At 69.3% G+C, this 55,216-nt stretch carries 59 protein-coding genes (2 of these 59 cut by a window edge); 25 read left to right on the top strand and 34 right to left on the bottom strand.

The window, feature by feature from the left end:
* On the top strand, positions 1-1,403 hold the 3' portion of the coding sequence (locus G361_RS0127535) for an MFS transporter (protein WP_019930351.1). It extends 346 nt beyond the left edge of the window; 1,403 of the gene's 1,749 nt are visible here — the last part of the coding sequence; its start codon lies off the left edge, out of view; it ends in the stop codon at positions 1,401-1,403.
* Between the two features lie 24 nt (positions 1,404-1,427).
* Here G361_RS0127535 and G361_RS0127530 read toward each other — a convergent pair whose 3' ends face one another.
* Both G361_RS0127530 and G361_RS0127525 read right to left on the bottom strand, forming a co-directional pair.
* Positions 1,428-1,976, bottom strand: a complete 549-nt coding sequence (locus G361_RS0127530) for a hypothetical protein (RefSeq protein WP_019930350.1) — start codon at positions 1,974-1,976, stop codon at positions 1,428-1,430.
* Between the two features lie 122 nt (positions 1,977-2,098).
* On the bottom strand, positions 2,099-2,755 hold the full coding sequence (locus G361_RS0127525; protein ID WP_231387109.1) for a TetR/AcrR family transcriptional regulator: 657 nt from the start codon (positions 2,753-2,755) through the stop codon (positions 2,099-2,101).
* Positions 2,756-2,773: 18 nt separating this feature from the next.
* Between G361_RS0127525 and G361_RS0127520 the strand changes: the two genes are divergently transcribed.
* Positions 2,774-3,463, top strand: coding sequence for a class I SAM-dependent methyltransferase (locus G361_RS0127520; protein ID WP_019930348.1), 690 nt, complete (start codon positions 2,774-2,776; stop codon positions 3,461-3,463).
* Here the strand turns inward: G361_RS0127520 and G361_RS0127515 are convergent.
* From G361_RS0127515 to G361_RS0127475, 9 genes are all read right to left on the bottom strand, one after another.
* Positions 3,460-4,440: an EamA family transporter gene (locus G361_RS0127515; protein WP_019930347.1), complete on the bottom strand. Its 981-nt coding sequence runs from the start codon at positions 4,438-4,440 to the stop codon at positions 3,460-3,462. The two genes, G361_RS0127520 and G361_RS0127515, sit on opposite strands and share 4 nt — an antisense overlap.
* Before the next feature lie 157 nt (positions 4,441-4,597).
* Positions 4,598-5,173: a hypothetical protein gene (locus G361_RS0127510; protein WP_019930346.1), complete on the bottom strand. Its 576-nt coding sequence runs from the start codon at positions 5,171-5,173 to the stop codon at positions 4,598-4,600.
* Positions 5,170-5,658 carry a F0F1 ATP synthase subunit B gene (locus G361_RS0127505; protein ID WP_231387108.1) on the bottom strand — a complete coding sequence of 163 codons (489 nt, stop codon included), beginning with the start codon at positions 5,656-5,658 and terminating at the stop codon, positions 5,170-5,172. Before G361_RS0127505 ends, G361_RS0127510 begins: the two co-directional genes overlap by 4 nt.
* A 26-nt stretch (positions 5,659-5,684) precedes the next feature.
* Positions 5,685-5,942, bottom strand: a complete 258-nt coding sequence (locus tag G361_RS0127500) for a F0F1 ATP synthase subunit C (RefSeq protein WP_019930344.1) — start codon at positions 5,940-5,942, stop codon at positions 5,685-5,687.
* A 75-nt stretch (positions 5,943-6,017) separates the two neighbouring features.
* Positions 6,018-6,797 (bottom strand): F0F1 ATP synthase subunit A, encoded by a 780-nt coding sequence (gene atpB / locus G361_RS0127495; RefSeq protein WP_019930343.1) that lies wholly within the window; start codon positions 6,795-6,797, stop codon positions 6,018-6,020.
* On the bottom strand, positions 6,794-7,183 hold the full coding sequence (locus G361_RS0127490; protein WP_155981798.1) for a hypothetical protein: 390 nt from the start codon (positions 7,181-7,183) through the stop codon (positions 6,794-6,796). Before G361_RS0127490 ends, atpB begins: the two co-directional genes overlap by 4 nt.
* A gap of 397 nt (positions 7,184-7,580) precedes the next feature.
* Positions 7,581-8,633 (bottom strand): methyltransferase, encoded by a 1,053-nt coding sequence (locus G361_RS0127485; protein WP_019930341.1) that lies wholly within the window; start codon positions 8,631-8,633, stop codon positions 7,581-7,583.
* The gene (locus G361_RS0127480; protein ID WP_019930340.1) at positions 8,634-9,233 is read right to left on the bottom strand and encodes an HdeD family acid-resistance protein; all 600 of its coding nucleotides are present in this window, start codon (positions 9,231-9,233) and stop codon (positions 8,634-8,636) included.
* 98 nt (positions 9,234-9,331) lie between these two features.
* Complete coding sequence (locus tag G361_RS0127475) at positions 9,332-10,381, bottom strand: AraC family transcriptional regulator (RefSeq protein ID WP_019930339.1); 1,050 nt, start codon at positions 10,379-10,381, stop codon at positions 9,332-9,334.
* A 277-nt stretch (positions 10,382-10,658) separates the two neighbouring features.
* Here G361_RS0127475 and G361_RS45090 point away from each other — a divergent pair, with 277 nt between their 5' ends.
* Both G361_RS45090 and G361_RS0127465 read left to right on the top strand, forming a co-directional pair.
* On the top strand, positions 10,659-11,948 hold the full coding sequence (locus G361_RS45090) for an aldehyde dehydrogenase family protein (protein WP_019930338.1): 1,290 nt from the start codon (positions 10,659-10,661) through the stop codon (positions 11,946-11,948).
* Positions 11,949-12,013: 65 nt separating this feature from the next.
* Positions 12,014-12,334, top strand: a complete 321-nt coding sequence (locus G361_RS0127465; RefSeq protein ID WP_019930337.1) for a hypothetical protein — start codon at positions 12,014-12,016, stop codon at positions 12,332-12,334.
* A 73-nt stretch (positions 12,335-12,407) separates the two neighbouring features.
* On the opposite strand, the gene G361_RS0127460 is transcribed toward G361_RS0127465, so the two are convergent.
* Together G361_RS0127460 and G361_RS0127455 are read right to left on the bottom strand one after the other, a co-directional pair.
* Positions 12,408-12,821, bottom strand: a complete 414-nt coding sequence (locus G361_RS0127460; protein WP_019930336.1) for a nuclear transport factor 2 family protein — start codon at positions 12,819-12,821, stop codon at positions 12,408-12,410.
* 30 nt (positions 12,822-12,851) lie between these two features.
* Entirely contained in the window at positions 12,852-13,775 is a 924-nt protein-coding gene (locus tag G361_RS0127455) for a zinc-binding dehydrogenase (protein ID WP_019930335.1), read from the bottom strand.
* Positions 13,776-14,057: 282 nt separating this feature from the next.
* On the opposite strand from G361_RS0127455, the gene G361_RS0127450 reads away from it, so the two are divergent.
* From G361_RS0127450 to G361_RS0127440, 3 genes are all read left to right on the top strand, one after another.
* The gene (locus G361_RS0127450; RefSeq protein ID WP_019930334.1) at positions 14,058-14,921 is read left to right on the top strand and encodes an LLM class F420-dependent oxidoreductase; all 864 of its coding nucleotides are present in this window, start codon (positions 14,058-14,060) and stop codon (positions 14,919-14,921) included.
* Between the two features lie 284 nt (positions 14,922-15,205).
* Positions 15,206-16,408 (top strand): cytochrome P450, encoded by a 1,203-nt coding sequence (locus tag G361_RS0127445; protein WP_019930333.1) that lies wholly within the window; start codon positions 15,206-15,208, stop codon positions 16,406-16,408.
* Positions 16,409-16,537: 129 nt separating this feature from the next.
* Positions 16,538-17,599 carry an NAD(P)-dependent oxidoreductase gene (locus G361_RS0127440; protein ID WP_019930332.1) on the top strand — a complete coding sequence of 354 codons (1,062 nt, stop codon included), beginning with the start codon at positions 16,538-16,540 and terminating at the stop codon, positions 17,597-17,599.
* Between the two features lie 34 nt (positions 17,600-17,633).
* On the opposite strand, the gene G361_RS0127435 is transcribed toward G361_RS0127440, so the two are convergent.
* Genes G361_RS0127435 through G361_RS0127425 form a run of 3 tightly spaced genes read right to left on the bottom strand, consistent with a single transcriptional unit; the run spans position 17,634 to position 20,765 of the window.
* A complete protein-coding gene (locus G361_RS0127435; RefSeq protein ID WP_019930331.1) occupies positions 17,634-18,713 on the bottom strand; it encodes a cell wall metabolism sensor histidine kinase WalK in 1,080 nt (359 codons plus the stop codon).
* The gene (locus G361_RS0127430) at positions 18,703-19,398 is read right to left on the bottom strand and encodes a response regulator transcription factor (protein WP_036495897.1); all 696 of its coding nucleotides are present in this window, start codon (positions 19,396-19,398) and stop codon (positions 18,703-18,705) included. Before G361_RS0127430 ends, G361_RS0127435 begins: the two co-directional genes overlap by 11 nt.
* Before the next feature lie 5 nt (positions 19,399-19,403).
* Positions 19,404-20,765 carry a hypothetical protein gene (locus G361_RS0127425; RefSeq protein WP_036495896.1) on the bottom strand — a complete coding sequence of 454 codons (1,362 nt, stop codon included), beginning with the start codon at positions 20,763-20,765 and terminating at the stop codon, positions 19,404-19,406.
* A gap of 206 nt (positions 20,766-20,971) precedes the next feature.
* Between G361_RS0127425 and G361_RS0127420 the strand changes: the two genes are divergently transcribed.
* Both G361_RS0127420 and G361_RS0127415 read left to right on the top strand, forming a co-directional pair.
* Positions 20,972-21,637, top strand: a complete 666-nt coding sequence (locus G361_RS0127420) for a glycosyltransferase family 2 protein (protein WP_019930328.1) — start codon at positions 20,972-20,974, stop codon at positions 21,635-21,637.
* The gene (locus G361_RS0127415) at positions 21,634-22,317 is read left to right on the top strand and encodes a DUF2064 domain-containing protein (protein ID WP_019930327.1); all 684 of its coding nucleotides are present in this window, start codon (positions 21,634-21,636) and stop codon (positions 22,315-22,317) included. The genes G361_RS0127420 and G361_RS0127415 overlap by 4 nt, the downstream gene beginning before the upstream one ends.
* 10 nt (positions 22,318-22,327) lie before the next feature.
* Here G361_RS0127415 and G361_RS0127410 read toward each other — a convergent pair whose 3' ends face one another.
* The 6 genes from G361_RS0127410 to G361_RS0127385 form a co-directional block, all read right to left on the bottom strand.
* Positions 22,328-23,497, bottom strand: coding sequence for a serine hydrolase domain-containing protein (locus G361_RS0127410; RefSeq protein ID WP_019930326.1), 1,170 nt, complete (start codon positions 23,495-23,497; stop codon positions 22,328-22,330).
* 64 nt (positions 23,498-23,561) lie between these two features.
* Complete coding sequence (locus tag G361_RS0127405; RefSeq protein ID WP_019930325.1) at positions 23,562-23,981, bottom strand: PaaI family thioesterase; 420 nt, start codon at positions 23,979-23,981, stop codon at positions 23,562-23,564.
* 103 nt (positions 23,982-24,084) lie between these two features.
* On the bottom strand, positions 24,085-24,306 hold the full coding sequence (locus tag G361_RS0127400; RefSeq protein ID WP_019930324.1) for a DUF397 domain-containing protein: 222 nt from the start codon (positions 24,304-24,306) through the stop codon (positions 24,085-24,087).
* Between the two features lie 513 nt (positions 24,307-24,819).
* On the bottom strand, positions 24,820-25,914 hold the full coding sequence (galK, locus tag G361_RS0127395) for a galactokinase (protein WP_196814648.1): 1,095 nt from the start codon (positions 25,912-25,914) through the stop codon (positions 24,820-24,822).
* A gap of 71 nt (positions 25,915-25,985) precedes the next feature.
* Positions 25,986-27,056, bottom strand: a complete 1,071-nt coding sequence (gene galT / locus G361_RS0127390) for a galactose-1-phosphate uridylyltransferase (RefSeq protein ID WP_026343580.1) — start codon at positions 27,054-27,056, stop codon at positions 25,986-25,988.
* A gap of 116 nt (positions 27,057-27,172) precedes the next feature.
* Positions 27,173-27,577, bottom strand: a complete 405-nt coding sequence (locus G361_RS0127385) for a hypothetical protein (protein WP_019930321.1) — start codon at positions 27,575-27,577, stop codon at positions 27,173-27,175.
* 228 nt (positions 27,578-27,805) lie between these two features.
* On the opposite strand from G361_RS0127385, the gene G361_RS0127380 reads away from it, so the two are divergent.
* The 5 genes from G361_RS0127380 to G361_RS0127355 all read left to right on the top strand — a co-directional run bounded on the left by G361_RS0127380 (position 27,806) and on the right by G361_RS0127355 (position 34,132).
* Positions 27,806-28,384 (top strand): sigma-70 family RNA polymerase sigma factor, encoded by a 579-nt coding sequence (locus G361_RS0127380; protein ID WP_231387107.1) that lies wholly within the window; start codon positions 27,806-27,808, stop codon positions 28,382-28,384.
* A gap of 80 nt (positions 28,385-28,464) precedes the next feature.
* On the top strand, positions 28,465-28,938 hold the full coding sequence (locus G361_RS0127375; RefSeq protein WP_019930319.1) for a ubiquinol-cytochrome c reductase iron-sulfur subunit: 474 nt from the start codon (positions 28,465-28,467) through the stop codon (positions 28,936-28,938).
* Between the two features lie 141 nt (positions 28,939-29,079).
* Complete coding sequence (locus G361_RS51910) at positions 29,080-31,332, top strand: N-acetylmuramoyl-L-alanine amidase (protein ID WP_019930318.1); 2,253 nt, start codon at positions 29,080-29,082, stop codon at positions 31,330-31,332.
* 104 nt (positions 31,333-31,436) lie between these two features.
* Complete coding sequence (locus G361_RS0127360) at positions 31,437-32,519, top strand: GTP-binding protein (protein ID WP_036495889.1); 1,083 nt, start codon at positions 31,437-31,439, stop codon at positions 32,517-32,519.
* A 107-nt stretch (positions 32,520-32,626) separates the two neighbouring features.
* A complete protein-coding gene (locus G361_RS0127355; protein WP_019930316.1) occupies positions 32,627-34,132 on the top strand; it encodes a PucR family transcriptional regulator in 1,506 nt (501 codons plus the stop codon).
* Here G361_RS0127355 and pucL read toward each other — a convergent pair.
* Positions 34,114-35,034, bottom strand: coding sequence for a factor-independent urate hydroxylase (pucL, locus tag G361_RS0127350; protein WP_026343579.1), 921 nt, complete (start codon positions 35,032-35,034; stop codon positions 34,114-34,116). The two genes, G361_RS0127355 and pucL, sit on opposite strands and share 19 nt — an antisense overlap.
* A gap of 128 nt (positions 35,035-35,162) precedes the next feature.
* On the opposite strand from pucL, the gene G361_RS0127345 reads away from it, so the two are divergent.
* Positions 35,163-36,200 (top strand): isopenicillin N synthase family oxygenase, encoded by a 1,038-nt coding sequence (locus G361_RS0127345; protein WP_019930314.1) that lies wholly within the window; start codon positions 35,163-35,165, stop codon positions 36,198-36,200.
* Positions 36,201-36,352: 152 nt separating this feature from the next.
* Here G361_RS0127345 and G361_RS0127340 read toward each other — a convergent pair whose 3' ends face one another.
* From G361_RS0127340 to G361_RS0127320, 5 genes are all read right to left on the bottom strand, one after another.
* A complete protein-coding gene (locus G361_RS0127340; protein WP_019930313.1) occupies positions 36,353-37,201 on the bottom strand; it encodes a phytanoyl-CoA dioxygenase family protein in 849 nt (282 codons plus the stop codon).
* A 102-nt stretch (positions 37,202-37,303) separates the two neighbouring features.
* The gene (locus G361_RS0127335; protein WP_019930312.1) at positions 37,304-38,215 is read right to left on the bottom strand and encodes an LLM class F420-dependent oxidoreductase; all 912 of its coding nucleotides are present in this window, start codon (positions 38,213-38,215) and stop codon (positions 37,304-37,306) included.
* A gap of 107 nt (positions 38,216-38,322) precedes the next feature.
* On the bottom strand, positions 38,323-38,694 hold the full coding sequence (locus G361_RS0127330) for a DUF742 domain-containing protein (protein ID WP_019930311.1): 372 nt from the start codon (positions 38,692-38,694) through the stop codon (positions 38,323-38,325).
* Positions 38,691-39,116, bottom strand: a complete 426-nt coding sequence (locus G361_RS0127325; RefSeq protein WP_019930310.1) for a roadblock/LC7 domain-containing protein — start codon at positions 39,114-39,116, stop codon at positions 38,691-38,693. The genes G361_RS0127330 and G361_RS0127325 overlap by 4 nt, the downstream gene beginning before the upstream one ends.
* The gene (locus tag G361_RS0127320) at positions 39,094-41,406 is read right to left on the bottom strand and encodes a sensor histidine kinase (RefSeq protein ID WP_036495554.1); all 2,313 of its coding nucleotides are present in this window, start codon (positions 41,404-41,406) and stop codon (positions 39,094-39,096) included. The genes G361_RS0127325 and G361_RS0127320 overlap by 23 nt, the downstream gene beginning before the upstream one ends.
* Positions 41,407-41,568: 162 nt before the next feature.
* Between G361_RS0127320 and G361_RS0127315 the strand changes: the two genes are divergently transcribed.
* On the top strand, positions 41,569-42,000 hold the full coding sequence (locus G361_RS0127315; RefSeq protein ID WP_019930309.1) for a MarR family transcriptional regulator: 432 nt from the start codon (positions 41,569-41,571) through the stop codon (positions 41,998-42,000).
* On the opposite strand, the gene G361_RS48605 is transcribed toward G361_RS0127315, so the two are convergent.
* Positions 41,994-42,428: a Clp protease N-terminal domain-containing protein gene (locus G361_RS48605; RefSeq protein WP_196814647.1), complete on the bottom strand. Its 435-nt coding sequence runs from the start codon at positions 42,426-42,428 to the stop codon at positions 41,994-41,996. The two genes, G361_RS0127315 and G361_RS48605, sit on opposite strands and share 7 nt — an antisense overlap.
* Positions 42,429-42,573: 145 nt before the next feature.
* Here G361_RS48605 and G361_RS0127305 point away from each other — a divergent pair, with 145 nt between their 5' ends.
* Positions 42,574-44,112: an arylsulfatase gene (locus G361_RS0127305; protein WP_019930307.1), complete on the top strand. Its 1,539-nt coding sequence runs from the start codon at positions 42,574-42,576 to the stop codon at positions 44,110-44,112.
* A 5-nt stretch (positions 44,113-44,117) separates the two neighbouring features.
* On the opposite strand, the gene G361_RS0127300 is transcribed toward G361_RS0127305, so the two are convergent.
* The 3 genes from G361_RS0127300 to glp are packed head-to-tail and all read right to left on the bottom strand — an operon-like array spanning position 44,118 to position 46,964.
* Positions 44,118-44,555, bottom strand: a complete 438-nt coding sequence (locus G361_RS0127300) for a molybdenum cofactor biosynthesis protein MoaE (RefSeq protein WP_019930306.1) — start codon at positions 44,553-44,555, stop codon at positions 44,118-44,120.
* On the bottom strand, positions 44,548-45,762 hold the full coding sequence (moaCB, locus tag G361_RS48600; protein WP_019930305.1) for a bifunctional molybdenum cofactor biosynthesis protein MoaC/MoaB: 1,215 nt from the start codon (positions 45,760-45,762) through the stop codon (positions 44,548-44,550). Before moaCB ends, G361_RS0127300 begins: the two co-directional genes overlap by 8 nt.
* Entirely contained in the window at positions 45,759-46,964 is a 1,206-nt protein-coding gene (glp, locus tag G361_RS0127290) for a gephyrin-like molybdotransferase Glp (RefSeq protein ID WP_019930304.1), read from the bottom strand. The genes moaCB and glp overlap by 4 nt, the downstream gene beginning before the upstream one ends.
* A gap of 283 nt (positions 46,965-47,247) precedes the next feature.
* Between glp and moaA the strand changes: the two genes are divergently transcribed.
* Together moaA and G361_RS0127275 are read left to right on the top strand one after the other, a co-directional pair.
* The gene (gene moaA / locus G361_RS0127280) at positions 47,248-48,306 is read left to right on the top strand and encodes a GTP 3',8-cyclase MoaA (protein ID WP_019930302.1); all 1,059 of its coding nucleotides are present in this window, start codon (positions 47,248-47,250) and stop codon (positions 48,304-48,306) included.
* The gene (locus tag G361_RS0127275) at positions 48,299-48,541 is read left to right on the top strand and encodes a MoaD/ThiS family protein (protein ID WP_019930301.1); all 243 of its coding nucleotides are present in this window, start codon (positions 48,299-48,301) and stop codon (positions 48,539-48,541) included. The genes moaA and G361_RS0127275 overlap by 8 nt, the downstream gene beginning before the upstream one ends.
* Positions 48,542-48,586: 45 nt before the next feature.
* On the opposite strand, the gene G361_RS0127270 is transcribed toward G361_RS0127275, so the two are convergent.
* The gene (locus G361_RS0127270) at positions 48,587-49,288 is read right to left on the bottom strand and encodes a TetR family transcriptional regulator (RefSeq protein ID WP_019930300.1); all 702 of its coding nucleotides are present in this window, start codon (positions 49,286-49,288) and stop codon (positions 48,587-48,589) included.
* A gap of 91 nt (positions 49,289-49,379) precedes the next feature.
* Here G361_RS0127270 and G361_RS0127265 point away from each other — a divergent pair, with 91 nt between their 5' ends.
* The 4 genes from G361_RS0127265 (at position 49,380) to nrdE (ending at position 53,384) form a co-directional block, all read left to right on the top strand.
* Positions 49,380-49,943, top strand: coding sequence for an NAD(P)H-dependent oxidoreductase (locus G361_RS0127265; protein ID WP_019930299.1), 564 nt, complete (start codon positions 49,380-49,382; stop codon positions 49,941-49,943).
* A gap of 534 nt (positions 49,944-50,477) precedes the next feature.
* The gene (locus G361_RS0127260) at positions 50,478-50,711 is read left to right on the top strand and encodes a redoxin NrdH (protein ID WP_026343576.1); all 234 of its coding nucleotides are present in this window, start codon (positions 50,478-50,480) and stop codon (positions 50,709-50,711) included.
* Positions 50,712-50,760: 49 nt separating this feature from the next.
* On the top strand, positions 50,761-51,243 hold the full coding sequence (gene nrdI, locus G361_RS0127255) for a class Ib ribonucleoside-diphosphate reductase assembly flavoprotein NrdI (RefSeq protein WP_019930298.1): 483 nt from the start codon (positions 50,761-50,763) through the stop codon (positions 51,241-51,243).
* A 59-nt stretch (positions 51,244-51,302) separates the two neighbouring features.
* Entirely contained in the window at positions 51,303-53,384 is a 2,082-nt protein-coding gene (gene nrdE / locus G361_RS0127250) for a class 1b ribonucleoside-diphosphate reductase subunit alpha (protein ID WP_019930297.1), read from the top strand.
* 58 nt (positions 53,385-53,442) lie between these two features.
* On the opposite strand, the gene G361_RS0127245 is transcribed toward nrdE, so the two are convergent.
* Positions 53,443-53,865, bottom strand: coding sequence for an RDD family protein (locus tag G361_RS0127245; protein WP_019930296.1), 423 nt, complete (start codon positions 53,863-53,865; stop codon positions 53,443-53,445).
* A gap of 168 nt (positions 53,866-54,033) precedes the next feature.
* Between G361_RS0127245 and G361_RS0127240 the strand changes: the two genes are divergently transcribed.
* Positions 54,034-54,537 (top strand): hypothetical protein, encoded by a 504-nt coding sequence (locus G361_RS0127240; protein WP_036495552.1) that lies wholly within the window; start codon positions 54,034-54,036, stop codon positions 54,535-54,537.
* Positions 54,538-54,738: 201 nt separating this feature from the next.
* Positions 54,739-55,216, top strand: partial view of a class 1b ribonucleoside-diphosphate reductase subunit beta gene (gene nrdF, locus G361_RS0127235; RefSeq protein WP_019930294.1) — the 5' portion only. Its footprint extends 485 nt past the window's final position; 478 of the gene's 963 nt are visible here — the first part of the coding sequence; its start codon is at positions 54,739-54,741; its stop codon lies off the right edge, out of view.

The raw sequence follows: 55,216 nt of genomic DNA, 5'->3' as shown, positions 1-55,216 counted from the left end.
TCACGGCGGCCATCGTGCTGTTCGGCCTGCCCAACGCGCACAGCATCGGTCTGTACTACGTGCTGTTCGCGCTGCTGAGCATCGTCGAGGGCATCATGCTCGTCGCCACGCCGGCGCTGATCCGGGACTTCTCACCCCAGCTGGGGCGCGCCTCGGCGATGAGTTTCTGGACCATGGGACCGGTGCTCGGCAGCCTGGTGGTCACCGAGGTCTCCAGCCACACGCTGGATTCGCACCCGCAGTGGCGATTCCAGTTCTACGTGTGCGGCATCGTCGGACTGGTGGTCGCGGTGATCGCGTTCTTCGGGCTGCGCGAGCTGTCGCCGCGGCTGCGCGATCAGCTGATGGTCAGCCTGCGCGACCGGGAACTGATCGAGGCGCGCGCGAAGGGCCTGAATGTCGAAGAGGCGCTCCAGAATCAGTGGCGCAAGCTGCTGAAACTGGACATCCTCGGTCCGGCCTTCGGCATCAGCATGTTCCTGTTCTTCTACTACATCGCCGTCGGATTCTTCGTCATCTACTTCGTGACCGTGTTCGGTTACTCCGAGGCACGGGCCAACGCGCTGGCCAACTGGTACTGGGTGGCGGACGCGATCACGCTGCTGGTCGCGGGCGTGCTGTCGGACCGGGTCCGGGTGCGCAAGCCGTTCATGATCATCGGCGTGGTGATCAACCTGGTCGCCACCGGGATCTTCGCGGCGCTGGCCACCTATCCGGGCACCTCGTATTACCAGTTCGCCCTGGTCATGTCGATCAGCGCGATCGGCCTGGGCCTGGCGTACTGCGCCTGGATGGCGGCCTTCACCGAGACCGTCGAGAAGCACAACCCCGCCGCCACGGCCACCGGCCTGGCGATCTGGGGCTGGATCGTGCGGATCGTGGTGACGGTGTCGCTGTTCGTGTTCACCTTCGTGCTGACGGCGGCCTCCACCCTGGTCGACCAGGGTCCACGGGTCTCGGCGATCGTCGAGGAGTACCCGCAGCAGGTGGCGACCATCTCGGCGGTGTCGCCGCAGACGCTGGCGGCGCTGAAGGCGAATCCGGCTGATCCCGCGGCCGGCGCCGCGGCGGTCCAGCAGCTGGTCAAGGCCGGTGTCGCCACCGACCCGAACGGCGCGATCGCCCGCTTGCGACAGCTGAGCACGAATCCGGTGCCGCCGGCCGACCTGGCATATCTGGCCGAGCACAGCGGTGCCGTCAAGCAGGCTCAACACGACAATCCGCGCCAATGGCAGCTGTGGTGGTGGGTCTGCTTCGCGGCGCAACTGCTGTTCATCCCGTTCATCTTCGTGATGTCCGGCCGCTGGAGCCCGAGCCGGGCCCGCGAGGACGCCGAACGGCACGAGGCGCTGGTGCAGCAGAGTCTGTCGGAACTGCACGGCGAGGCGGAGCCGGCGAAGTAGGCCGGATGTTCGAGGTGCCCCGGCTCAGCCCGTCCGCAGGGCGCGTCCGAAGGACACGTCGCGGAATCCCTGCAGCATCAGCCAGATGCTGAGCGGGACCGCCGGCGGCACCTCGACGGCCTCGGGCCGGTACACCAGCGCCAGCCCCGCGGCCAGGGCGAGCCCCGCCGAGGCTACGGCGACCACGAAACCGTCACCGGTGCTGGGGTACGTGGTCGCCACGGTCGCCGTCAGCCGGGTCAGCCCGACCACGACCAGCACCGCGCCGGCCAGCAGCGCCAGCGGATCGGCGGTGAGATCCGGCCACAACGCGATCACCGCGGCTCCCGTGACCAGCTCCAGCCCGACCCCGAAACCCCCTGCGCGACAACCGAATATCTCCAGCGCCCCGGCGGCGAGCAGTCCGGACGCGACGGCCGCCGCCGAGGGACCGGCCGGATCACCGCCGCGGGACAGCAGCGCCACCCCGATCGTGGTGACGATCGTGCCGAGTCCCATGAACACCGCCCACCAGACCCGGCCGCCCACCTTCGGCGGACCGCCCGGTTCGATCACCCGGTGAACCACAGTCATCTCCTCCCGGATCCGACGCGTCGCAGCAGGTAAACAGCGATTCGACGTGCACGATAACGCAGCGGACCGGTCGGAGGGCGAAGGCGCGGACCCGTGTCCGATGGGTTGCGCGCGGCGGCCGGTCAGCTGTCGGCCGGACTGTCTCGCAGGCCGGACAGGCCGGTGGTGGTCAGGCGGTGGAAGCGGCGGTAGGCCTCGTCGGCGCTCAGGGTGCGGCCGGGGGCGGCGACCTCGCCGAGCAGGCCGAACAGGGCCCAGGACAGGTAGGTGACGGTGTCGGCGAATTCGTCGTCGGGCAGGAGCAGGTGGTTCTTCAGGCGGTCGGTGAGGATGTCGGCGGCCATTCGGCGGGTGGCTCGTAGTACCGGGGCGCCGGCTTTCGGGCCGAGCAGGGCGCTGTAGACGTCCTTGTTCGCGGCGGCCAGTTCGAACATCGTCCGGAGCGGGGCCAGCGGACAGGTGTCGGCGGGGTGGGTGGCGGCGGTGGATTCGATTGCGCTGCGGAGGTATTCGGTGGAGCTGGTGAGCAGGAGGTCGTCCTTGTCGCGGTAGTGCGCGTAGAAGGTCGAGCGGCCCACGTCGGCGCGGTCGAGGACGTCCTGCACGGTGATGCGGCGGTAGTCGCGGGTGAGCATCAGTTCGATCAGGGCACGGTGCAGGGCCTCGCGGGTGCGGCGGACCCGGCGGTCCTCGGTGCGGGGTGGTTCCGGGACGGATTTCGGTGACCTGTTCGGAACGGGACGGATCCGCTCGCTTCGGTTCTGGTCCTGGTGGCGCACACTTCCGATGATGAACATATGTCCCGAAATGAACAACCCTCCCGTTTCCTCAGTGCCGACACACAAGTCGGTCTGCTCATCACCACACCGCGGCGCTACAACACCTTCAACAGGCTGTTCTTCGTCGGTGGGGTGAATGCGCTCGTGACCACGCTCGCCGACGCGAGTGGCGCCGGGCCCGGCGATCACGTACTCGATATCGCCTGTGGGCCGGGCAAACTCGCTCGTGCGATGGCCGGCCGGGTCGGTCCGGCCGGTACGGTGGTCGGCGTCGACGCGGCGCGCGAAATGGTCGACCACGCGACCTCGCATTCGCGGTCGCTGCCGAACTGCCGGTTCGAATACGGTGCCGCTCAGGAACTTTCGTTTCCGGATGGCGCCTTCGATCTCGTGACGTCCACCTTCGCCATGCATCACATTCCCGCCGGACAACGGGTTCCGGCGCTGACCGGCATGTACCGGGTGCTGCGGCCCGGCGGCCGGTTGCTGCTGGCCGATATGAATCCGGGTAATGGGTTGCGCGGCGCGTTGATCCGGGGGATGGCCCGGTTCTCCGCGCACCGCTCCGGCGACGACCACCACGACCGGACCGATTCGCTCGATATCCGTCGCTACCGAGATACGCTGCGCGACATCGGATTCGGTGACTTCGAATATCGCGCGGTCCGATACGACGTCGGCATTCTCACCGCGGTCCGGGCCGGTTAGCCGGGTGCGGGGTCGCCACGACCGTCCGCGGCCGGTCCGGAATCGGCCGCGGGCTCGCCGCGGCGGACGGCGACGATGCCGACGAGAATCAGTGCGCCGCCGAGTAATTGGAGGGGGTGGACGGCCTGGCCGAGGAGGGCCCAGGCGAGCAGGGGGGCGGCGGCTACCTCGCAGAGGCCGGTGAAGGAGGCCAGGCGGGCGCCGAGCAGGCGGGTGGCGGCGATGCCGGAGACGTAGGCGAGGGCGGTGGTGACGGTGCCGAGCACGACGATCACGGCCCAGGCGGGGGAGGCGAAGCCGCGGAATCGGATCGGATCGTTCGAGTAGTGCAGTGCGAGTAGGCCGGTGGCGCCGGCGATCGACAGGACCACTACGCCGACGACGAGTCCGCCGGCGGCCAGTACGGTCCCGGGCAGTTCGCCGTCGCTGTGCGACGACAGGATGTAGTAGGCGGCTGATCCGAGCATGGCGGTCAGTGCCCAGGCGACTCCCGGCCAGGCGACGGGCTCGCCGCTGCCGCCGCCGACCACCAGGGCCAGTCCGCCGATCCCGAGCACCGTTCCGGCGACGGTCGCGCGGGTGGGGCGGTGGTGATGTCGTAGCCACAGCCAGCCCACCACGGCGATCGGTGCGGCGAAGACGATCAGGAGTGCCACGCCGACGGGGAGGCGGGCCACCGCCTCGAAGAAGGCGAGCTGGGTGCCCGCGACGGCGACCAGGCCGTAGGCGCCGATCAGGGAGAGGTTGCGGCGCAGTGGGTTCCGGTTGCCGCGGAGCCGGACGGCGGCGATCGGGAGCAGGACCACGGCGGCCACCGCCACTCGGGCCGTCACCGCGCTGCCGGCGCTCCAGCCGGCGTCGGTCAGTCCGCGCGCCAGTACGCCGGACAGCCCGAAGGCCGCCGCGGAGACCAGGGCGGACAGCAGCCCGGAGCGCATCCGCCGCCGGGCGATGTCGTCGCCGATCACCTTCGTCATGTCGGGTGACGTTAGGCGCCGGTGTGGGTCCGACGCGACCCGATTTCCGGCTCGGCCGGTATGTATCCGGTCCGATGGGGGCCGGCGCGGAAAGCACCGCGCCCCGGCACTGCGTACAGTACCGGGGCGCGGGTGGTCGGGAACCGTTGTGGCCGAGTCAGTTCCAGCGGGACAGGGCCCAGCGGCGGACGGCAGGGGCGGCGTTGGCGAGGGTCTCGAGGTCGTCGAGGAACTTCTCGATGCTCTCGTTGACGGCCTCGGGGCTCGCGACCTGCTCCTGGACCTTCTCCTCGGTGCAGGCCAGCATGGCGGCGGCCAGGTCGGCCTCGAGGTCGCGCATGAGCTGGCGGCGCAGGACGGTGATCTGGTCGCGGCCCTGTTTGCGGACGCGCTCGACCTCCGTCTGGGCGGCTTCGCGCATCTGCTCGATGATCAGGGCGGCGTCCTCCCGGGCGTCCTCGCGCAGGCGCTCGAGTTCGGCCTGCGCTTCGGCGAGCGCGCTGTCGTAGGCCGCCTTGGCCTGCTCCAGGCGCGTCGCCGCCTGCTCGCTCTCCTCCAGCTGTCTGCGCACCGTCTCCTGGCTCTTGGCCATCATCTTCTGCAACGGCGGAACCAGGAATTTCCAGAACAGCAGGATGATCACCAGGAATGCGAACAGCTGACTGCCGAAGACCATCCACTGAATGGTGATGTGATATCCATCCTCGGCGAGTACGCCGGGAGTGAAGGTCATGACGAAGCCCGTCCTGTCTGGTGTCCGGCGCCGGTGCCTGCGTGTCGATCGCCGCCGACCACGCGGTCGGCCAGGGTTTGGGCGAGCGGCTCCACGGCCTCGCGCAGCTCCGCGGACACCTGATCGGCCTGGGCGCGCAATTGCGCCGCGGATTCGGCCACGATCTCGTCGGCTTGCTGCTGCGCTTCGTTGCGCAATTCTTCGAGAATGGCCCGGCCTTCGGCGCGGGCCTGGTTACGGATGTCGGCCGCTTCGGCGCGAGCCTTCGTCAGGGCCGTCTGGTAACGCTCGTCGGCCTCGGCGAATACATCCTTGGCCTCCTTGGTGTTCGCCGCGGTTGCGGCGACCCGTTCCTCGCGGTCCGCCAATACCTTGCGGATCGGCGGCACCACGATGAACCAGATGACTCCGAGCACGATCAGGAAGATGATCAGCTCGGCGAAGAAGGTGCCGTTGGGGATGAGGAAGTTCCCCTCGGCGGCCACATCTGTGCGGGGCGACATGGCGGTACTTACTTACCGGGAGTGGCGAATACGAACAAAGCCATGAAGGCGAGGTTGATGAAGTACGCCGCTTCCACCAGACCGACGGTCAGGAAGAAGTTGCCGCGTAGCTTGCCCTCGGCCTCCGGCTGCCGGGTGACGCCGTTGATCAGCGCAGCGCCGGCGAGTCCGTCACCGATACCGGCGCCGATGGCGCCGCCCGCCATGATCAGGCCACCACCGATGAGTGCACCCTGGATGATGGTCGCCGTAGTTGCGTCTGCCATTGTTTCAATTCCTGTTCTCGAACGCAGTTGCTCCGACCGGCTCGCCGGTCATCGGTTTTACCGCCGGCTTGCCGGTCAGTGGTTTTCGTGCTCCAGCGCCATGGACTGGCTGAAGTAGAGGACGGTCAGCAGGGAGAAGATGAAGGCCTGGATGAAGCCGACGAACATGTCGAACAACTTCCAGACCGCATTGGGTCCCCAGCTGATCCAGAACGGAAACAGCGTGATCACCGAGATCATGACGCCACCGGCGAACATGTTTCCGAACAATCGCAGCGACAGCGACAGCGGCTTGGCGATCTCCTCGATGACGTTGATGAACACCATCGGGCCCCAGCCGGTGTGGCCCTTCAGCAGCAGCTTGAAATGGGTGATCGGCCCGCGCCGCGCAATACCGGCGCCCTGGTAGAAGAGGAAGACGAACAGCGCCAGCGCGTACACGAAGTTCACATCGGAGGCCGGCGGTGCGATGAATTCCCCGGAGCCGTACTGCATGGGCAGTACCGACAACCAGTTCGACAGCAGGATGAAGGTGAACAGCGTGACCGCCAGCGGCAGCGCATAGGGCGCCACTCGCAGCCCGATCGCACTCTCCACCTGATCGCGCATCTGCACGGTGACGGTTTCGAAGAACAATTGCACGCCGTTGGGCACACCGGAGGTGACCTTCGCGCGCAGGAACAATGCCAGCGCGATCACGATCGCGGCGGCGACGGCGGTCGACACGATGGTGTCGAGATTGAACTCCAGTCCCAGGAAATGCGCGGTCGCATGTTCGCCGACATGAATCTTCGTATCGGCGAGGACGGCGACCGATCCGGTCGTCCGGGCCAGGGGAACAGCGAGGATCGTCATGACAGTTCGCGTAGCGCTTTCAGCTCGGGCACGACGGTCTGGAGGACCATGATCACCTGGAAGACGGCCACACCGAAGAAGATTCCGATGCCGTTGGGCCGTGCCAGGATTCCGACCACGATGGCGAGGGCGGTGAGGCCGAGCAGACGGAATGCCGTCGTGGCCAGCAGCGCCTGCTTACTGGGTGTTTCCGAACGCGTGATCCGGGTTACCGTGCGATAGGTGAGAGTGGCATTGAGCCAGCCCAACCCGAGTCCGACACAGAGGAATACACCGAGCAGCAATCGGTGCAGCGGACCTGTGGCAACCAGTGCCAGAACGCCGAAGGCGACCGCTATATAGGCCGCGCGGCGCAATCGGATCCGGTCCAGGTTCACTTGGGACACCGCCTCGCCGTAGACCCCACCTCGTAGTGGGGGTCGTGATTGATGGTTAGCATACACATCGCAAGGTCATTGTGTAGCAATGTTTTTGATCTTTGTTTGGGTGATCTTGAATTTACCTTCCGGACTACCTGTTCGGCGTCTCCAGCGATCGGCTGGCTACCATTACTGCGGAACGGCACCCCGAAATCCCCTCTCGCCCGGCCACTTCGGCCGACGCATCCGAGGCTATCGAACGCGCGAAATGCCCGGTATCCGGGCCCGGTTCCGAGCGAACTCGTGGCGAATATCGGACATCATAGGTCCGGCGGACGGTGTGACGGTCCGAGCGGGACGTGCGCGCTATTGCGGGCACCATCCGATCACCAAGGAATTGCAAATGTTTTATAAAAACAACAGCTTATCGAGAGGATTCCATTTGCCGGGCCGCGGCGCGACCGGCGTCGTGCGCCGCTCGGCTGCGCGTGAGTTTGGTGCCGCACACCATGGATTCGGTACCGGTCAGCCGCTGGGTGTAGACCGCGCCGAAGCCGGCCTCGGTCATCCAGTTCCGGCATTCCGTCGGGGTGTGCTCGCATCCGGCCGGCGTCTCGATCAGCATGGTGAGGCTGCTCAGCAGCGCATGGGTGTTCGTGCGGCGGCCGTCGTCGACGAGCGTGCCGTACACGATCACCGAACCGCCCTCCGGCAGCGCCTCGTACGCCTTCCGCAGCAGCATCCGCCTGGTGTCGAGGTCCCAGCCGTGCAGGATGTGGCCGAAGACGAGTACGTCGGCGGCGGGCAGGGGATCGTCGAGGAAGTCACCGGGCACGAAGACGGTCCGGTGCGCGAGCCGGGCCAGATGTTCGGCGAAGATCGGCTCCACGATCGGCAGATCGAATCCGATGCCGCGCAGCCGCTGATGCTCGTTCAGCACGATGCGCAGGAATTCGCCCTGCGCCGTGCCGATATCGGCCACGCTGTCGCGTTCCTCCCAGGGGAAGCCGGTCGCCAGCGCGGCGGCGCTGGGCCGCGACAGCCCGGTCATCGCCTGCAGGAAGCCGCGCAGGGTGCGGCTGTCGCGGTAGAGGGTCTCGAAGAAATCACCGCCGGCCCGGATCTCGTTCTGCGGACGGCCGGTCCGCAGCGCCTCGGTGAGATGACCCCAGTGCCCGTAGCTGCGGGTGGCGGTCATCTCCAGATAGCCGCCGATGTAGTCCTCGGACTTGCGGTTGAGGTATCGGCCGGTCTCGGTGGTGTTGCTGTAGATACCGCCGTTGCGGTGCAGCATGCCCAGCGCGACCAGCGAGTCCAGGAAGTCGCGGGCCCCGCGCGGGTGTACGCCGATCCAGTCGCGCAGCGCGTCCAGCGGTAGCGGGCCGTCCGAGAGCGCGGTGAACACATCGAGTTCGACGGCGCTGAGCAGGGTGCGGGAACCCTGATAGGCCATCCCGACCTGCAGGATCCGCTCCATCTACAACCGGCCGGCCACGGCCTTGGCGCCGTTGCGGACCTGGAAGGCGTAGACGATCTCCATGATGCCCATGAAGATCAGCCACCAGCCCGCCACCAGGGTGAGCGTCGTGATCGCGTGGATCGGCCAGATCACCAGGGCGATGCCGCCGATGAGGAGCATGGCGCCGTAGAAGATGGCCCAGCCCCGGCCGGGCAGGCCGCGCGGCGCCTCGATACTGCCCGCCGCCACCGTGATGCCGCGGAACAGCCAGCTGATGCCGACCCACAGCGCCAGCAGCACGATGGAGTTGCCGATCTCGCGGAAGCTGAAGAACGCCAGGATGAAGGACAGAATGCCGCTGACCAGCGACAACACCCGCCATCCGGCGCTGACGTGCGGCCCGAACGCGGCGACCAGCTGCATCACCCCGGAGACCAGCAGATAGATACCGAACAGAATGCCGGCGACCACCAGGGTCGGACCCGGCCAGACCAGGGCCATGACGCCGAGGATCACCGCCAGGACGCCGATGATGAGCAGCGACTCCCAGGCGCTGCGGGCCAACGAGTGCAACGGACCCTCGTACATCGTGTTGGCTGCATGATTGCTGGTTGTCATATGGGCAGAGTAATTCGAGATTATTACGTAGCGGATGGTTAGCCAGTATCAATTCAGTCAATCTCGGGCCGGTCACGTGCGGGAGCCGGTCGCTGCCGCTACACCCGGGTGGACATCCGGCCGCGGTGGTGGCGCGCGAAATGCCCGGGGGACTGGCCCTTCCACGCCCGGAACGCCGCGGTGAAGGCCGAGGTGCTGGAGTAGCCGAGCCGGCCCGCCACATGTTCCACGGTGAGCCCGGCGGTGAGCAGTTCCTCGGCGAGCATTCCGATTGTCTCGCTGGACAATTCGCGGTAGGTGGTGCCCTCGTCGGCGAGCCGGCGGCGCAGCGTGCGCACCGACAGATCGAGATCGGCGGCGATATGGGCCTGATCGGCGATGCCGCCGCGGCGGATGAGCAGTTCGCGCACCCGGCTGCTGATGCCGTCGCGGTTGCGCCGCCGCTGGATCAGATCCACGCACTGCTGCTCGTAGAACCGGGCGGTCGCGATGTTCCCGCTCGGCAGCGGCAGGTCCAGGGTGGCCCGCTTACCGATCAACACCGTTCGGCGAGCGTCGAATTCGATCGTCTCGACGCCGAGCAGGGTGGCGAACATCTCGTAGATCGGATGCGCGGCGACGGTCACGTGCACCGCCAGCATCGGCAGCCGCATCTGCATGATGTCCTGCTGGATCGTCGAGATCGCGGCGACATCGCGCTCGAGGGCGAAGCGGCGCAGTTCCGGTGGCAGCACGCTGTCGTCGCGGACCACCCGGAACAGATCCCCCTGCTCCTCCAGCCGGTGCGGCGCGAAGGTGAACCACATATCGCCGTAGCGCAGCGCGACCTCGGCGGCGTGCCGCACCGTCGGACTGGACATCACCGCGAAGCCCAGTACACCCAGCGACGGGGGATGGCACATCAGCCCCGCCATGAGCCCGAGGCCCGGTTCGTCGTCGACGCCGTCGACGAGGTTGTGCAACAGGGTGAGTTCCTGCGCATAGGTGATCTCACCGTGTGGATCGCGCAGCAATCCCTCGGGAATCCCCGTGCCGCGCAGGATCGCCGGTACGGTGAGCCCCCGCGACTCCGCGAAATCGACCAACAGTGCAGCGCTCGCGATGGAGCGAAGGCGAGCGGACGGGTTCGTGATCGTGGCATCGTCCACCCGCAAATGGTCGCAGACTCCGCACACCCTTCGCTGGGAATCCGCTGTGCTCATGACACATTCGCGGTACGCTCACGTCGCGGTAAGTTTGCTGAGGGTGGTCCCAAATCCGCAGCTTTCTGTCCCAATGCACACTGGTTGCCGGATGTTCGTTAGCCATACGGTTTCTCTGTGTCACACCATGTCCCGGTCGTCCCGGCTCGCCGGAGATCGGCTCCGGACGACCCGGACACGGTGTGGCAGTGCCTCTTTCCCCGTACCCGGAGTGAGTACACCCATGCCGTTCACGCAATCGCCCGCTGTCAGGAATGCCTGGATCACCGTGTCCGCCCCCGCCGACGGGCGCGTGCTCGGCACGTTGCCGATGCATTCGCCGGAGCGGGTCCGTGCGCTGGTCACCGACCTGCGCGCGGCCCAGATCGACTGGCGGAGTACGGGCGTCGTCGGCCGCACGCGATGGATCACGCAGTTCCGCGACTGGTTGTCGGCCAACCGGCAGCGACTGGTCGACCTGTTCGCCGCGGAGACCGGTAAATCGGTTGCTGCGGCGATGCGGGAGTTCCGGCTGTGCCTCGACGCGCTCGATTACCACCGCACCCACGGGGCGGAGTTCCTGCTGGGGCACCGGTCGCGGCCGCACGCGCTGCCGACCGTCTCCTCGCATCTGGCCATCGCCTATCGCCCGTGCCCGGTCGTGGGTGTGATCGCGCCGTGGGCACATCCGTTGGCGGTCACCGTGTTCGACGCGATCCCGGCGCTGCTCACCGGGTCGGCGGTGCTGGTGAAACCGTCGTCGGTGGCGCCGCTGACGGTGCGGGCGCTGGTCTGCGGCTGGGCCGATCTGGGCGCGCCGCCGGTACTGGACTTCGTGGTCGGCCGCGACGCCGGCCCGGCCCTGGTGGACGCGGTCGACTACGTCCATTTCACCGGCTCGCCGGAGACCGGGCGGATGGTCGCGCTGCGGGCCGCCGCGCGGCTGGTGCCGTGCCGGTTGGAACTCGGCGGCAAGTCGGCGGCGCTGGTCCTCGCCGACGCCGAGGTGGACCGGGCGGCCGCGGCCGTCGCGCTGGGCGGGCTGTCCGACTGTGGTCAGAGCTGTCACAGCATCGAGCGGGTCTTCGTCGAATCCGCTTGTTACGACGCCTTTCTCGAGCGACTGACCGCCGAGGTGGCGGATTGGGGCGCCGACACCGGCGAACTCGCGGAGGTGATGACCTCGGCGGCGCACGTGCGGCGCATCCACGATCAGGTGCGCGACGCCCGCGCGAAGGGCGCGCTGCTGCGGACCGGTGGGTCCGGGCGCGACCACGTGTTCGAGCCGACGGTGCTCGCCGACGTCGATCCCACCATGAGCGTGCTGACCCAGCAGACCCTGGGACCGGTGCTGCCGGTGATGCGGGTCGAATCCGCCGAGGCGGCGCTCGCGCTGATCAACGATCCGTGCGGCCCGGTCGCCAGCATCTGGACCTCCGACGACTCCGCGGCGTCGGAGTTGGCCGGGCGAATCGTGGCGGCCCGGGTGGCCGTCGCCGATGTGTCGGTGCATCTGATGCCGGCACATCTGTAACACCCATATCTGTAATACCCACGGCAGGAAGAACTTTCGACAGGTAAAGGTTGTGAGGACATACGATGACCGGCTGGCAGATCCTCGGCGCCGCTCTCGTCCTGATCGGCGCCTCGAGTTCGGTGGCGATGAGCCGCCGCCCGCACCACATTTCGTCCGGACGCACCGTCTCGGAGATCCGGCAGCGCATCCTCGCCGAGATCGCCGCCCCGGTGCTCGCCCCACCGGTGCTGTTGATCCCGCACAGCGCACCGGATCGTGCGCCGGATATTCCGGAGGCCCACCGCACCATGCAGGAGCATCTGGAGTGCACGGTCGCCGACTGTGCTCGTAAGGCCACGGCCTACCGAGTGCTGGTCGAGGCCGGGCGGATCACGCCGCGTTGACACCGATTCGGCCCGGCGGGTGTGCGCCGGGCCGAATCGGTATGCGGCCCTGCTGTTTCCGGTGTCGCCGGGTTCACCGGCCGAACAGCACCCGGCCGGCGTACGCGGTATCGAAGTACTCGCGGGCCTCGGCGATGCGGCCCCCGGCGACCCGGAACACGATCACCACATCGTTGGCGTACTCCGTACCGTCGGTCGTGGTGGCCCGGGTGGTCCATTCGGCCATCGCGTGATCGCCGTCGGCGAGCAGGGTGCGCAACTCCTGCCCGAGCGGTTTCGTCAGGTCGAAGCGGGTGAGCATGGCCGGTAGGAAGCCCCGGAAGATCCCGTCCGGACCCTTCCAGGTGCCCGAGGTGGGCAGGTCGCCGATCAGCGTCCAGGTGGCGTCGGGGGCGAAGAATTCGGCGCGGCGGTCGGCGGCCTCGCCGTTGCGCAGGGCCGCGACGTAGTTCTCGACGACGGTGCGGGTCTGTTCGGTGGTGCTCATGATCGGATCCCTCCGGGTGGAATGTACGGGTCAGCGGGTGAGGACCGCGTTGCCGCGGATGCGGCGATGGGCGAGGTCGGTCAGCACGGTGGGGGTGTCGGCCCAGTCGGTGATCCGGCCCAGTTCGGGGTGTACGGCGTCCGCGGCCACCAGTTCGACCAGTTCGGCGAGGTCCGCGGCGTCGGTGGTGTCCGAGATCCAGTGCGCGAAATGGTGCAGGGTCAGCGGGGTCGCGGCGAACAGCCGGAAGAAGTCCAGCCGGATCGGTTCCCGGCTCGCCTGGCCGAACCACACGACCGTGCCGCCCGGTGCGAGGCGATCCACCGCCGCGGTGAACGTGTCGCCGCCGACCGATTCCAGGATCACGTCGAACGGTCCCGCGGCCGCAGTGATGTCGTAGCGGACCTGTGCACCGAATTCGGCCAGCCGTTGTCCCCGTTCCGCATTCGCGGCCACGGCGGTCACCGTGGCGCCGGCCGCGACCGCCAGTTCCACCACCAGATGCCCGACGCCGCCGGAGGCGCCGGTGATCAGCAGCCGCCGACCGGCGAGCCGGCCGGCGCGCCGCAGCAGCCGCAGCGCGGTCAGTCCCGCCAGCGGCAGCGTGGCCGCGACCGTGGCCGGAATCCGTTCGGGCAGTGCGGCGATCGCGGTGGTCGGCACCGCGACCCGTTCCGCCCAACCGCCACCGGTCGCGTGGGCGACCACGCGGGTGCCCACGGCGGGGCCGGTGCCGTCGGCGGCCGCGGCCACCACCCGGCCGGCCACATCCTGTCCCGGCACCGTGCCCGCGGCGGCGGACTCGCCGTACGCGCCGGTGAGCGCGAACCAGTCGCCGCGATTCACCGAGTACGCCTCGACCTCGAGGATCGCCTCGTGCGCCGCCGGGACCGGTTCGCCGACCTCCGCCGGCACGATCACCGCCGCGTCCCCGCTCGCTGTCCATGCCTTCATCCCGACCTCCGAAATTCGGTGCTCCCGTGCTGCCCCGAACGTTAGGGAGGCTGGTATTCCTGCGGAAGAAGGCAGTAATTGGTGGTATAGGTACCCGGTGGAAACCATCGAGGTAGCGGGCGTGACTTACACCCACATCGGTGAAATTACAACGGCCCGAGCCGTTCCTGACGACGAGCCGGTATCCGGCCGCGACCGGTGACAGGCGGTCGAATCGCCCGGCGGGTGCCGGATTAGGGTGAAGATCGAAAGGCTTTCCGTCTCCACGCGAGGAGCTGCCCCATGGACCTGAGCCTGCATTACTGGAACTTTTCGCACCCCTCCGATCCCGCCCGGATCGCCACCACCCTCGGCACGGCGGCGCGGCACGCCGAGCAGGCGGGCTTCGCCGGGCTGACCGTCATGGACCACTACTTCCAGATGGAACATCGCGGCACGCCCGACGAACCCATGCTGGAGGCCTACACCACCCTCGGCTACGTGGCCGCGCTGACCGAGCGCATCCAGCTCGGCGTGCTCGTCACCGGCGTCATGTACCGCCATCCCGGCCTGCTGGCGAAGATCGTCACCACGCTGGACGTATTGTCCGGCGGCCGGGCCCATCTCGGCATCGGCGCATCTTGGTACGAGCGGGAGCAGGTCGGGCTCGGCGTCCCGGTGGTGCCGATGGCCGAGCGGTTCGAGCGGCTCGAGGAGACGCTGCAGATCTGCCTGCAGATGTGGAGCGACGACAACGGCCCGTACGAGGGCCGGCACTATCAGCTGGCCGAGACGCTGTGCGTACCCGCCCCGCTGACCCGGCCGCGGCCGCCGATCCTCATCGGCGGTGGCGGCGAGAAGAAGACCCTGCTGCTGGTGGCGCGCTACGCCGACGCCTGCAACCTGTTCGCCACCACCCCGGACGAGGTGTCCGCCAAGCTGGACGTGCTGCGCAAGCACTGCGACGCGGAGGGACGCGACTACGACGCCATCCGCAAGACCGCCGTGTACATGGGCCCGGTGTTCGACGATCCGGACGCCTTCCTGGTCGCGGCGGAAGCCTTTGCGGGACTGGGCATCACGCAGCTGGACCTGATGCCCGACGGTGATCCGGTCGAATACGTCGAGCGCACCGCCGATCTGGTGCCCCGGATCGCCGAACTCTGATCCACGCCTTCTCCGGAACGCCCGTCGCGATCGCGGCGGGCGTTTCTCGTGGTGGCCGCGGTCGGCGGGACGCGGCTGCGCGGCGGTAGCTGCCGGTCCGACCGGTCTGCACGCAATCGGTGAAAGTCTGTGAAAACAAAGTGTTTTGGTGTGTCATGCCGTGAAACATGGCTGTTCATAATGTGTTTCGACCGTTGACAGGGGCGGGTGGGAGTAATAACTTAGCCGGGGCAAGGATTTTTCTCCGGCAGGGAATCACCGTCCGTGACGACCAGGGAGACCGTATGACCGCCCCCACCGAGGTTCGCCGGTATCCGTTCGGCGAGCCGGTTCGACTCGAGATCCATCCGCTGTTCGCGACACTCCGCCGGGAGGAACCGGTTTCGCGCATCCGGTTGCCCTACGGCGGCGACGGCTGGCTGGTCACCCGCTACGCGGATGTCCGGCAGGTGCTCGCCGACCCCCGATTCAGCCGCGCCGCGACCGTCGGCCGCGACGACATCCCGCGCGCCACACCGGAACCCGCGCGGGCCGACGCACTGCTCAGTATGGATCCGCCGCACCACACCCGGCTGCGCAAGCTGGTCTCGAAGGCGTTCACCGCGCGCCGCGTGGCCGAATTGCGCCCTCGCGCACAGCAGATCGTCGACGGCCTGCTCGACACCGTCGAGCGCACCGGTTCGCCGGCCGATCTGGTCCGGGGGCTGGCACTGCCGCTGCCGGTCACGGTGATCTGCGAGATGCTCGGCGTGCCGCCCGCGGAACACCATCGCTTCCGGGACTTCTCCGACACCGTGATGGCCACCACCGCCTACTCGCTGGAACAGATCCGCGCCGCGCGGGCGGCGCTCGAGGACTACCTGTCCGAGTTGGTGGCCCGCCGCCGCGCCACGCCCACCGACGATCTGTACGGCGCCCTGGTCGCCGCGCGCGACAACGACGATCGGCTCAGCGAGGCGGAACTGGTCAACCTCGGCGTCACCATCCTGATCGCCGGTCACGAGACCACCGCCAACCAGATCGCCAACTTCACCTATGTGCTGCTCAGTGATCCGGATCGGTGGGAGTTGCTGCTCCGGCGGCCGGATCTGGTGCCCGCCGCGGTGGAGGAACTGCTGCGCTACGTGCAGCTGGGCAGCGGCGCCGCCTTCGCGCGGGTCGCCACCGAGGACGTCGAACTCGGCGGTGTGACCGTGCGCGCCGGTGAGTCCGTCTTCGCCAGTATCCAATCCGCCAACCGGGACGAGGACGTCTTCGGCGGTTCCGAGCGACTGGACCTCACCCGGGAGACCAGTGTGCACATGGCCTTCGGTCACGGCGCGCACCACTGCCTCGGGGCCCAGCTCGCGCGGGTGGAGTTGCAGGTCGCGCTGAGCTCGCTGCTGCGCCGCTTCCCGGCGCTGCACCTGGCGGTACCGGCCGACGAGGTCCCGTGGAAGACCGGCCTGCTCGTGCGCGGACCGCGCGAACTGCCGGTCGGGTGGTGAGCCGGCGGGACCGGTTTGTGACGGAAGTCTGACCGCGCGGCCGCCGACGGCGTTTCGGGTCGGTGCGCGGGCCGCGGTTCCGGAAGGATTCCGGCTATGAGTCCCTCCGGTATCGCGGGCTGCTGAGCCATGCGGGTATTGCTCACCGGCGCCGCCGGTTTCATCGGGTCGCACATCCGGCGCGCACTGATCGACGCCGGTGACGAGGTGGTCGCGGCGGATCTCATGCTCGCCGCCGCGCACGGGCCGGCGGCCGTCCCGCCGGACGGGGTGCAGCTGGCCGATGTGCGCGACCCCGAGACCATGGCGCGACTGCTGCGCGGGGTCGATGTGGTCTGCCATCAGGCCGCGGTGGTCGGCGCGGGGGTCGACGCGGCCGACGCGCCCGCGTACGCCTGCCACAACGATCTCGGCACCGCGGTACTGCTGGCGGCGATGGCGGCGGCGGGGGTGCGCCGGCTGGTGCTCGCGTCGTCGATGGTCGTCTACGGCGAGGGCCGGTATCTCGACGCGAATTCGGCCGACGTGCAACCGGTTCCGCGCCGCCGTGACGATCTCGACCGGGGCTGCTTCGACCACCTCGACCCCGGCACCGGGCGGCCGCTGGCGTGGGCGCCGATCGGGGAGGACAGCCGGCTCTCGCCTCGCAGCCTGTACGCGGCCAGCAAACTGGCCCAGGAGAACTACGCATTCGCCTGGGCCGCGGCCACCGGCGCCGCGGTGACCGCGCTGCGTTACCACAATGTCTACGGCGACGGAATGCCCAGGGACACTCCGTATTCCGGGGTCGCCGCGATCTTCCGGTCGGCCCTGGCCGCCGGGGCCGCACCGCGGGTGTTCGAGGACGGCGGGCAGATGCGGGATTTCGTGCACGTCCGCGATATCGCCGCGGCCAACCTCGCCGCGGTGCACCGGCCGCTGCCCGGATTCGTCGCGCTGAACATCTCCTCCGGGGTGCCGATCAGCATCCTGGAGGTCGCCGAGGCGCTGGGCCGGGCACACGGCGGCACCCCGCCGATCGTCACCGGCGAATACCGGTCCGGGGATGTGCGGCACATCGTCGCCTCGCCCGAGCGGGCCCGGACGCTGCTGGATTTCACCGCCGCCGTGCACCCGGCCGACGGACTCGCCGAATTCGCCACCGCCCCACTGCGTTCCGTCGCCGCGGTCGGTGCGCCGCAGTGGCGGTGACGAATTCGCCGCGGTGGGTTCGCGGGCTGGCCGGCTATCCGGTGCGGATGCCTCGGGGTTCGACGGACGGATCGGGCCGGTCCGGGGCGACCTCACCCGCCGCCAGCGGTAACCGAATCTCGAAGCGGCAGCCCACCTCCCGATTGCAGGCGGTGATCTCGCCGCGATGGGCCTGGATCAGTCCGGCCGCGATCGCCAGGCCCATCCCGCTGTTGCTGCCGATACCGGTGGCGGCGGGGGAGCGGGCGGCGCTGCCGCGGTAGGCGACCTCGAAGATGCGCGGCAGGTCGGTGGCGGCGATTCCGGGGCCGGTGTCGTCGACGCGGGCCCAGGCGTGACCGTCGGCGCTGCCGGTGACCACGTCGATGCGCCCGCCGGGCGGGGTGTGCTCGATGGCGTTGGCCACCAGGTTGGTGATCACCCGGGTCAGCGCGCGGTCGTTGCCGCACACCGGGATCGGCGTATCCGGCTGCCGGGCGCGCAGCGCGATCCCGGCCCGGTCCGCGGTCGGCCCGGTCGCGGCCGCCACCTCGTCGATCAGCTCCCGCAGATCGACCGGTTCGAGGGTCAGCCGCAGGGCGCCGGAGTTGATCTTCGACATCTCGAACAGGTCGTCCACCATGGCCGAGAGCCGATGGGTCTCCCGGACGATCTGCTGCGCATAGCGTTCCAGCGTTTCGGGCCGGTCGACCACGCCGTCGGCGATCGCCTCGCTCATGGCGAGGATGCCCGCCAGCGGGGTGCGCAGATCGTGGCTGACCCACGCCACCAGTTCCCGCCGGGACCGCTCGGCGGCGCGCTCCTGTTCCAGCATCTGCCGCTGCCACACCGTCTTCCGGGCCTGCGCCCGGCCCAGCACGATCGCCGCGGGAACCGCGACCGCCGTCACCACCGCGAGGACCACGGCACTGCGCTCGAGTTCGTGGGTGAACATCAGCCCGCTCACCGCGACCAGGCCGGTGAGCGTCGCCAGGGTCGGGATCAGCACCAGCACAACCATGCTCGTGGTCAGGCTGCGGTTGTGGGTGAGCCGCATCGCGAGGGCGCCCAGCGCGGTGACCGGCACCGATCCGGCGAGCGCGTAACCGATCAGGGCCGGGATGTCATGCGGCATCGCCGGCCCCCGTCCCCGGCCGGCCCCAGGCGTAGCCGCGGCCCCACACCGTCTCGATCCGATGGGCATCGCCGAGTTTCGCGCGCAGCCGCTTCACATGCACGGTCACCGTCGAATGATCGCCGAAGGTCCAGCCCCACACCCGTTCCAGCAGTTCGTCCCGGCTGAACACCTGGTGCGGATGGGCGATCAAAAAGGTGAGCAGATCGAATTCGCGCGCGGTGAGTTCGACGCGCCGCTCGCCGACCAGGACCGCCTGCGCCTCGGGCCGCAATTCGACGGCGCCGCTGCGGAGCACGCGTTCCGGGCCGGGCCTGGCCTGCGCGGCCCGGCGCAGCACCGAGGCCACCCGCAGCGCCAATTCCCGTGGGCTGAAAGGTTTCACGACGTAGTCGTCGGCCCCGGCCTGCAGACCCAGCACCCGATCCTCCTCCTCGCCGAGCGCGGTCAGCAGGATGATCGGGATCTGCGGATGCGGGCCGGTGCGAACGATGCGGCACAACTCCACCCCGTCCGGCGGCGGCATCATCACGTCCAGGACCGCGAGATCGATCTCGTTGCGCGCCAGGATGTCCGCGGCCGCGGGGCCGTCGCCGGCCTCCACCACCGTCAGGCCGTCCAGCTCCAGATAGCGCCGGACCACCTCCCGCACCACCGGATCGTCGTCGGCCACCAGGATCCGCATCGTCGTCACCAGTTCGTCGCCAGCAGATGGTTGAGCAGCAGGGCCGCCACCGCCTGCGCGGCGAGCCACCAGCGGGCGCCGCGGGCCGGCAGCAGCGCGGTGGCTGCCAGCAGCCAGACGTCGAACGGCAGCCAGATCCGTTCGGTCTCCGCCTTGCTGAGCCCGCTGAGGTCGGCCGCCGCGATGGCGAGCAGTCCCGCCGCCGCGAGCAGCGCCGCCGGATCGATCGCGGTGCGCCAGCGGCCGAGCAGTTCGGACCGGCGGGTGAGGGCCGGGAAACCCAGCCCGCGAACGACTTCGGGCAGCGCGGCCGCAGTGGCCAGGCCGACCGCGCAGACGGTGGCCGCGAGATTGCCCCACACCCAATAGGAGTACGGCCGGTCCGAGGCGATGCCCTGGTAATACCGTTGCACCACGAGGTGATAACCCTCGAGCCAGGAGAATCCGGACGCGGTGAACGCCGCGACCACCAGCGCCACTCCGACCAGTGCCGGCGCCGCCGGGCGGAAACCACGCGCCGCCAGGATCGCCGCCGCCGGGACCACCATGAGCGTCAGGCCGTAGTTGAGATACAGGCCGTAGCCGAACAACAGGCCCGATGCCAGCGCGACCACCGGCCAGGCCGGACGTTGCCGGGTGGCGACGGCCAGCAGCGCCACCGCCCAGGCCGTGACCCCGGCGAAGAATCCGTCGGCCGACACCCCGACCCAGACCGCGGCCGGGGCGAGCACCAGGAAAGGCAGTGCGGCCCTTGCCCGATCGGGCGCGCCCAGCGCGTTCAGCGCGACCGCCACGGCCGCCACCGCACTGGCGCCGACGAGTACGCACAGCCAGGCCGCCCACGCGCCGCCGCGCAGGCCGAGGCGGTCCAGCAGGACGAAGGTCAGCAGCGCGCCGGGCGGATGGCCGGAGACGTGGGTCGTCCACGAATCGGGCCGGAAATCCAGGATGCGCCCGGAGAATCCACGCAGCATGGCGCCGATGTCGTGGACTCCGCCCACCTCCCACAGGTATTCGTGCTGCCGGGTGAGCCGTCCGGCGAAACCGACCTGCCAGCCGTCGATCATCGCCAGCGCGAACGTCCACGCCACCGAGGTCAGCCAGGACACCGTCAGCAGGGTGCGCCAGGACAGCCGCCGCGCCAGTTCCGGCCCGGCGAGGACCACCGCGGCGGCGATCGCGATCGCCGGTCCGGTGCCCCAGCCGATGTGGGGGCCCCAGATGCCGAAGATCGGCGCCGCGGCCGCGTAGAGGCGCAGGCTCCACTGCGGGCCCCGGATCTGCGGCAGCGCGAACGCCGCCACGACCAGCAGCGCCGCGACCGCGACGCATGTCCACGCCGCGAGACCGCGGGCACGCCGGGGGATATCGGTGACGACCGCCTGCTGCACGGCTTCACGATAGGCCGTGGTCACCGGGGTATTCGCGGCGATCGGCGCGGCCGGCCCGGTTGTCACACTTTCGTCACCGGGCCGGTGTCCGGGCCGCGCGCGTCGAATGTGCTGGTCCCGTCATACTTTCGTCACCGCGTCATACGGGTTCGGCGCGGCCCGGCGGCCCTACGGTCGATGCCGTGACCGAGACACACGAGGCGCCGGACATCACCGTGGTGATCCCGTGCCACAACGAGGCGGGTGCGTTGCCGGGGGTACTGGCCGCCGTACCGACCGGATACCGGGTGATCGTCGTCGACAATGCCTCCACCGACGACACGGCGGCGGTGGCGCGGGCGGCCGGCGCGACCGTGGTGACCGAATCGACGCCGGGATACGGTTCGGCCGTACACGCCGGGATCCGCGCGGCGGATACCGAACTGGTGGCGGTACTGGACGGTGACGGTTCCCTGGATCCCGGCGAAATCCCTTTGCTGGCAAGCGAATTGGTCGCCGGTGTGGATATGGTGGCGGGCCGTCGCCGGGCCGTGGCGCGCGGCGCCTGGCCGTGGCACGCGCGAGCGGGTAACGCGCTGCTGGCCACCGTGCTGCGCCGCCGGCACGGCCTGCCGGTCCACGATCTGGCCGCCGTGCGGGTGCTGCGCCGCGAGCGGCTGCTCGCGCTCGGCCCGCTGCACCCGAGGTCCGGATATCCGCTGGCGCTGCTGCTCGGCGCGGCGCGGGAGGGCTGGGGCGTGGTCGAGCGCGATGTGCGGTATCGGCCCCGGACACACGGGGTCTCGAAGGTTTCCGGTTCGGTACGCGGCACCGTCGGCGCCGTGCGGGACTTCTGGAGTGTGCTGTGAGGCCGATCGACGCCACCCTGCTGGTGATCGCCAAGGCACCGATCGCCGGATTCGCGAAAACCCGTCTGACACCGCCGTTCTCGCCGACGGAGGCGGCCGGGCTGGCGGCCGCGTCGCTGCTGGACACGCTGGCCGCGGTGCGCGACAGCGGCATCCGGCATCGGATGGTGGCGTGGACCGGCGATCTCGCGCGGGCCGAGCGGGCCGACGAGATCGCCGTGGCGCTGGCCGATTTCGAGGTCGTCCCGCAGTCCGACGGCAGTTTCGGTGAACGCCTCGCCGGCGCCCACGCGGACGCCGCCTGCGCGGGCCTACCGGTGCTGCAGATCGGGATGGACACCCCGCAGGCCGGTCCCGAACTGCTGGCCGCGTCCGCGGCCCGGCTGCTGGCCTGCGGCGATACTGTGCTGGGTCCCGCCACCGACGGCGGCTGGTGGGCGCTGGGGCTCACCGATCCGGCCGCGGCGAGCATCCTGGTCACGGTGCCGATGTCGACCGCCCGCACCGGCGAGCTCACCGCATCGGCCCTGCGCCGCTACGGGTGTCGCCTGCACCGGCTGCCGGCCCTCACCGATGTCGACACGGTCGCGGAGGTGGAGCCGGTCGCGGCGCTCCGGGCGGGCGAGTTCGCGCGGGCGGTGGCGCGGCTGCGCGCCGCCCGGCTGCGGACGACGGTCTGAGCCGGACCGCTCAGTCCCAGGCCGCGTTCACCGCCGCCGCCAGGTCGGCGGCGCGCAGGTCCAGTGCGCCCTCCACGATGTAATTGGTGACGTAACCGAAGGCCAGGCCCCGGGTGGGATCGGCGAAGCCCAGGGCGCCGCCGCGGCCGGGATGGCCGAACGAGGCGGGACCACCGAGCGCGAAACTCTCTGTGGGCAGCATGAATCCGGAGGCGTAGCGGCTGGGCAGCAGCATCACCCGGTCGATGCCCGCGGCCTGCTCGACAGTGGCGTCGGCGAGGGTGTCGGCGGTGAGCAGCCGGTGGCCGTCCACGTCACCGATCAGCGTCGCGTAGAACCGGGCCAGGCCGCGCGCGGTGCCGATCCCGTTGCTGGCCGGGATCTCCGCGGCCTGCACGGCGGGCGAGTCGAAGTCCGGATCCGCCGGATCGGTCACCGCGAAGGCCCGGTTCGACAGGGATTCCGGATCCGCGGCGGCGGCCAGCAGCGGGCGCAGCGCTTCGGGGATCCGATCGATCGGGATCGCGGAATAATCGGGTTGCGGCGCGAAGACCAAGCGGCTGACCCGGTTTCGCTCGGTGTCCGGCAATCCGATGAAGAAGTCGATGCCGTGCGGGCCGGTGATCTCCTCGGCCACGAAGCGGCCCGGACTCCGGCCCGACACCCGCCGGATCACCTCGCCGACCAGCCAGCCGAAGGTGCGTCCGTGATATCCGTGCGCGGTACCCGGTTCCCACAGCGGACGCTGCGCGGCGAGTGCGGTGACCATCGGCTCCCAGGTCAGCGCGTCGGCCAGCGGTACCGGATGATCCAGGGCGGGCAGCCCGGCGCGATGGGACAGCAACTGGCGCACCGGGATCGCGGACTTGCCGGCGGCGGCGAATTCCGGCCAATACCGGGACACCGGTGCGTCGAGGTCCAGCTCACCGCGCTGCGCGAGCAGATGTGCCGCGGCCGCGGTGACGGCCTTGGTGGCGGAGTACACCAGTTGCAGGGTGTCGCGTTCCCAGGGCCGATCGGTCGCGGGATCGGCCAGTCCGCCCCACAGATCGACCACCGGCTGTCCGTCGCGGTAGACCGCGACCGCGGCGCCGACCTCGCCGGCCTTCTCGAAATTCGCCGCGAAGGCGTCGCGCACCGGCTCGAATCCCGGTGCCACCGTTCCGTCGATCGCCGTCATCGCCGTACCCGATCCGTCATGGCCACGTCCAACGCCGCACGGGCCGTGCGCATTCCGTGGCGGATCACGACAGTACCGCCTGGGTCTGGGTCGTCTTGGCTACCAGCGCGTCCGCATCGTCGCGAATCTCGGTCTCCACGACGACGAATCGGCGACCGGCGTGCAGGGGGCGGGCGGACGCGACGGCGTATCCGGACCGGACGGCGCGCAGGAAGTTCGTCTTCGATTCGACGGTGGTGGTGCCCTGGGCGCCCTCGGGGAGGTTGAGGAACGCGCACACCGCGGCGGTCGCGTCGGCCAGTGACATCAGCGTGCCGCCGTGCAGGGCGCCGCCGAGGGTGCACAGGTCCGCCGACCAGGCCAGACGGCTGCGCACCAGATCCGCGCCGTGCGCGAGCACCTCGACGCCGAGGCGGGCGGTGAAGGGCATCGTGCGGTGGAACAGGGCCGTGCCCTCGCGATCGAGTCCGGAGTTGTCGGTCATGGATCGAGCCTGCCCGATCCGGGCAGGCTCGATCCATAACCTCTCGGGTAATCGTTCCGGCCCGGGCGGCGTGCCCCACCGCCCGGACCGCGGTTACCGGTGGTCAGGCCAAATAGTCGAATTCCCCGGCGCGGCAGCCCAGGATCCACGCCGAGAGCTCGGCGCGGGTGAACTCCAGGGTGCCGGCATCGGGGTTGTTGCTGTTGCGGACGGCCACACCGCCGTCGGGCAACTCGGCGCATTCGACGCAGTTACCGTCCGGTCCACTGAAACTCGACTTGCGCCAGTCGAGATCCACGGCGCGAGTCGCATTCTGGTCGATCATCGGTACCTCCGAGGTGATTGGTGACTGTATGCGGGCGACGCTGCCAGGCCGGGAATCCGTGGGAACAGATCGAATCCCCCTGGGGATCAGCCGGCGACGATTATCGACAGGGGTATTCCCGCAGATAGCCGGGCTAATCGTGCTCCACGGTACGTTCTCGATTCCTCGCTGCGGTACCCCTATTTGCGAGATTTGCAAATCACACCGTCGAACCGACTATCTTCAACCATGCCCGATCTGCGGCATTTACGCAGTTCGGCCGGATAGCCGAACTGTTGCAAGAGTATGTGAAATGGAAGTAGCCGAGGATCTCCGTGGAGATAGCAGTGAGTATGCTGAAAATGAGCCGAAATTTTCGCAACCTTCGCCGGTGCACGTGCATACGGTCTTGCATCCGTGAGTGCATGCAGCCGAAGTCAATTCGCTGAATTCGCAATACTTTTGGTTATGTCGCGATACAAAAGCGTTCGCGACGATGTCGCCGACGGATGTGAATTCGGTCACTGGGAGAGTTCACGACACTCGGTGGGCGCCCGCGGCGGGAACGGCGACGAAGGCCCGGGGCGGCGAAAAGCCTTCCGTGTGGAACTTCCGGGTGATCCGGGATTCGATATGTCCGGTCCGGTCGGAATCGGTCAACGCGATGATGCTGCCGCCGAATCCGCCGCCGACCATCCGGGCCCCGTGCGCGCCCGCGGCCAGCGCCGCGTCCACCGCGGTGTCCAGTTGCCGGGTCGAGATCGCGAAATCGTCACGCAGCGAAGCATGTCCGGCGGTCAGGATCGGGCCGATGTCGCGCGGATCACGGCCCTCGCGCAGCATGTCCACGGTCGTGAGCACGCGCGCGTTCTCGGCGACGATGTGCCGGGCACGCCGGCGCAGTACCGGATCGGCGATCGCCGCCACGTCCGCGAGGTCGGTGATCGCGCCGAGCGTCGGCACCCCCAGGGCCGCGGCGGCGGCCTCGCATTCGCGCCGGCGCTCGCCGTAGTCGCCGTCCACCAGCTGATGCGGCGTATTCGTGTCCACCACCAGCAGTTCCAGGCCGGAGGCCGCGAGATCGAACGGTACCTGCGCGTGCTCACCCGCACCGAAATCGAGGAACAGCGCGTGCCCGGCGGTGCACAGTACCGAGGCGGACTGGTCCAGGGTGCCGGTCGCCGCGCCGACGTACGAATTCTCCGCGGTCCGGCCGATATCGATGAGATCGGCGGCGCCGACCGGTAATTCGAACAGGTCCCGGATCGCCACGGCCACCGAGCATTCCACCGCCGCCGAGGAGGACAGGCCCGCGCCGACCGGCACCGCGCCGTCGAGTTCCACGGTGAGGCCGGTGATCGGGTGCCCGCGGCGGACGTACTCGTGCACGACCCCCAGGGGATAGCGGGCCCAGCCGGACACCTCGGCGCCGGCCAGCCCGGCGACCGGCAGTTCGATCCGCTCACCGGGGTGCTGCCGCGAGGACACCCGCACCAGCCCGTCGGAAGTCGTTGCGGCGCGGCAGGTCACGACGTGCGGGAGGGCGATCGGCAGTGCGTAGCCGCCGTTGTAGTCGGTGTGCTCGCCGATGATGTTGACCCGGCCCGGCGCCACCCACACCCCACTCACGCTGTGTCTGCCAAGCGTGCGCGAGGGGCCTTCGTGGTGACGCTCCGCTGCCGCCTCCGGCCCTGTCCCACTCATGCGGCGACCGCACGCAGTTCGGCGGCCACGATCTCGGGGGTGGTGTCGCTGACGAAGACGTTCATGCCGGATTCGGAACCGGCCAGATACTTCAGTTTCCCGGCGGCGCGGCGGATCGAGAACAGTTGCAGATGTAGCCACCAATCCCCGCGCGGGGCACCGGATCTCACCGTCGGCGCCTGATTCCAGGCGGCGATGTACGGCATCGGGGTGTCGAAACGGTTGGCGAAACGCCGCTGTACGTCCAGATAGAGCGCGGCGAACGCCTCGCGCTGGGCATCGTCGAGATCGGGGATGTCGGCCACCCGGCGGTGCGGATACAGCTGCACCTCGTAGGGCCAGCGCGCGAACGGCGGGACGAAGGCCGTCCATTCGTCGTTCGCCGCCACCACCCGCAGGCCGGCCGCGCGCTCGGCGGCGAGCAGATCCTCGAACAGGTTGCCGCCGTGCGCCTTCCGATATCCCGCGAGATTGTCCGAGATCTTCGCGACCCGCGGCGTGACGAACGGGTAGGCGTAGATCTGCCCGTGCGGATGCGACAGGGTCACGCCGATCTCGGCACCGTGGTTCTCGAAGCAGAAAACCTGTGCGACGCCGTCGATCTCGGCCAGCTCGGCGGTGCGGTGCGCCCACACGTCGAGTACCAGCCGCGCCCGCGCCGGTTCGAGTTGCGCGAAGGAGCAATCGTGGTCGCTGGTGAAGCACACCACCTCACAGCGGCCGAATCCGTCGCGCAGCGGTGTCAGCGGTGAACCGGTCACGGCCGCTTCGACATTCGCCCCCGCGGTCGACAGCGACGGGAAGCGGTTCTCGAAAACCGCCACCCGATAGTCGGATTCGGGGATCTCGGTCGCGCGCTCCGGGGTGGACGGGCACAGCGGGCACAGATCGGCCGGCGGCAGGAAGGTCCGGGTCTGCCGGTGCGAGGCGAAGACCACCCATTCGCCGAGCAGGGGATCGAACCGGGTCTCGGAGGCGGTGGTGGTGTGCGGCAGGTCGCGGCGGTCGGTCGCGACCCGGGTCACCGGCGTCTCGTCGAAGTACAGGATCTCCCGGCCATCGGCCAGTTTCTGCCTGGTGGTGATCACCACGCGGACATTACACGATGAATGTGAGCGCTAACATCGGCCGTTCGGAGCATCGATCACGATGCCGCTACCGGCCTCGTCGCCGGTCGCCGGGATCAGAACTCGGAGCCGTACGGCGTGCCGGGGCCGGACGAGCCGGACGTGGGCGGCGGGGGGACCGCGACCCAGGCGCCGCAACTGGTGGTGCGGAAGGCGACGTCGGTCGGCTTGATCAGCACCCGTACCGGGGTGGTGTGGGTGAGATCGCTGGCGACGACGTAATGGTTCGGATCGGTCTCGTCGCCCGGTTCGGCCACATGCCACAGCCGCTGCCAGAAACAGCCCGTCGCCGGGTCGGGGCTGCCGGTGGACTGATAGATCCCCGGCGCGATATCGATGCCGACCCGGTACAGGCCGTCGCCGGGAACGGCCGTCCCCGGATCGGCGCCCGCGAGGGCGGTGGCGAGCACGGTGGCCGTGGCGGCCACGGCCCCGGCGCCGGCGAGCGTGCGTCCGCGCACGGCGGTCCTCCTCCGAATAGCCTGCGGGCCCGCCGGTTTCGGCGGCGCTCCGCGGTCGAGCGGCGGCGGGTCCCGGACCCGCTCGTCTCCGGTCTAGCAGAATCGCCACGAGCGCAGAACCCGCTCGCGCGAATCGGTGTCCCGTCACCATCGGCGGGGCCGCCGGATTGGTCATTGTCCCGGGCCGCGCGGTGATGCCTTTCGCGCGCGCCTCGCGATATTGCGGGCATGAGTGTTCCGATCCACCCGCAGATGTGCGGACCCCGGTGCGCGCGGCTGTGCACCGACGCCGGCCTGACCGCGGTCCTGGCCGCCGAACAGGGCCTGCTGCACTGGCGGGCGTTCCAGCGGCTCGGCGACATCGGCCTGGCCGAACATGCCGTGCAGGAGACCTTGTTACGCGCGTGGCGCGCCTGCGCCACCTACGACCCGATGCGCGGCAGCGTGCGCACCTGGCTGCAGTCGATCGAGCGCAATGTGCTCACCGATGGCCTCCGGATGCGGGCGGTGCGGCCGTCGGAGACCGGCTGGGACGATGTCTCGGACGGATCCGACTCACGGTTGGCCCGACCGGATTTCGCCGACTCCGTGGCGGACGGCCTGCTGGTCGACGAGTTGCTGGCCCGGTTGCCCGGCCCGCAGCGGCACGCGGTGGTGCAGGTGATCCTGCGCGATCGCGCCTATCAGGACGTGGCCGCGGACCTCGGCGTGCCGGTCGGTACCGTGAAGACCCGGGTGCACTACGCGCTGCAATCGCTGCGACGGTCGCCCGTGCACGCTGGTGCGACCGGAACGCGCCATCGCTGAACCGAATTCCGGCCGGCATCGTTTGCCGGACAGGGCGCCCGTGGGGGCGCCCGCTCGCGTGGAGCAAGGAAGGTCCCCTCATGACTCGGTTCACCGATCGCAACGCCGGCACGAGCTCGCTCGATCGCCGCACCGCTCTCGCCGGCGCCGGTGTCGCCGCGGCGACACTCGGCCTGGTCACCGCCTGTGGCAGCGGTGATTCGCCGGCCGCGCCCGTCCCGGGCTCGTCGCAGCCGCCCGCACCGCATCCGGCGCCGGTTCGGCAGCCCGCGCCGGCCGACGCGCTGGCCGCGGCCGCCGATGTACCGGTCGGCGGCGGCGTGATCGTCGGCGACACCGTGGTGACCCAGCCCGCGGCCGGAACGTTCCTCGGCTTCTCGTCGCGGTGCACACATCTCGGCTGCCTGGTCAATCAGGTTGCCGATGGTTTGATCAAATGCCCGTGCCACAACAGCTCTTTCCACCTCGACGGCACCGTGGCCGGCGGGCCGGCGCCTCGTCCCCTGGACGCGCGGGCGGTTCATGTCGACGGCGATCAGATTCTGCGCGGCTGAATCCGCGGATCGGCGATAACTGTTCGATAACGGAGCGGTTGTTCGGTTGTCTTTTGATGCTGATGTTGCCAGAGTGAGCCGCTGGGTTTGGTGTTACTAGTGGGAAGGAGGGGCGCCCCGCTCCGGGTGCGCCGTCCGAACATGAAGCAACCAAGCATCACCAGGGCCGGTCTGCGCTGTGCCACCACTGCCGCGGCCGTCGCTGTCTCCGTCGGATTGTTCCCGTCGGCAGAGTCGGCCGCGGCCCCGGACACTCCGGGCATCGCGGCGAGGCTGACCGGCAAGACCGTATTCCTGGACCCCGGTCATCAGGGTCCCAACCACACCGAGGACCTGAACCGCCCGGTCGACGACGGCCGCGGCGGCACCAAGGCGTGCCAGACCACCGGCATGACCACGATGAACGGCGTGCCGGAGCACACCGTCAACTGGAATGTGGCGCAGCTGGTCAAGCAGTCGCTGGAGGCGCTCGGCGCGAAGGTCGTGCTGAGCCGTCCGGACGACACCGGCTGGGGCGGTTGCGTCGACGAACGCGCCGCCGCGGCCAATCGGTCGGGTGCCGACATCGCGATCAGCATCCACGCCGACAGCGCGCCCGCGGAGGATCACGGCTTCCACCTGATCGTGCCGCAGCTGCCGGTGCCGGACTCCGTGGCCGATCAGGTGCAGTCGGGGGCCGGGCTGGCCGCGTCGAAGGCGATGCGCGACGCCTACGTCCAGGCCGGTTTCGAGCCGGCCAACTACGCCGGTGTCGTCGACGGGTTGCAGACTCGCAGCGATATCGCCGGACCCGCGCTCACCCGCGTGCCGGACGTGTTCGTCGAGATGGGCAACGGCGGCAACACCGAGGACGCGAAGCTGCTGGAATCGCCGGAGGGGCAGCTGAAGCACGCCGTGGTCATCACCACGGGCCTGGCGGGATATCTGCTGGGTATCACCAACGGCGGACCCGCGCGCACCGACGGTACCGCGCAGCCGGGCGGCGCCGACGCCGCGCATCCGGATGCCACCCGGCCCGGTGGTGTCACTCCGGCGATGAACCGTGCACCCGGTGAGAATCCCGGCGCCGCACCGGGTTCCGATGCCGCCCCGGGTGGTGTCGCGCCGGAGGGGGCGGTGAATTCCGAGGCCGGGCCGAATACCGCGCGGCCGCAGGGCGCCTCGCCGGAGGCCGGGACGGCCGCGCCGGAAGCTGCTGCGCCGCAGGGTACTGCGCCGCAGGGTGCGGGGCCGGAAGCTGCTGCGCCGCAAGGTGCTACGCCTGAGTCTGCTGGGCCGCAGGGTGCTGCGCCGGATGCTGGCGCGCCGCAAGCTGCTGCGCCGCAGGCCGCTGGGCCGCAGGGTGCGGGGCCGGATGCTGCTGGGCCGCAGGGTGTTGTGCCTGAGACTGCTGCGTCGCGGGGTGCCGCGCCGGAGGCCGCCGCACCGCAAGCTGCTGCGCCGGAGGCAGCCGCATCGCAGGCCGCCGCAGGACAAGGTGCGGGGCCGGAGATGGCGGCCCTGCCGGGTGCGGGGCCGGAAGCCGTTGTGCCGCAGGGTGGTACGCCGGAGGGCGTGGCTCCTGCCGGTGCCGTACCCGGGGTCGTCCCGGTCGGTGCGCCGGAACCGATTGCCCCGCAAGCGGTTCCGCAACAGGGTGCGCCGGAGGCGGGGCCGCAGGGCGTGAATGCGGGCCCGGTGCCCGCCGCCGGACCCGAACCGGCCGCTCCGGCGCCGCTCGGTCCGCCGGTACGGATTCCCGTGTCGACGCCTGGCTCGATGACCCGTGAGGTGGTCGGTCAGGACGCGCCGGGCTTCCCGGCATTGCCGAGTGTTGCCGGAGTGCGGCAGGGTAGTCCGGCGGCACAGCCGGGTGCACCGGAGATGCAGCCGGGCAGCCCGGGGACCGCAGGAATCCAGCCACGCACCCCGGGTCCGGGAACCGCCGGAATCCAGCCGGGTGCTCCGGGTCCGGGAACCGCGGGCATTCAGCCGGGTGCTCCGGGTCCGGGAACCGCGGGCATTCAGCCGGGTGCTCCGGGGATCCAGCCGGGTACCCCGGGTGCGCAACCCGGTACCGCGGGAATCCAGCCGGGTACATCGGGTGGTACGCAGGGTTATCCGCCGGGCACCTTCGGGATGCCGCAGTTCCCCGGCAGTCCGGGCTATCAGGCCCCGTCCGGTACCGGCCCGTCCACCGGAAACCGGTCGCTGCCCGGACAATCCGCCCCCGGCGGCATGTTCCCGCAGACCGGGCCCGGTAACGGTGGCATGACCGACTCGCTGGTCAGCACGGTCGTCCAGATGCTGCTGCCGCTGGCGAAGAATCTGGGCATGGACAACTCGATGGTCAGTTCCGAGTTGATCAACCTGGCCTACACCCTGGTGGCCACCCTCCTGGCTCCCAACAAGTAACCGCGTCACCGATCGTGCCCCGCACCCGGCAAGGGGGCGGGGCACGATCGTTTCCGGCGGTGTGCCGCCGGAGCGGGTCGCGGGGGGCTACTAGGGTGGTGTGGATGCAGCGTCCGATTCCTGTCGTGGTGGTGGCCGGGTTCCTGGGAGCGGGGAAGACCACACTGCTCAACCATCTGCTGCGGCAGCGGGACGCGCGAATCGGTGTGGTGGTCAACGACTTCGGCGCGGTCAACATCGACGCCCTGCTGGTCGCCGGGCAGGTCGACGCGATGGTGTCGCTGGGCAACGGATGCGTGTGCTGCGCGGTCGATGTCGGTGAACTCGACGAGATGTTCGACCGGCTGGCCGATCCACGGCAGCGCATCGACGTGATCGTGGTCGAGGCCAGCGGTCTGGCCGAACCCGGCAACCTGATCCGCATGGTGTTGAGCAGTGACAATCCGCGACTGTGCTACGGCGGTCTGCTGGAGGTGGTCGACGCCGAACATGTCGACGACACCCTGGCCCGGCATCCGGAACTCGCCGAGCAGCTGCGGCTGGCCGATCTGGTCGTGATCAACAAGGCCGATCGGGTGCCGGCCGGCCGGGCGGCCGAGGTGCGGCAGCGGGTCCGCGAGCTGGCCGGCGGCGTGCCGGTGCACACCACGTCGTTCGGGCGGATCGACACCCGGCTGCTGTTCGATCCGCCGGAGCGGGCCGCCGCGCCGGTCGCCGAACAGCTCAGCTTCGACGAGCTGCTGGCCGACGAGCACGAGCACGGCGAGGACGGCCATCGGCACCTGCACGACGACTACCAGACCGTGACGTTCACCTCGGACACCGGACTGGATCCCACCCGGTTGCTCGACGTGCTGTCCGCGCCGCCCGCGGGGCTGTTCCGGGCGAAGGGGTGGGTGACGTTCGCGACCGCGGGGGAGCAGAACCGGTTCCTGGTGCATCTGGTCGGCCGGCATCTGGTGTTCGAACCCGCGCGCGGGTCCGGGACCACCCTGGTGTTGATCGGATCGGGTCTCGATACCGTCTCGGTTGCCGCGGCGCTACGGGCCACCGAGCACGCCGGTCCCGGCCCGCTCGACGAGCGATCGCTACTGGGTGTCTGGCGCTACGTCCCTCGTGAGCCCGCCGAACCGACTGTCGAGGAAGAGTCCGTACCGGACGGTACGTCCGACCTGATCGACCGGTAACGGTGGCGTAGCCGGTCTGCGGACCCCGGCGTGATCCGGCGGAAACCCCGGGGAAATACCGCGGTTCTACGGTGGCGGCACGTTGTACCGAGGACCGGAGGTGTGCCGTGCTGGTGCGGGACATGCTGGAGGAACCGTTGTCGTTGCGGCTGCGGCACGCGCAGCCGGTGGCGCTGGACCGGGCGGTGGCCCGCATCTGCGTCACCGATATGCCCGATCCGTCACCGTTCGTGACGCCGGGTGCGCTGGTCTGCACCGGTCTGGTGTGGCGGCGTGCCGCGGACGACAGTGCGCACTACATCGGCCTGCTCGCCGCGGCGGGCGCGGTGGCGGTGGCCGCCGGGCAGTCGCTGTACGGGCATGTGCCCGACGATGTGGTCGGCGCCTGTGAGCGGCACGGACTACCGCTGCTGGAGGTGCCCGAGAGCCTGCCGTTCAGCCGGATCATCGAACATCTCGCCGAGCGCAACGCCGAATCCCGGTTGCGCCGGGTGAAATCCGGGCTGGCCCGGCAGCGCCGATTGCTGACCGCGGTGGCCGACGGCCGCGACATCGACGCGCTGGTGGGCGAATTCGCTCGCGACTGCGGTGTCCGGGCCTGGTTGCTCACCTCGACCGGCACCGTGGTGGCGGGCGCCGGCGCACCGGACGACGACGTGATCGACCATGTGGTCACCGCCGCCGCGGGCGCGTACCGATTACCGCTGACGCTGCGCGACGGATATGCGGTGTGGCCGGTCGGTGGCCGGCTCGGTGATCGGATCACGTTGTGGTACCTGGTCGTTCGCGACGAGGACGGCGAGCTGGAGCCGGACGGTGCGGCCGCGGATCTGGCCGCCGTCGCGGAGCTCTACCGGATGCGGCACGCCGAGCAGTTGCGGCTGTCGTGGGAGATGACCGATCGGGTGGGGGCCCAGCCGCCGCCGGGCCCGGTGGTCGCGGTGGTGCTGGACGTCGTCGCGCCGGTACCGAAAAATGATGCGGTGGATGCGGTTTCGCCGCTGCCGGGCCGGGACGCGGTGCGCGCCCTGCTGCACGACGTACTACCGGCGGCGCGCACGACCGTCGATCCGGCGGGCCGGGTCGCCGCGTGGGTGACCGACGCGGAACAGGAGATCGCGGCGGTGCTGCGGCGCCGGCTGGGACGGCTGACCCCGGTGCTGGCCGGCGCCGCGTTGCGGGCCGGGGTGAGCGTGTGCCGGGCCGGCGAATCGGCCGCCGGTGCGGTCGCCGCCGCGGTGGCGGCCGCCTCCGTGGGCGGCGAGGGGCCGGTGGAAGTCCGTGTCGCGGACGTGGATTCGGCCTTCGGCCTGCTCACCGCGGTACCCGGCGAACTACAGCGCCGCTTCGCCGAGCGGGTGCTGGGCCCGGTCGTCGAATACGACCGGCGCACCGGCGCCGGACTGCTGGAGACGCTGGAGATCTTCCTCGGCTGCGCCGGCTCCTGGCGCCAGGCCGCCGATCGAATGCATCTGCACCTCAACACCGTTCGCTACCGCATCGGGCGGGTGGAGGAACTGACCGGGCGGGATCTGGGTCGGCTGGACGATCGGCTGGACCTGTTCCTCGCGGTGCGGGCCCGCGCCGGTCGCGATCACACCGCCCCGGTGTAGACGTCCCAGGCGATTCCGGCGTCCGGTGCGTCCTCGCGCCGCACCGTCGCCTGGATCAGCCCGTACGGGCGGTCGTCGGCGTGGAACACCTCGTCGGTGCTCGCGACGCCGAAACGGGCCAGATCGTAGGCGAAGTGGTGCTTGTTCGGCGCCGACAACCGGATCTCGGCGAGGCCCGGATACGCCGCCAGCGCGGTGCTGCCCATATCGAACAGCGTCTGCTGCAACGCTTTCGAGTGCAGCAGCGCGAACCGCTCCACCAGGACCGCGCGGATGCCGGCATAGGTGGCGTCCCAGTCCTCCGGCGGGGTGACGAAACGCCAGCGGGCCACCAGGCTGGTCGCCATCACCCGGTCTGCCGTGGGTTCGAGCACGGTGAACTCGTCGGTGAGGAAGCCGGCGAACTCGGAGCCGGTGGATTTGAGGATCACCAGATCCTTCACGCCGCCGATCACCCATTCGCGGCGCCGGGATCCGGTGCCCGCCACGGTGATCGCCGCGATCCGCACCTCCGGGCCGCGCCGGGTCCAGGTGTGCTCGTGCGGCGCGCCGCCGGCGAGCACCCGCTCCCAGGCGTACTCCTCGATCTCGATCCGGGCCGATTCCACCGGTGCGATGTCGTCGACGAAGTGCCGGGCCAGCGCCAGGCCGTAGTCCTCGATGCTGCCGTCCCCGTGGGTCTTCGCGTAGGTGTAGACGGTCTGCTTCTGCGAATCGGTGGGCAGCACGGAACTCTGGTCGCCGGCGGTGTAGGCGGCCGCGAAATCGCCACGCAGGCAGGTCGTCACGTTGAGATCGCGAATCTCGTGCCGGGGCGTGTCGCGGTAGATGCGCACCACCCGGTTCTCGGCCTTGCCGTACTGGTCGGCGCCGAGGACGATCTTGCCGGTCGAATCGGTCACATCCTCCACTGTGCCGATCGCGCCGCCGGTGCGGACCTGTACGAACGACAAATCCGGGGCCGGGGACGCGCGGCGTTTTGGTGTCCCGGACAAAGACCGGGCGGCCGGTGTGGATCTAACCTGGGCACATGCCACCCGCCGAACCGTTCGACGTACCCGTCGTGGACATCACCGCCTTCGTCGCCGGGGGCACGGACGCGGATCGGGCCCGGGTGGCCCGGGAGATCGACGCCGCGTGCACCCGGATCGGTTTCGTGCAGATCCTCGGGCACGGCATCCCCGACGCGGTGCAGGCCGGGCTCGCCCGCGCGATCGACGAATTCTTCGGCAGCCCGACCGAATTCAAGAACTCCTACCGGGTCGCCGGCGCGAATCGGGGTTACAGCCCGCCGAAGAGCGAGGCGCTGAGCCTGAGCCTGGGCATCGAATCCGCCGGAGCCAACGACTACTTCGAGGCGTTCAACGTGGGCGTCGAGGCCCGCTCGTTCCCGGGACTGGAGCTGTCCGAGGACGATTACGGGATCAACGTGTGGCCCGCCCTGGCCGGATTCGAGCCCGCGGTGCGCGCGTATTTCGAGCACGCGGGCCGGGTCGCCCGCACGCTGACCGGAATCTTCGCCGCCGCACTGGGTCTGGCGCCGGACTTCTTCACGCGGCTGACCGATCACTCGATCGACGTACTGCGGATGAACAACTACGCGCTGCCGGAGCACACCACGGTGGACGGTGAGCCGACCGGAATGGGGGAGCACACCGATTTCGGGATCGTCACGGTGCTGTGGGCCGATCGGGTGGCGGGGTTACAGGTGCTCGGCGCCGACGGCCGGTGGCACGATGTATCGCCGGAACCCGGTGCGCTGCTGGTGAATCTGGGTGATCTCACCGCGCGGCTCACCAACGACCGCTGGTTGTCCACCCTGCACCGGGTGCGGCCGCCGATCGTCGACGGCGCGGTCCGCCGCCGCCGGTCCGCGGCCTACTTCCACGACGGCAACGTCGACGCGGTGATCGCCACCCTGCCGGACCACGTGAGTGCCGACGGCGCGGCGTACGAGCCGATCGTGGTGCGCGACCACATCGCCGCGAAACTGGCGGGATCGCGGCAGGGCCGGCGCAACCCGAACGCCGAGCGCGAGGCCGCCCGGGTCCGGGCCGCGCACGGGTAACCGGCTCGGGCTGCACCGGCTTGCGCGAGTTCAGCGTGCGCAGGTCCGGCTCGTGCGGGCCCGGCTCGCTCAGGTCCGGCTCGCGCAGGTCCGGCTCGCGCGGGCCCGGCTCGCGCGGCGGATTCGGGCGCCACCGGGTGCCGCCCGACCCGTCACCGCGCGGCGTTCTTGATGAACTCCTCGGCCAGTTCCGGCGCCGGTTCCGCACCGGTGAAGTACCCGCCGCGCACGTGCCGCCGGGTGGTGTCGTCGTCGGTGGCGCGGGCCGCCGAATGCCAGAGGTAGGCGTCGTGCAGCAGCACGTCGCCGCGCTCGGCGTAGACGGGGATCTCCCCGCGCACCTTCTCGAAGCCCAGCGGCATCGGGAACGGCGGCGGTGTCGCGGTGCGGCCACCGGCGGGCCGCGCGGTGGCGGGCACCTCGACGTTGTTGATGTTGCGGTAGGGCGCCGGCGTGGCCCACAGCTGGCTACCGGGCACCACGCGCAGGAAACCGTTCTGCGGACTGGTCGCATCGATGTGGATCGTGAAAGCCGTTGCGGGCCAGATGTCCAGGCTGGGGGCGGACTGCCAGTCCGAATGCCAGCCGATGCGAGTGTAGCCGGATTCCCGGCCGGGCCGGGCATCCTGGTAGACGATCCCGGCGCTGCGGCCGGTGCCCAGCCGGATGTCCGTGCCGAGCAACTGCCGGATCATCGCGACCAACCGGGTGTCGGTGACCGCTCGCTGTACGGCGGGGCTGAGCTCGGTGACGTGCTCGACGTAGTTCGCGAAGACCTCGGCCTTCGCGGCGTCGTCGAGGAACATCGTGGAGCCGTAGCGCGCCGGCAACTCACCGGCCATCACGCGGCGCTGGGCATCCACGCATTCGGTTGTCACCGAGTCCATCTCGGCCTCGGTGAGCAGTCCGCGCACCACGGCGTAGCCGTACATCTGGTAATGCCAGTGGATCCCGGTGGGATCCGTGACATCGAAGACCCCCGGTTCGTCCAGCACACCCATCGATGGCCACCTTCCGCGTCGATCGGACAAATCGTCGGCAAACGATTCTCCCAGTGAATCAGCGAATCGTTTCGGGCATTTGACGATCGTGGGTCGGATCGCTCAGTACGAGTGGATCTCCGGCAGCAGTTCGGCCAGTGCGGTCAGGCGCTCGCGGGTCCACGGTCCCGGCGGGGTCAGCAGCACGTGGTCGAGACCGAGGCGGGCGAGATCGCGCAGGTGGGCGAGGAATTCGGCGCGGTCGCCGTCGGTGTCGACATGGGAGGCGACGGTCTTCTCGATGGAGTCGTAGTCGCGGCCGAGGTCGGCGCAGTGCTTGCGGAGCACGCCGAGCTTGTGGGTCAGGTTGTCGGCGAAGCCCGCGTCCGGGAGGTCGAACAGATTGCAGGCGTCGGCGTAGCGGGCGACCAGGCGCAGGGTCTTCTTCTCACCGCTGCCCGCCACCAGGATCGGCGGATGCGGCCGCTGCACCGAATTCGGCGAGTTCAGCGGCCGGGCCATCCGGTAATGCTTTCCGGTGTACGGGGTTTCGTCGCCGGCCCACATCCGGTGGGCGATCTGCAACACCTCCTCGAGCTGCTCGAACCGCCGGGCCAGCGGCGGGAACGGGATGCCGAGGCCCTCGGCCTCGAAACCGGTGCCCGGCCCCTGCGGTACCGGATCGAACGGCGCACCCGCGCCGACGCCGAAATACGTTCTGCCGCCGCTCCACACATCGAGTGTGGTGGCCGACTTCAGCAGCACACCGGGATGCCGGTAGGCCACGGAGGTGACCAGGGTGCCGAGCCGGATGCGCTCGGTGCGGCCGGCCAGGAAGCCGAGTGTCGTATAGGCCTCGGGCATCGGCGCCTCGGTGGGCTCGCCGGTGACCCGGATCTGGAAGAAATGGTCCATCACCCAGAGGCTGTCGAAGCCCTCGTCGTCCGCCTGCCGGGCGAGATCGCCGACGGTCGAAGCGAATTCGGCGACGGGCAGCGGAAAGGAGAAGTTGGCGAGACTCACGCCGATTTTCATGGCACCCTCTTATCGTTAGCCGGACATCAATCGTATCGTGAGTCGGCTAACAAAATCAACGCGCGGCGGACAGGATGCCGCCGGGGGAGAGCGGTTCGGTTGCGGCGCTACAGTTTCCGGATACCGTCGAGTACCGCACGCAGCATCGACAGGTCCAGCGGACCGGTGTCGCCGACCGGCGCCCGGAAGCTCAGATGCCCGTCGTGGATCAGATCACCGACGAGAATCTTGGTCACCGCCAACGGCAGTCGCAGTACCGCCGACACCTCGGCCACCGACTGCGGCACATGGCACAGCCGCAGGATCTCCACGTACTCCGGCTCGGGACGCCGCAACGGATTCGACGACGACTTCGTCACCACCAGCGTCAGCATGTCCAGTTCCCGGCCCGCCCCGAGGGTGCGGCCGCGCGTGACCGCGTACGGACGGACCAGCGGACCGGCCTGGTCGTCGAACCACGGCTGACCGAAGCGCGTCATGACAATCGGTGCTCCACGTGCTCGCCCGGACCGACCCGGGTCTCCGTCGACAGATGCTGCCCCACCCGCGCCACGGTCAGATTCATCTCGTACGCCACCATGCCCACATTCGCGGTTTCGCTGGCCTGCAGGGCGATACACGCGTTGTCACCGGCGGAGGTGACGAACAGCACCGCCCGGTCCAGTTCGACCACGGCCTGCCGTACCCCGCCGCCGTCGAACCGGTTGCCCGCCGACCGCGCCAGCCCGTACAGCGTCGCCGACATCGCCGCGAAGTGTTCGGCATCCTCCCTGCTCATCGACGTACAGCGGCCCAGCAGCAGTCCGTCGGTGGAATGCACCACCGCGAACCGCACCCCGGCCAGCCGGTCGACGAGATCGTCGAGCAGCCAGTTCAGATCACCTGCGTTGGAAGAGGTCACCTTCGCCTTCCTGTCCTCCGGCGGGAGGAGACGAGATCTCCCGCCGCCCTTGCCTGGTTCCATTGTCTATGGCCGTGAAGAGATTACGGGTCTGTTCGGCCGAGCGTGGCTGCTGCGCACCTTCTTCGGTGTTCCGGACGTCGGCGAGCTCCGGGGCGAGGCTGGCCTGCTTGCGCCGCCGGGGCAGCGGCGGCCGGGTCGGATACCCGGTGCGGCCGCCCCGCGGCTCGTACTGCGACGGGACCGGCGCCGCGTGCCGGCCCGTGGTGGTGGCCGCCGCGGCGGCCACCGGCCACGGTGCGAGAGCGGGGAATTCGCCGGTGGCCGGCGGATCGGGGATGCGGGTGAACCGGTCCGGCAGATGATCGACCGCCATAGTGTCCGGCGACGCGACCAGCGCCACCGGGATCAGCACGATCGCGCGTACCCCGCCGTAGTCGGATTCGGTGAGCCGCACCGAGATTCCGTGCCGGCCGGCCAGCTGGGCCACCACGAACAGGCCGAGCCGGGAATCGGAGGTCAGCGCCGCGACCCCGAAATCCGGTGGCTCGGCCAGCATCCCGTTGACCCGGTCCATCTCCGCGGGTTGCATCCCCATGCCCTGATCGGAGATCTCGAGCACCACGCCGCGGCCCACCGTCGAACCGGTGACCATCACGTTCGACTGCGGTGGCGAGAACGAGGTGGCGTTGTCGACCAGCTCCGCGAGCAGGTGGATGAGGTCGGCCACCACCGCGCCGACCACATGCGCGTCGGGGATCCGGGCGGCGTGTACCCGGACGTAGTCGAGGGTTTCGCCGACCGCGCTGCGCACCACCTCCACCAGCGGCACCGGACGGCGCCACTGCCGGCCGGGCAGGCCGCCGCCGAGGATGATCAGATTCTCCGCGTTGCGCCGCTCCCGGGTGGCCAGGTGGTCGAGCCGGAACAGGGTGTCCAGCGTCGCCGGATCCTCCTGCTGCGATTCGGCCTCGTCGAGGATCTCCAGCAGCCGGTGCACCACCACCTGGCTGCGGTGCGCGATGTTCAGGAAGACCGCGCGCACACCCTCGCGGGTCCGCGCCTCGGTGATCGCGGCGCCGATCGCGGCGTTGTGCGCCTGGGTGAACGCGCGGGCCACCTGACCGACCTCGTCGGAGCCGAAGTCCAGGGTCGCGGACAGCGTGGTGGTGTCGAGCTGTTCACCCGCGGCGAGCCGGCGGGTCACATCGGGCAGTTGCTGCTCGGCCAGCGCGAGCGTCTGCGTCCGCAGCCGCTGCAGCCGGCCGATCAGCCGGTTCGCCAGCAGGACGGCGATCGCGAAGGCCAGCACCGAGATCGCCAGCGCGCCACCGCCGGCCAGCGCCGCGTTGCGCGAGGTGCGGTTCACCGCGTCGAGCGCGGCCTTGTTGGTCTTGACGCTCTCCTCCTCCCACACTTGCAGGGTACGGGTGGAGACGTCGGTCGCGGCCGCACGCCAATCGGCGATCGACATCGGGGGTGGTTGGATCGCACCGGTTTTGGTGAGTGGGGGATCGATGACCCATTCCTCCATCGCCGCCAGGCGTTGCCAGGCAGGGGAACTCACGATCGATTTGGCGACGTCGTTGTCCGTCCCGATCAACTGCGTGGCCAGCGGCGGCATTTCGGTGCGATAGAAGCCGACCTGGTTGCGGTAGTCGTCCAGCTGCGCGGGCGACAGCGGCGTGCCGCCCAGTACGACGCCGGTCAGCGCGATGCTGCGCGACAGCGATTCCAGCGCCAGCAGCAGTTGCAGCCCGTGCTGCATCTCGAGTGTGATCGCCGGATTGGGCGCATCCTTCACCACGCCGGTGCTGCTGCCCGAGACGCCGTCGAGGATCTGGTTGAACACGCCGTAGATGTTGTCCGGGGGCATGGCCCCGGCATCGACGGCCGCCCGCATCCGGGGCATCGACGCGGTCAGGGTGTTGAACCCCTCCTCCGCGTAGGAGGCGCGTTTGCCGTAGGCGTTGTTGTTGACCATCTGCTGGATCGGAGCGACCGCGCGCAGGGCGTCGTCCACCTGCTGCCGGGCCTTGGCCAGCGCGGCGGGATCGCCCTGCCCGGACTGCAACCATATCGACTGCATGCGCTCCTGCTGGAACGCGTCCACCAGGGGGCCGCCGATCTGGTTGGTGCCACCCAGTACCGCCAGCCAATCGTGGGCGTCGCGGCTCTCGGAGTACAGATAACCGGCCGTGCCGACACCGATGCTCAGCAGTGCCAGGCTCGGGACGAACGCGATCACGAGTATGCGGGTGCGTACCCCGCCGGTCCTCGCCTTGAACATCGGCATACTGTAACGATTACTGCATGCGCCGGGGACCGTTTCGCGCACGCTGCTGCCGGGGGCCGCTCCCAGCGGCAACACGAGTGGAGCCCATCGCGATTCGACCGGCCGCGATCCGTTCCCGATCGGCCGCCCGGGTGGTGGTTCTACGCTGGACGAACCATGAGCGACGACGATTTCCAGACCGCCTTCTGGTCGGCCAAACACGCCCTGGCCGTCGCGGCGGCCGCCGCCTATGCCGAACACGGTGTCTACGAGGGTCAGCAGTTCATCCTGCGCTGCCTGTGGGCCGAGGACGGCCTGGCGCCGGGCGAGGTCGCCAAGCGGCTGGGCCTGGCCACGCCGACGGTGACGCGGGCGACCACCCGGATGGAGGCCGCCGGGCTGGTCCGCCGCGAGCCGCATCCGACCGACCGCCGCCTGGTCCGCCTGCACCTGACCGACCGCGGCCGCGAACTGGAACATCGCATCGAGGAGGCCGGCGCGCAGCTCACCGAGCGCGCCCTCGCGGGTTTCACCGCCGCCGAGCGGGTCACCGTACTGGCGGCGCTGCGCCGGATCGAGCGCAATCTGGACCGCGGCCCGGCTCAGTAGGCGCGGAGGGTGGCGGTGAGTTCCGCGGCGAAGGTGTCCGGAGACAGTCCGGCGGCGGTCAGTACCCGGACGAAGACGCAGTCGGGCAGGCGCAGGATCGCCAGTTGCAGATGTTCGACGCCGATGTGGTCGTGGCCGAACTCGCCGGCGATCCCGCCCGCGGAACGCAGCATCGCGAACCGGTCGGCGCTCATCCGGTAATCCGGCGCGCCGAGTGCCGCACCGACCGATGCGGCGAGCCGCTCCCGATCGCCGCCGAGCCGGCCCAGGACCTGGGTCGGTACCGCGGCCGGATCGTGCAGTACCGCGAATTGCAGATGGTCGGCGCCGGTCTCGTCGTGCCCGCGCTCCCGGGCGACCGCCTCCGCGTAGCCGAGGATCCAGTTCATGCGGGGGGTGAGGATGACTCCCTGGTGTCCGGTGGACATCCTCCGATGGTGCGCAGATCTGCGCACCGTGTCCAGTCCGATGGTCACAGGTGCGTCGCGGGATGACCCGGCACCGGATTTGCTGATCGTATGCTGATCATGCTTGCCGACGATGTCCGCCTGCGTGGGAGAGGGAGAACGCCGTATGCCGGACTCGAAGCCGAACATCCTGGTCATCTGGGGCGATGACATCGGGATCACGAATCTGAGCTGCTACAGCGACGGGTTGATGGGTTACCGGACCCCCAATATCGACCGGCTGGCCGCCGAGGGTATGCGGTTCACCGATTCCTACGGCGAGCAGAGCTGCACCGCGGGGCGCGCGGCATTCATCTCCGGTCAGAGCGTGTACCGCACGGGTATGAGCAAGGTCGGCGTGCCGGGGGCGGATATCGGGTTGTCGCACGAGGATCCGACGATCGCGGAGCTGATCGGACCGCTCGGCTACGCGACCGGGCAGTTCGGCAAGAACCATCTCGGTGATCTGAACAAGTACCTGCCGACCGTGCGCGGATTCGACGAATTCTTCGGCAACCTCTATCACCTCAACGCCGAGGAGGAACCGGAGCTACCGGATTTCCCCAGCGCGCAAGCCTATCCGCGGCTGCACGATCTCCAGTTGCCGCGCGGGATGCTGCGGTGCCGGGCCACCGACGTCGACGACGACACCGAGGATCCGAAATTCGGCCGGGTCGGCAAGCAGCGGATCGAGGACACCGGGCCGCTGACCAAGAAGCGGATGGAGACCGTCGACGACGAGATCGCCGACGCCTGTATCGATTTCATCCGCCGGCAGCACCAGGCCGGGACCCCGTTCTTCGTATGGCTGAACTTCACCCACATGCATGTGCGCACCCACACCAAACCCGGCAGTCGCGGGCAGGCCGGATTCTGGCAGTCGGCGTATCACGACACGATGATCGATCACGACCGCAATGTCGGTCAGGTCCTGGATCTGCTGGACGAACTCGGGCTGGCCGAGGACACGATCGTCATCTACAGCACCGACAACGGCCCGCACGCCAACACCTGGCCGGACGGAGCGACGACGCCGTTCCGCAGCGAGAAGGACACCAACTGGGAGGGCGGGTTCCGGGTGCCGGAACTGATCCGCTGGCCCGGCCGCATCCCGGCCGGTGTGGTGTCCAACGAGATCGTCCAGCACCACGATTGGCTGCCGACGCTGATCGCCGCCGCCGGGGACCCCGACATCGTGGCGGAGCTGAAGAAGGGCCACACCGCCGGGGACAAGGCCTTCAAGGTCCATATCGACGGCTACAACCTGCTGCCCTATCTGACCGGGCAGATCGAGCACAGTCCCCGGCGCGCGATGGTGTATTTCTCCGACGACTGCGACGTGCTCGGCATCCGGTTCGAGAACTGGAAGATCGTGTTCATGGAGCAACGGGCCACCGGCACGCTGGGGATCTGGGCCGAACCGTTCACCCCGTTGCGCATACCGAAGCTGTTCAACCTGCGCACCGACCCGTTCGAGCGCGCCGACGGCACCTCCAACACCTACTGGGACTGGTTCCTCGACCACGACTACATCGCCGCCTACGGCACCGCGATCGGGACCGCGTTCCTCGAGACCTTCCGGGAGTTCCGGCCCCGGCAGGAGCCCGCCACGTTCACCATCGACCACGCCGTGGCCAAACTGCGCGAATATCTGGCCCGGGACTGAGGCGCTCAGTGCCCGCAGGCGTTGACCCATTCCGACATGCCGTCGGCGAACTGCTGCCGTTTCCAGATCGGAACCTCGTGCTTGATCCGATCGATCAGCGCGGCGCAGGTGGCGAACGCCTCGGCCCGGTGCGGTGCGGCCACCGCGGCCACGACCGCCAGATCGCCGATGGTCAGCGCGCCGATCCGATGCGCGACGGCCACCGGCAGCCCGGACTCGCGGGCCACCTCGGCGCATACGCGGTGCAGGAACTGCTCGGCCTGCGGATGCGCCGAGTACTCCAGCGCGGAGACCGGCTGCCCGCTGTCGTGGTCGCGGACCTTGCCGGTGAACACGACGACCGCGCCGTATTCCGGGCCGCTGACCGCCTGTTCGACCTCGGCCGGGTCCAGCGGCCGCTCGTCGATCCGGGTCAGCCGCACGCGCGACAGGGTGTCAGTCATGCCTACCTCCTCCGGCCACCTGGGCCAGCAGATGTTCGAGCAGTGGCTCCAGCACCGCGATACCGTCCCGGACGCCGCCCGGGGAGCCGGGCAGGTTGATCACCACCGAGCGTCCGGTGAGGCCCGCCGCGCCGCGGGACAGGGCCGCCAGCGGGAACTTCTCGGCGCCGAAGCGGCGGATCGCCTCGGCCACGCCGGGCAGTTCGCGGTCGAGCAGCGCCAGCGTCGCCTCGGGGGTGGCATCGGTGGGGGAGGCGCCGGTTCCGCCGGTGGTGATCACCAGGGCGGGGGTTCCGGTCAGCGCGTCCGCCAGGCCGTTGGCGATCTCGGCGTCGGCGTAGACCAGTGGTCCGCGCACCATGAAGCCGAGGCCCCGCAGCCAGTCCACCAGTACCGGGCCGGTGGTGTCGAGGCGCGTCCCGGCGGCCGTGCCGGTGGACGCCACCAGGACCGCGGCGCGGCGGGGTTCGTCCATGGGCTCCGGCGCCTCGGTGGGCCGCCGGTGCTCGTGCCCGGTCTGCTCGGGTGGGTGTCCGGCCGGCTCGGGGGCGTGTGCGGCCGGCGCGGGGGAGTCCGGCGTGGCCTGCGGTGTTCCGGCCGTCGAATCGTCTCGGGGAGAAGGTGATTCGCCGGGCACCGGCGCGGCGGTGCCGGGATCCGGGCTGCCGGCGCCGGGGTGCGCCGGTTCGGGGTCCAGGGTCGGCGGCTGGAAGGCCGCCTGTTCGCGCTCCCAATGTCCTTGCTTCCCACCGTCTTTGGTGAGCAGGCGAATACCGTCGAGCACGGCGGCCGGGTCGATCGCCTTGACCATGTCGTGCAGGGTGAGCCCGGCGACGGCGACCGCGGTGAGGGCCTCCATCTCGACGCCGGTGGGGCCCTTGGTCTTCGCGACGGCCTCGATCATGATGGCGTCGACGGTGAAGCCGAAGTGGATGTCGACCGAGGACAGGGCCAGCTGATGACACAGCGGGATCAGCTCCGAGGTCTTCTTCGCGCCCATGATGCCCGCCAGCCGGGCCGTGGCCAGCACATCGGCCTTGGGCATATCGTCGGCGCGGACCAGTTCCACCACCCGGGACGTGGTGCGCAGGATGCCGGCGGCGAGCGCGGTCCGCACCGTGTCGGCCTTGGCGCTCACGTCGACCATGCGGGCGCGGCCCTCCGAATCCACGTGGGACAGACGGGGATCGCCGGTCTGCTCGCTCATAGTTCCCGCACTTCCACACTCGTGCCCACGGCCAGGTCGGTGGCGGCCGCGGGGATGTCGATCAGGACGTCGGCCTGGGCCATCGCGGCGATCAGATGCGATCCCGGGCCCGAAACCAGCGTCACCCCATCGGCTTCCAGTCTGCCGCGGAGGAACTGCCGCCGCCCGGCCGGTGACCGCACCGGATCGCGTAGCGGCACCACGTATCCGGGGATCTCGGGCAGGCCCGCGAGGTCGCGCAGGATCGGCCGCGCGAACACCTCGAACGACACCAGGGTGCTCACCGGATTGCCGGGGAAGCTCAGTACCGACACCCCGTCGATCACGCTGACGCCCTGCGGGCCGCCGGGTTGCATGGCGACGGAACCGAATTCGCCGCCGAGAGGGGCCAGCGCGTCCTTGACCACCTCGAAGTCGCCCTTGGACACGCCACCGGAGGTGAACACCACGTCCGCGGATCGGGTTGCGGCGCCGAGCAGTTCGCGGAAGGACGCGGCATCGTCGCGGCTGTGCTCGATCGACACCACCTCGACCCCGTTGGCGGCCAGCGCGGCGGCCAGGGCGATGCCGTTGGAATCGTAGATCTGCCCGGGGCCCAGGCGGGTGCCCGCGGGCACCAGTTCGTCGCCGGTGGTGAGCACGGCCGCGTGGATCGGCCGGAACACCGGCACGGTGGTGAGCCCGACCGCGGCCAGGACGGCGATGTGCCGGGGCGCGACCAGCGTCCCCGCCGCCACCAGCCGCTCGCCGGCCCGGACGTCGGTACCCGGCTCGCGGACGAAATCGCCTGCGGCGCGGGCCTGTTCGATCGTGACCGTGACGCCGTCGGTGCCGGTGTCCTCGACCGGCACGACGCAGTCGGCGCCCGTGGGCAGCGGCGCGCCGGTCATGATCTTCAGCGCGGCGCCGGGCGGCAGCGTCGCACCGCCGCGGTCGCCCGCGGCGATCACGCCGGCCAGCGGGAGTGTGACGGGTACGGTGGCCAGCGATTCGGCCCGCACCGCGTACCCGTCCATCGCGGAGTTACGGAACACCGGCAGATCCACCGGCGCGAGCACGTCCTCGGCCAGCCGCCGGCCCAGTGCCGCGGTCAGCGGGGCCCGGTCGATCGCGCGCCAGGCCAGCGGCCGCAGCAGTTGCTCGACACGATCGCGATGCGCTTCGACGGACCACGCCGAAGCGGGTGCGGGCCGGGTATTCATGAGGCCAGCCTAACGGTGGGCCGGTTCGGTTCCGACCGGTCGCCGCCTCGAAACGCTGCGCCCGCCGCCGTGCCCCGGGCGGCGTGCGGTATATCCGGTGGGACGGAATTCGATCTCGGTGCGGGACCGTAGCTCGGAATTTCCGGAGTTGCGGACGGATTTCCCGGATGCCGCCGCAGCCTCGGTGATACGGCCCGCCGGTCGCGCGATCGGACCGTCGAGCGGCCAGCTCACCGAGGGCCGTCGGGTGGGCGTGAGATCGATGAGTGGACATAATGGGCGGATGACCGTCGTTCTCATGGGGCTCCCTGCGGTGCGGGGTGGGCGTCCCGCGCTCGACGGCCGGCCCGACACCCCCGAGCTGGTCGACAAATTCGGCCGCATCGCCCGGGATCTGCGCGTGTCGATCACCGAGAAGTGTTCGCTGCGGTGTACCTACTGCATGCCCGAGGAGGGCCTGCCTGCCATTCCGGGCCACGAGTTGCTGTCCGCGCCGGAGATCGTCCGGCTGGTCGCGCTGGCGGTGCGGGAACTCGGGGTGCGCGAGGTCCGGTTCACCGGCGGCGAGCCGCTGATGCGGCGTGATCTCGAGGAGATCGTCGCGGGCTGCCGGGCGGAGGTGCCGGGCACCCCGCTGGCCATGACCACCAACGGCGTCGGGCTGGAGCACCGGGCACGCGGCCTCGCGGCGGCCGGGCTGCGCCGGGTCAACGTCTCGCTGGACACCGTCGACCGCGCCGGATTCGCCCGGCTGACCCGGCGCGACCGGCTGGCCTCGGCGCAGGCGGGTATCCGCGCCGCGCACGCGGCCGGGCTGGCGCCGGTCAAGGTGAACGCGGTGCTCATGCGCGAAACCCTTTCCGGCGCAGCGGATCTGCTGCGCTGGTGCCTCGACGAGGGCTGTGAACTGCGGTTCATCGAGGAGATGCCGCTGGACGCCGATCACGAATGGGCCCGCGCCAACATGATCACCGCCGCCGAACTGCTGGACGTGCTCGGCGCGCGCTTCACCCTCGAGCCGATCGGCCGGTCGGATCCGTCCGCGCCGGCGGAGACCTGGCTGGTCGACGGCGGGCCCGCCACGGTCGGCATCATCGCCTCGGTCACCCGCACGTTCTGCGGCGACTGCGACCGCACCCGGCTCACCGCCGACGGAATGGTGCGGTCCTGCCTGTTCAGCGATCAGGAATACGATCTGCGCAGCCTGTTGCGCACGGGCGCCTCCGATGCCGAGGTGGCCGGCGTGTGGCGGGGTGCGATGTGGAACAAGTGGGCGGGCCACGGCATCGACGCCGAGGGTTTCGTGCCGCCGGAACGAACGATGGGAGCAATCGGTGGTTGAGATCCGCTACTTCGCCGCCATCGCCGACGCGGTCGGCAAGGTGAGCGAACGTTTCGACCTGCCCGCCGAGGCCACCGTCGCCGACCTGCGCCGCGTACTCACCGGGACCTACGGCCCCGAGCTGGATCCGATGTTGAAGGTGTGCGCCTTCCTCATCGACGACGAGCTGACCCGCGACGATGCCGCCGTGCTCACCGCCCGGGTCGACGTGCTGCCGCCGTTCGCGGGCGGGTGACGCGCCGCCGCGCGTGCCGTCGGCGCGGGTGAGGACCTCGCCCGGTTACGCCGCGACGATCGCGCGGACCAGATGTTCCCAGTGGTCGACGATCTGGTCCGGGGTGTAGCCGAGGACCCGGATCTGGTGCAGTACCAGGGCGGCGTCCAGGCTCGCCAGCAGCGTGTCGGCCAGCAGCGGGATGTCGCCCCTGGCTCCGGCCTGCCGGAGCAGCAGGGCCACATGGGTTTTGGCGATGTTGTAGGGCGCGCTGGCGTGGGTGCCCCGGTCGGCGGCGCGGCGCAGTTCGCCCTCGACCTGGATGAGCGCCATCCGCGCCCGGCCGAACGCGATCAGCCGGGTCAGCGGCGGCGCGTCGGGACCCAGCGGCGGCGGCCCGAACATGTAGGCGGCCTGCATCTTCCGATCGGATTGATCGAGCAGTGCGAGCATCAGCCCGGCGCGGTTGCCGAACCGGCGGAACACCGTGCCCTTGCCGACCCCGGCGCGCTTGGCCACCGCGTCCATCGTGACCGCGTCGGCGCCCTCCTCGCGGACCAGTTGCTCGGCGGCGTCCAGCAGCAGTTGCCGGTTGCGGGCGGCGTCGCTGCGTTCCGGATGTCCGAGTACCGACAGGCTAGGGAACAGGTCGGAGCCGGACAGATCCACCGAGACCGGCTCGATCGGCAGGTGGATCGGCAGGGTCCCGGCCGGTTGCTCGAGACACGGATCGGACGGGTCGTCTGTGTCACGGCTCACGACGGGCATCCTCGGGGGGCGGAATGAAAGCGGACCATGGTCCGGTTATCCTGACGTACAGGCGCCGTGCGCCGCAACACCGCTTCAGGAGGAATCGTCAATGTCCCAGACTCGCATTCTCGCGCTCGTCGGCAGCCTGCGGGCCGCGTCGATCAATCGGCAGCTCGCCGAAGCCGCGGCGCAGACCGCCCCGTCGGGCGTGGAGGTGAGCATCTACGAGGGCCTCGGCGACATTCCTTTCTACAACGAGGACCTCGACGTCGAGGGGCAGGTGCCCGCCGCGGCCACCGCCCTGCGTGCCGCGATCGCCGACGCGGACGCGTTGCTGCTGTTCGTGCCCGAGTACAACGGCACCATCCCGGCCGCGCTGAAGAACGTCATCGACTGGGCGTCGCGCCCGTACGGCGTCGGCGCGATCAAGGGTAAGCCGACCGCGGTGATCAGCGCCTCCATCAGCGCGAATGCCGCCAAGTGGGCGCACGGCGACACCGTGAAGGCGCTCGGCGTCGCGGGCGCCGCGGTCGTGGAGGACGCCACCGTGCACTTCGGCGGCGTCGGCCAGCGGTTCGCCGAGGCCACGCCGAGCCAGGACGCCGAGACCATCGCGGAACTCGCCGGCGCGATCCGCGAGCTGGTCACCGGGATCGCTCAGGTCGCCGCCTGATCCGTCCCGAGGCGCCGGATCGCTCCGGCGCTCGTCCAGGGCCCGCCCCCGTCGCAACGCCGACGGGGGCGGGCCCTTGTCGTACCGGCGACAGGTGGCCGAAGGGGTCCACGGTGCTTCCGGGATGGATGGGATCACTGTGACGAATGGGAGAGATGGGTTTGCTGAGAAGGAACTGTTGTGTGAAATCGTGATCTGCGCCACTGTCGTGTCGAGTTGCGGGATCGTCTGTCCAGGTACTTACGTCCGGCGAATTCCATCCGTGTGACTCGCTACATGTCGTGTTGGATGATTCTGTCGGCCACTAGGTGTAGTGTCTCGAGTACCGGAAGGCGACGCGGATTCCGAGCCGGTCACGGCAGGGAATCCGACGGCGCCGGGCCTTGGTCGGTCCGTCGGCGGCATGCGCCCGGCGTTGGCTGGACACCACCCGATGCTGTCGTTCTTTCCGGGGTATGCGCAGCACCACACGGATCTGCTCAGTCGTGCACTGCAAGGTTGCATCGGGTCGAGGATGAAGAGAGAGGGATACTCATGACCGTCACCGTCTACACCAAGCCCGCATGTGTGCAGTGCAATGCCACCTACCGCGCGCTCGACAAGGTCGGCGTCGACTACGAGGTCATCGACATCTCGGAGAATCCCGATGCGCGTGACTACGTGATGGCGCTGGGCTATCTGCAGGCCCCGGTCGTCGTCGCCGGCGACGAGCACTGGTCCGGCTTCCGCCCGGACCGGATCAAGTCCTTGGCCGCCCTGGTGGCCTGAGTAGCTGCCCGCTCCATCGGGCGGGCGGCCGGGAAGGGGTGCGGCTGCGATGATCGACACCGATCTGCCCCGCACGGGCGGGGAGGGGCTGCTGGTCTACTTCTCGAGCGCCTCAGAGAATACGCACCGTTTCGTCGAGCGACTGGGTCTGCCGGCCGTTCGTATTCCGCTCCACACCGCCGACTCGCTCCGCGTCGACGAGCCCTGTGTGCTGATCTGCCCCACCTACGGCGGCGGTCGACATGTGTTGGGGGGCAACCGATCCGACAAGGAATTCGTCCCGAGGCAGGTGGCGAAGTTCCTCAACGATCCACACAATCGTGCGTTGCTGCGCGGCGTCATCGCGGCCGGCAACACCAACTTCGGTGAGACGTACTGCTATGCGGGAGAGGTCATCTCCCGCAAGTGCGGGGTGCCGTACCTGTATCGCTTCGAACTCATGGGAACCGCGGAGGACGTCGAGCGCGTCCGAGAGGGATTGGGATTGTTTTGGCAACGACCACAGCACCGGCCGGAAAGACGGCCCGCCTAGAGCGTCCGGTCAGTAGTGAGGCCGCCACCGACGGCCTCGACTACCACGCCCTCAACGCGATGCTGAACCTGTACGGCCCCGACGGCGAGATCCAGTTCGACAAGGACATCGCCGCCGCCCGCCAGTACTTCCTGCAGCACGTCAACCAGAACACCGTCTTCTTCCACAACCTGGACGAGAAGCTCGACTACCTGGTCCGGGAGAACTACTACGAGGCCGAGGTACTGGACAAGTACAGCCGGGCCTTCGTGAAGAAGCTGTTCCAGCAGGCGTACGCGAAGAAGTTCCGGTTCCCGACCTTCCTCGGCGCGTTCAAGTACTACACCTCGTACACGCTCAAGACCTTCGACGGTAAGCGCTATCTGGAGCGGTTCGAGGACCGTGTCTGCATGGTCGCGCTGACCCTCTCCGACGGTGACGAGGCGCTGGCGCAGGAACTGGTCGAGGAGATCATCTCCGGCCGTTTCCAGCCCGCCACCCCGACCTTCCTCAACTCGGGCAAGCAGCAGCGCGGCGAACCGGTCAGCTGCTTCCTGCTGCGCATCGAGGACAATATGGAGTCCATCGGACGTTCCATCAACTCCGCGTTGCAGCTGTCCAAGCGCGGCGGCGGAGTCGCGTTGCTGCTCAGCAACATTCGTGAGCACGGCGCGCCGATCAAGAAGATCGAGAACCAGTCCTCGGGTGTCATCCCGATCATGAAGCTGCTGGAGGATTCCTTCTCCTACGCCAATCAGCTCGGCGCGCGCCAGGGCGCGGGTGCGGTGTACCTGCACGCGCACCATCCGGACATCTACCGCTTCCTCGACACCAAGCGGGAGAATGCGGACGAGAAGATCCGCATCAAGACGCTGTCGCTGGGTGTGGTCATCCCGGACATCACCTTCGAGCTGGCCCGCAAGAACGAGGACATGTATCTGTTCTCGCCGTACGACGTCGAGCGCATCTACGGTAAGCCGTTCGCCGATATCGATGTCACCGCGAAGTACCACGAGATGGTGGACGACAAGCGGATTCGCAAGACCAAGATCAAGGCGCGCGAATTCTTCCAGACGCTGGCCGAGCTGCAGTTCGAGTCGGGCTATCCGTACATCATGTACGAGGACACGGTGAACCGGGCGAATCCGGTGGCGGGCAAGATCACCCACTCCAACCTGTGCTCGGAGATCCTGCAGATCTCCACCCCGTCGGTCTACAACGACGACCTGTCCTATGCGAAGGTCGGCAAGGACATCTCCTGCAACCTGGGCTCGCTGAACATCGCGCAGACCATGGATTCGCCGGATCTCGGCCGCTCGGTGGAGACCGCGATCCGCGCGCTCACCGCGGTGTCGGACCAGACCCACATCCACTCGGTGCCCTCGATCGAGCAGGGCAACAACGAATCCCACGCCATCGGCCTCGGCCAGATGAACCTGCACGGTTATCTGGCGCGGGAGCGGATCCACTACGGATCCACCGAGGGCATCGACTTCACCAACATGTACTTCTACACGATCGCCTACCACGCGATCCGCGCCTCCAACCGGATCGCGATCGAACGTGGCCGTGCCTTCGGCGGTTTCGAGAATTCGAAGTACGCCAGCGGGGTGTACTTCGACAAGTACACCGAGCAGCCGTGGGAGCCGGCCACCGACCGGATCCGGCAGCTGTTCGCCGACGCCGGGGTGCGCATCCCGACCCGGGACGACTGGCGTGAACTGCGGGCGTCGGTGATGGAACACGGTATCTACAACCAGAATCTGCAGGCCGTACCCCCGACCGGCTCGATCTCCTACATCAACAACTCCACCAGCTCGATCCACCCGGTGGCGTCGAAGATCGAGATCCGCAAGGAGGGCAAGATCGGCCGGGTCTACTATCCGGCGCCCTACATGACCAACGACAACCTCGAATACTTCGAGGACGCTTACGAAATCGGCTACGAGAAGATCATCGACACGTACGCCGCCGCCACCCAGCACGTCGACCAGGGCCTGTCGCTGACGCTGTTCTTCCAGGACACCGCCACCACCCGCGACGTCAACAAGGCGCAGATCTACGCCTGGCGCAAGGGAATCAAGACGCTGTACTACATCCGGATCCGGCAGATGGCCCTGGAGGGTACCGAAGTCGAGGGTTGCGTGAGCTGCATGCTCTAGAAGCCGTGGCGCACAGGGTGTTTCCGGTTCGGGATGCACCCTGTGGGGCTACCGAGCGTCAGGGGAACATGTCGGCGACGTTTGCCAGGCACAGGAACACCGCGAAGCACCAGAATTTGATCAGCTGCCAGAGGGTGATCGGATAGTCGCCGGGATTGTGCAGGCGCAGCCCGAACACGGCCTTGCCGATCGTGGTGTGGGTCAGGCGCTGAAAGAACGTCCGGTGCGCGAACGAGACCACAGCCCAGGCCAGTACGGCGCACACGATGGCCGGCTGGGGGCCGACGGCGTGTTCGGAGGCGGCGAACCAGACTCCGGTCGCGACCCCCGCGTGCAGGGCCGTGTCGATGAGGAAGGCGAGCGTCATCACCAGCGAGCGCACCCATCCGTCGAGCCCGGGAAACCAACGGCTGCGCGCGAACAGGTCCATCGCCCCCGGCCGGGTTGTGCCATCCAGCGCGGGCTGCTGCTGCTCGTTCATTTCCCCATCCCACCCGATCGTTCTTGTGTATCGCTTGGCGTCCGGTTGCGATCGCAGGCTGCGGCGGTCGGTTCGCCGGGCCTGCGCCGATCGATGTCATCTCGTAGATTTCCCTCCGGCGGTAAAACCGGTGGAACCCGATGTCGTCCGACGGCATGCTTATCGGCGATGAAGAAAGTTTCGAAACCACGATTGGGGATTGATTTCGGGCGGGTCGTCCAAGGGGCCGCGCTGGAGCCGGGAGGTGAGGACACGGTCTTCCTGTCCGGCGGGCTCGAGCAGGCGCTGAGCAGTCCACCCAGCGCGGGGGCGTTCGAGGTGCTGGCTCGGCTGGTGCCGCTGTTCGACGGTGCGTGGGTCATCTCCAAATGCGGGCCGCGGATCGAGGAGCGGACCCGGCAGTGGCTCGATCACCACGATTTCTACGGTGTCACGGGCGTGCCGCGCGATCATGTACGGTTCTGCCGGGCTCGCAAGGACAAGGCGATCCACTGTGGCGAGCTCGGTATCACCCACATGATCGATGATCGGCTGGATGTGCATCGAGCGCTGCAAGGGCTGGTGCCGCACCTGTTCTGGTTCGGTATGCAGACCGAGCCGGCGCCGGACTGGGTGGTGCCGGTGCCGACCTGGTCGGTGGCGGAGGCCGCCGTACTGGCCACGCTCGCCTGACGGGCCGGCGACTCCGGTATGCGCCGGGGTCGCGATCTGGCACACTGCGAGCACGGTCCCGCGTGGCACGTCGCACCCCTCCGTCATTCGGAGGAGAATGGTGTCGAGACACAAGGTGTTGTGCTGCCGAAGGTTGTCGGCCCCCAATAGTAGTGTTCTCCGGTGAGAAGACCGGCGAGGTAGAAGGGTGAGTGAACCAGCGTGAAGCTGATCGACCGGGTGTCCGCGATCAACTGGAATCGTGTGACCGACGAGAAGGACGCCGAGGTCTGGGATCGGCTCGTGGGCAACTTCTGGCTGCCCGAGAAGGTGCCGGTGTCCAACGACATCCCGTCGTGGAACACGTTGACGGCCAACGAGAAGCAGCTGACCATGCGGGTCTTCACCGGCCTCACCCTGCTGGACACCATCCAGGGCACCGTCGGCGCGGTCAGCCTGATTCCCGACGCGATCACCCCGCACGAGGAGGCGGTGCTGACCAACATCGCGTTCATGGAGTCGGTGCACGCGAAGAGCTACAGCTCGATCTTCTCCACACTGTGCTCCACCCGCGAGATCGACGATGCCTTCCGCTGGTCGGAGGAGAACCGTAACCTGCAGCGCAAGGCCGAGATCGTCCTCGAGTACTACCGGGGCGACGAGCCGCTCAAGCGCAAGGTGGCCTCCACACTGCTGGAGA

It is taken from the genome of Nocardia sp. BMG111209 (assembly GCF_000381925.1).
In the GTDB taxonomy this organism is placed as follows: Bacteria; Actinomycetota; Actinomycetes; order Mycobacteriales; family Mycobacteriaceae; genus Nocardia.
This window is presented reverse-complemented; position numbering and strand designations above follow the sequence as displayed.

What these genes read in the sequence shown, in the direction of transcription:
- G361_RS0127530 (WP_019930350.1), bottom strand. Translation starts at nt 1,976, where the DNA reads ATGACTGTGGTTCACCGGGTGATCGAACCGGGCGGTCCGCCGAAGGTG.
- G361_RS0127520 (WP_019930348.1), top strand. Translation starts at nt 2,774, where the DNA reads ATGTCCCGAAATGAACAACCCTCCCGTTTCCTCAGTGCCGACACACAA.
- G361_RS0127515 (WP_019930347.1), bottom strand. Translation starts at nt 4,440, where the DNA reads ATGACGAAGGTGATCGGCGACGACATCGCCCGGCGGCGGATGCGCTCC.
- G361_RS0127510 (WP_019930346.1), bottom strand. Translation starts at nt 5,173, where the DNA reads ATGACCTTCACTCCCGGCGTACTCGCCGAGGATGGATATCACATCACC.
- G361_RS0127500 (WP_019930344.1), bottom strand. Translation starts at nt 5,942, where the DNA reads ATGGCAGACGCAACTACGGCGACCATCATCCAGGGTGCACTCATCGGT.
- atpB (WP_019930343.1), bottom strand. Translation starts at nt 6,797, where the DNA reads ATGACGATCCTCGCTGTTCCCCTGGCCCGGACGACCGGATCGGTCGCC.
- G361_RS0127485 (WP_019930341.1), bottom strand. Translation starts at nt 8,633, where the DNA reads ATGGAGCGGATCCTGCAGGTCGGGATGGCCTATCAGGGTTCCCGCACC.
- G361_RS0127480 (WP_019930340.1), bottom strand. Translation starts at nt 9,233, where the DNA reads ATGACAACCAGCAATCATGCAGCCAACACGATGTACGAGGGTCCGTTG.
- G361_RS45090 (WP_019930338.1), top strand. Translation starts at nt 10,659, where the DNA reads ATGCCGTTCACGCAATCGCCCGCTGTCAGGAATGCCTGGATCACCGTG.
- G361_RS0127465 (WP_019930337.1), top strand. Translation starts at nt 12,014, where the DNA reads ATGACCGGCTGGCAGATCCTCGGCGCCGCTCTCGTCCTGATCGGCGCC.
- G361_RS0127460 (WP_019930336.1), bottom strand. Translation starts at nt 12,821, where the DNA reads ATGAGCACCACCGAACAGACCCGCACCGTCGTCGAGAACTACGTCGCG.
- G361_RS0127455 (WP_019930335.1), bottom strand. Translation starts at nt 13,775, where the DNA reads ATGAAGGCATGGACAGCGAGCGGGGACGCGGCGGTGATCGTGCCGGCG.
- G361_RS0127450 (WP_019930334.1), top strand. Translation starts at nt 14,058, where the DNA reads ATGGACCTGAGCCTGCATTACTGGAACTTTTCGCACCCCTCCGATCCC.
- G361_RS0127445 (WP_019930333.1), top strand. Translation starts at nt 15,206, where the DNA reads ATGACCGCCCCCACCGAGGTTCGCCGGTATCCGTTCGGCGAGCCGGTT.
- G361_RS0127440 (WP_019930332.1), top strand. Translation starts at nt 16,538, where the DNA reads ATGCGGGTATTGCTCACCGGCGCCGCCGGTTTCATCGGGTCGCACATC.
- G361_RS0127435 (WP_019930331.1), bottom strand. Translation starts at nt 18,713, where the DNA reads ATGCCGCATGACATCCCGGCCCTGATCGGTTACGCGCTCGCCGGATCG.
- G361_RS0127430 (WP_036495897.1), bottom strand. Translation starts at nt 19,398, where the DNA reads ATGCGGATCCTGGTGGCCGACGACGATCCGGTGGTGCGGGAGGTGGTC.
- G361_RS0127410 (WP_019930326.1), bottom strand. Translation starts at nt 23,497, where the DNA reads ATGACGGCGATCGACGGAACGGTGGCACCGGGATTCGAGCCGGTGCGC.
- G361_RS0127405 (WP_019930325.1), bottom strand. Translation starts at nt 23,981, where the DNA reads ATGACCGACAACTCCGGACTCGATCGCGAGGGCACGGCCCTGTTCCAC.
- G361_RS0127400 (WP_019930324.1), bottom strand. Translation starts at nt 24,306, where the DNA reads ATGATCGACCAGAATGCGACTCGCGCCGTGGATCTCGACTGGCGCAAG.
- G361_RS0127380 (WP_231387107.1), top strand. Translation starts at nt 27,806, where the DNA reads ATGAGTGTTCCGATCCACCCGCAGATGTGCGGACCCCGGTGCGCGCGG.
- G361_RS0127375 (WP_019930319.1), top strand. Translation starts at nt 28,465, where the DNA reads ATGACTCGGTTCACCGATCGCAACGCCGGCACGAGCTCGCTCGATCGC.
- G361_RS51910 (WP_019930318.1), top strand. Translation starts at nt 29,080, where the DNA reads ATGAAGCAACCAAGCATCACCAGGGCCGGTCTGCGCTGTGCCACCACT.
- G361_RS0127360 (WP_036495889.1), top strand. Translation starts at nt 31,437, where the DNA reads ATGCAGCGTCCGATTCCTGTCGTGGTGGTGGCCGGGTTCCTGGGAGCG.
- G361_RS0127345 (WP_019930314.1), top strand. Translation starts at nt 35,163, where the DNA reads ATGCCACCCGCCGAACCGTTCGACGTACCCGTCGTGGACATCACCGCC.
- G361_RS0127340 (WP_019930313.1), bottom strand. Translation starts at nt 37,201, where the DNA reads ATGGGTGTGCTGGACGAACCGGGGGTCTTCGATGTCACGGATCCCACC.
- G361_RS0127335 (WP_019930312.1), bottom strand. Translation starts at nt 38,215, where the DNA reads ATGAAAATCGGCGTGAGTCTCGCCAACTTCTCCTTTCCGCTGCCCGTC.
- G361_RS0127330 (WP_019930311.1), bottom strand. Translation starts at nt 38,694, where the DNA reads ATGACGCGCTTCGGTCAGCCGTGGTTCGACGACCAGGCCGGTCCGCTG.
- G361_RS0127320 (WP_036495554.1), bottom strand. Translation starts at nt 41,406, where the DNA reads ATGTTCAAGGCGAGGACCGGCGGGGTACGCACCCGCATACTCGTGATC.
- G361_RS0127315 (WP_019930309.1), top strand. Translation starts at nt 41,569, where the DNA reads ATGAGCGACGACGATTTCCAGACCGCCTTCTGGTCGGCCAAACACGCC.
- G361_RS48605 (WP_196814647.1), bottom strand. Translation starts at nt 42,428, where the DNA reads ATGTCCACCGGACACCAGGGAGTCATCCTCACCCCCCGCATGAACTGG.
- G361_RS0127305 (WP_019930307.1), top strand. Translation starts at nt 42,574, where the DNA reads ATGCCGGACTCGAAGCCGAACATCCTGGTCATCTGGGGCGATGACATC.
- G361_RS0127300 (WP_019930306.1), bottom strand. Translation starts at nt 44,555, where the DNA reads ATGACTGACACCCTGTCGCGCGTGCGGCTGACCCGGATCGACGAGCGG.
- moaCB (WP_019930305.1), bottom strand. Translation starts at nt 45,762, where the DNA reads ATGAGCGAGCAGACCGGCGATCCCCGTCTGTCCCACGTGGATTCGGAG.
- glp (WP_019930304.1), bottom strand. Translation starts at nt 46,964, where the DNA reads ATGAATACCCGGCCCGCACCCGCTTCGGCGTGGTCCGTCGAAGCGCAT.
- moaA (WP_019930302.1), top strand. Translation starts at nt 47,248, where the DNA reads ATGACCGTCGTTCTCATGGGGCTCCCTGCGGTGCGGGGTGGGCGTCCC.
- G361_RS0127270 (WP_019930300.1), bottom strand. Translation starts at nt 49,288, where the DNA reads ATGCCCGTCGTGAGCCGTGACACAGACGACCCGTCCGATCCGTGTCTC.
- G361_RS0127265 (WP_019930299.1), top strand. Translation starts at nt 49,380, where the DNA reads ATGTCCCAGACTCGCATTCTCGCGCTCGTCGGCAGCCTGCGGGCCGCG.
- G361_RS0127260 (WP_026343576.1), top strand. Translation starts at nt 50,478, where the DNA reads ATGACCGTCACCGTCTACACCAAGCCCGCATGTGTGCAGTGCAATGCC.
- nrdI (WP_019930298.1), top strand. Translation starts at nt 50,761, where the DNA reads ATGATCGACACCGATCTGCCCCGCACGGGCGGGGAGGGGCTGCTGGTC.
- nrdE (WP_019930297.1), top strand. Translation starts at nt 51,303, where the DNA reads ATGCTGAACCTGTACGGCCCCGACGGCGAGATCCAGTTCGACAAGGAC.
- G361_RS0127245 (WP_019930296.1), bottom strand. Translation starts at nt 53,865, where the DNA reads ATGAACGAGCAGCAGCAGCCCGCGCTGGATGGCACAACCCGGCCGGGG.
- G361_RS0127240 (WP_036495552.1), top strand. Translation starts at nt 54,034, where the DNA reads ATGAAGAAAGTTTCGAAACCACGATTGGGGATTGATTTCGGGCGGGTC.